This is a genomic window from Pseudoxanthomonas sp. 3HH-4, assembly GCF_006716465.1.
GTDB lineage: Bacteria > Pseudomonadota > Gammaproteobacteria > Xanthomonadales > Xanthomonadaceae > Pseudoxanthomonas_A.
The window spans coordinates 173015-215371 of record NZ_VFPB01000007.1; the positions used below are offsets into that span (position 1 = coordinate 173015).

The following is a 42357-nucleotide window of genomic DNA, read 5'->3' on the forward strand; positions in this document are numbered from 1 at the left end:
CGCTGATGGAATACGACTTCCTCTACGACCGCGCGCGCCATCTGCTCGTGATCGGCTACAACCTGGACGAGCACCGTCTCGACAGCGGTTTCTACGACCTGCTGGCGTCGGAGGCGCGCCTGTGCAGTTTCGTCGCGATCGCGCAGGGCCAGCTACCTCAGGAAAGCTGGTTCGCGCTGGGCCGCCTGCTGACCGAGGTCAACGGCGACGCCACACTGCTGTCGTGGAGCGGCTCGATGTTCGAGTACCTGATGCCGCAGCTGGTCATGCCCAGCTACCCGGACACGCTGCTGGACCAGACGTCGCGACATGCCGTGGACGCGCAGATCGCGCACGGTGCACGGCATGACGTGCCGTGGGGCATCTCCGAGTCGGGCTACAACACCGTCGACGCCCGCATGAACTACCAGTACCGCGCGTTCGGCGTGCCGGGGCTGGGCCTGAAGCGGGGGCTGGGCCAGGACCTGGTCATCGCGCCGTACGCCAGCATGATGGCGTTGATGGTGGCGCCGGAAGCCGCGTGCCAGAACCTGCAGCGGCTCGATGCGCTGGGGTTCGGTGGACACTTCGGCCTGTACGAAGCCATCGACTACACGCCGGCCCGCGTGCCGCCCGGACAGGAATGCGTGGTGGTGCGTTCGTTCATGGCCCATCACCAGGGCATGGGCTTCCTTTCGCTCGTCCACCTGCTGCGCCAGCAGCCGATGCAGCGGCGCTTCGTCGCCGATGCCGAGTTCCAGGCCACCCTGCTGTTGCTGCAGGAACGCATCCCGCATACGGGCGTGTTCCATCCGCACGAGGCTGAAACGCTCGGCACGCGCGCCGCGCCGACCGAGTCGGAAACCCAGTTGCGCATCTTCCGCGACCCGGGTGCCTCGCGCCCCGCCGTGCAGTTGCTCTCCAACGGGCGCTACCACGGCCTGCTGACCAGCGCCGGCGGCGGGTACAGCCGCCATCGCGACATGGCGGTCACGCGCTGGCGCGAGGACGGCACGCGCGACAACTGGGGCAGCTTCTGCTACCTGCGCGACGTTGAGAGCAGCGAGTACTGGTCCACCTCGCTGCAACCCACCTGCGTGCCGGTCGACCAGTACGAAGCGATCTTCTCCGATGCCAAGGCCGAGTTCCGCGGACGCAAGCGCGGCTACGAAAGCCATCTGGAGATCGCCATCTCCGCAGAGGACGACATCGAACTGCGCCGGTTGCGCCTGAGCAACCGGAGCCGGCGCACGCGCACCATCGAGATCACCACGTATGCCGAAGTGGTGCTGGCGCCGGGCATTGCCGACGAACTGCACCCGGCCTTCAGCAACCTGTTCGTGCAGTCGGAAATCGTGCGCGAGAAGCAGGCGTTGCTGTGCACGCGCCGGCCGCGCGCGCACGATGAAGTGCCGCCGTGGATGTTCCACCTGGTGGCGGTGCACGATGCCGACATCGGCACGATCTCGTACGAGACCGACCGCGCACGCTTCCTGGGCCGTGGCAACACGCCGCGCTCGCCGCATGCGCTCACCGACCAGGAGGCGCTTTCGGACAGCGAAGGCTCGGTACTGGATCCCATCGTGGCGATCCGCTGCCGGATCGAACTCCTGCCGGGGCAGACCGCGTTGATCGACATGGTCCAGGGCGTGGGCCTGGACCGCGATGCATGCACCGACCTGATCGACAAGTACCGGGACCGCCGCCTGGCCGACCGCGTCTTCGACCTGGCCTGGACCCACAGCCAGGTGGTCAGGCGTCAGATCAACGCCTCCCAGGCCGACGCGCAGCTCTACGAGCGACTGGCCGGCCTCATCGTGTACGCGCATCCGCTGTTGCGCGCCGATCCCGACGTGCTGCTGCAGAACCAGCGCGGCCAGTCCGGCCTGTGGGGCCATGCGATCTCCGGCGACCTGCCCATCGTGCTGCTGCAGATTTCCGATGCCGACAACATCGGCCTGGTCCGCCAGATGGTGCAGGCGCACGCCTATTGGCGCCTGAAGGGCCTGCGCGCGGACCTGGTGATCTGGAACGAGAGCCAGGCCGGCTATCGCCAGCAGTTGCAGGACCAGATCCTGGGCATGATCTCGGCCGATCCGGAGGCGAACGTACTGGATCGACCGGGTGGCATCTTCGTGCGCCCCGTCCACCAGATGTCGCAGGAGGACCGCATCCTGCTGCAATCGGTGGCGCGGGTGATCGTCAGCGACCAGTCGGGCTCGCTGGCAGCCCAGATCGGCCGTCGCGAACCGGTCGAACGCCTGATGCCGGCACTGTTGGCCGAGGGCCCGCGGGAAGAGCGCGCAGCGCTCTCGGAACTGGAAGCCTCTACCGGACTGCCCCCGCGCGCCGATGTCGACGAAGGCGACGATGCGTGGCCATTCGAAGCGGTGGCCACCGCATTCCTCCAAGACAACGGCACCGGCGCGTTCGCTGCCGATGGACGCGAGTACGTGATCGTCACGCGCGAAGGCAGCCCGACACCGGCACCGTGGTCCAACGTACTCGCCAACGACCGGTTTGGCACGGTCGTCAGCGAAAGCATGGCCGGCTACACGTGGTTCGAGAATGCCCACGAATTCCGCCTCACGCCGTGGCACAACGACCCGGTCGCCGACTGTGGTGGCGAGGCGTTCTACCTGCGCGACGAGGACACCGGGCATGTGTGGTCGCCGCTGCCGCTGCCATGCCGGGGACGCGGTGCATACCGCACGCGCCATGGCTTCGGCTACAGCGTGTACGAGCATGTCGAGGACGGCATCGCCAGCGAATTGTGGGTGTACGTGGCGGTCGAGGATGCGGTCAAGTACTCGGTGCTGAAGGTGCGCAACCTGTCGGGCCGCGCACGCCGGCTTTCCGCGACCGGTTACGTGGAATGGGTGCTGGGCGACCTGCGCGTGAAGTCGCAGATGCACGTCATCACCGAGCAGGATGCCGGCAGCGGCGTACTGACGGCACGCAACCCGTACAACACGGAGTTCGGTGGCCGGGTCGCCTTTTTCGACACCGATGCCAGTGGCTGCAGCTTCACCGGCGACCGCACGGAGTTCCTCGGACGCAACGGCGGCATGGGCGCTCCGGCGGCGATGCAGCGCGAACGCCTGTCCGGCCGCCTGGGCGTGGGGCTCGATCCTTGCGCCGCCATCCAGGTGCCTTTCACCCTGCTCGATGGCGAAGCGTCGGAGACGGTGTTCCGGCTGGGCATGGGCAAGGACCACGAGGAAACCCTGCAGCTGGCGCGGCGCGTGCAGGGCGTGCAGCGCGCGCACGATGCCCTGGATGCCGTGCGTATCCAGTGGCGCGGGCTGCTCACCTCAGTGCAGGTCAGCACGCCCGATCCCAGCGTGGATGCACTGGTGAATGGCTGGCTGATGTACCAGACCCTCGCATGCCGCTATGTGGCCCGCAGCGGCTACTACCAGTCCGGTGGCGCGTTTGGCTTCCGCGACCAGTTGCAGGACACCATGGCGACGTTGCACGCCAGGCCCGCGTTGACCCGCGCGCACCTTTTGCTGTGCGCCGCCCACCAGTTCCCGCAGGGCGATGTGCTGCATTGGTGGCATCCCCCGCAGGGACGCGGCGTGCGGACACGCTGTTCGGACGACTATCTGTGGCTGCCGTTCGCGACCTGCCGCTACCTGGAAGTGACGGGCGATGCCAGCGTGCTGGACGAGGACGTGGGCTTCGTCGACGGACGCCCGGTCAATCCCGATGAGGAGTCCTATTACGACATGCCGGCGACGTCGTACCTGCGGCAGTCGTTCTACCGGCATTGCGTGCTGGCGCTCCGTCGTGGCTGCAGCCTGCTCGGCGAGCGCGGCCTGCCCCTGATCGCGACCGGCGACTGGAACGATGGCATGAACCGCGTCGGCGAAGCGGGACGTGGCGAAAGCGTATGGCTGGGCTTCTTCCTGTACGACACGCTGCAGCGCTTCATCGCCGTTGCGCGCCTGCGCGGCGATGAGGCATTCGCCGACGAATGCGCGGAGCACGCCGAGCGCCTGCGCACGAACCTGGAAGCGCATGCCTGGGACGGCGAGTGGTACCGACGGGCCTGGTTCGACGATGGCACGCCACTGGGCTCGCGCCAGAGCGATGAATGCAGGATCGATTCGATCTCGCAGAGCTGGTCGGTCCTGTCGGGTGCGGCGGATGCGGCCCGCGCCACGCAGGCCATGGCGTCGCTGGACCGCCACCTGGTGAAACGCGAGGCGGGCCTGATCCAACTGCTCGACCCTCCCTTCGACAAGACGCCCAAGGATCCCGGCTACATCCGCGGCTACGTGCCGGGCGTGCGCGAGAACGGCGGCCAGTACACCCACGCTGCGGTGTGGGCCGCGATGGCGTTCGCGCGCCAGGGCGACACGGAGCGCGCATGGGAACTGGCGCGCATGATCAATCCCATCAACCACGCGCAGGATCCCGCCTCGACCGCCGTCTACAAGGTGGAGCCGTACGTGCTGGCCGCCGATGTGTATGGCGTGGCGCCGCATGTGGGCCGCGGCGGCTGGACCTGGTACACCGGTTCCGCCGGCTGGATGTACCGCCTGCTGACCGAGTCGCTGCTGGGACTGCAGCGCATCGGTGGCGAGCTCGCACTCGCGCCCTGCCTGCCGCGCGACTGGCCGGCGTACGAACTTCGCTACCGCTTCGGGAGCAGCCTGTACATCATCTCCGTGCAGCAGGTCGATACCGGCACGGCGACGTTGCGGGTGGACGGCGAGGAGCAGTCCGGTATCCGGTTCGCGCTGGTGGACGACGGCAGCATGCATCGCGTGGAGGCGCGCTGGCCGCGCGCACCGGCATGAAATCGCGCGCGCAACTCGACGCGGACCTGGATCGCCTGGCGGCAATGCTGCCGCCCTGGCTGCAGCACCTCCGCCACGAGGCGCAGTTCTGGCCGCAGTTCGAAGCGTTGGCGCTGGACATCCTGGGCGACGCCGCCGACCAGGATCGCGATCATGTGCAGCAGCGTCTGGATGCGATGCTTGCCGCACACGGCAAAGCGACGCCCGGCCGGGACGCACGCGGAACATCGCCGCGGGAAGGGATGCGGGAGGCGCAACGGCGCGAACGCTGACGACGCCCGTGCCTGTCGCCAATGCGTGGCATCGTGCGGCAGCGGCTGCGACACTGTGCGCCCCACGGTCGCGGAACCCCTGCCATGCGATGCCTGAGCAACCTCCTGCTCAACACCGACAGCTACAAGGCCAGCCATTGGCTGCAGTACCCGCCAGGTACCGACGCCACGTTCTTCTACGTGGAATCGCGCGGTGGCATCCATGACCGCACGGTGTTCTTCGGCCTGCAGGCCATCCTGAAGGAGTACCTGTCGCACCCCGTGACCCACGCCGACGTGGACCAGGCGCGCGATGTCTTCGCCGCGCACGGCGAGCCGTTCAACGAGGCCGGCTGGCGCGACATCGTGGACCGCCATGGCGGCCACCTGCCCCTCCGCATCCGCGCGGTGCCCGAAGGCACGGTGGTGCCCACGCACCAGGCGCTGATGACGATCGAATCCACGGATCCGCAGGCATTCTGGGTTCCGTCGTACGTCGAAACGATGCTGCTGCGGATCTGGTACCCCATCACCGTGGCGACCATCAGCTGGCACGCCAAGCAGACGACCCGGCAGTTCCTCGAACGCACCAGCGACGATCCGGCCGGCCAGCTGCCTTTCAAGCTGCACGACTTCGGCAGCCGCGGCGTCTCGAGCGTCGAGTCCGCCGCCCTCGGCGGCGCGGCGCACCTGGTCAACTTCCTCGGTACCGATACCGTGTCGGGCCTGCTGCTGGCGCAAGCGCATTACCACGAGCCGATGGCGGGCTTTTCGATCCCGGCGGCCGAACACAGCACGATCACCAGCTGGGGCCGCGAGCACGAGGTGGATGCCTACCGCAACATGCTGCGCCAGTTCGCGAAGCCGGGCGCGATCGTGGCGGTGGTGTCGGACAGCTACGACATCTTCCATGCCATCAAGGAGCACTGGGGTACCACGTTGCGGCAGGAGGTGATCGCATCGGGCGCGACGGTGGTGATCCGCCCCGATTCCGGCGACCCGGTCGCGGTGGTGCACCAGTGCCTGGAACTGCTGGACGACGCGTTCGGCCACACGGTCAATGGCAAGGGCTACCGGGTGCTCAACCATGTGCGCGTGATCCAGGGCGACGGCATCAACCCCACCAGCCTGCGCGCGATCCTGGAACGCATCACCAGTGCCGGCTACGCCACCGACAACCTGGCCTTCGGCATGGGGGGCGCATTGCTGCAGCGTCTCGACCGCGACACGCAGAAGTTCGCGCTGAAGTGCTCCGCCGCGCGCGTCGACGGTGCATGGATCGATGTCTACAAGGAGCCCGTCACCGACAAGGGCAAGCAGAGCAAGCGTGGCCGGATGACGCTGCTGCAGCACCGCGAGTACGGCGGCTTCCGTACCGTGCCCGTGCCACCGGCCGCCGCATCGCTCGACGACGTGGAAAAACCTGCCGGTTACGAGGACGCCATGGTCACCGTGTGGGAAGACGGCCGCCTGCTGCGCGACTGGACCTTCGCCGAGATCCGCGCCCGCGCCGAAACCGCGCGGCTCTAGGCCCTCACCCCTGCGGCACGCCCGTCATGTCGGGCAGGTGGTGCGCGACGCCCTTGTGGCAGTCGATGCAGGTCTTCTTGCCGGTGCCGAGCCACAGCTTGTGCACCTGCGCCGCGCGCGAGCCCTGGCGGGTCAGGTCCATCGAATCGTAGTCGTGGCAGTTGCGGCACTCCAGCGAATCGTTCGCCTTCAGCCTGTTCCACTCGTGCGTGGCCAGGATCAGGCGCTCATCCAGGAATTTCTCGCGCGTGTTGATGGTGCCGAAGAGCTTGCCCCAGACCTCCTTCGATGCCTGCATCTTGCGCGCGATCTTGTCGGTCCAGTTGTGCGGCACGTGGCAATCGGGGCAGGTGGCGCGAACGCCCGAGCGGTTGGTGTAGTGGATGGTGGTCTTCAGCTCCTCGAAGACGTTGTCCTGCATTTCGTGGCAGCTGGTGCAGAATGCTTCGGTGTTGGTCGCTTCCAGCGCGGTGTTGAACCCGCCCCAGAACATCACGCCCGCCAGGAACCCCGCTACCGTCAGGAAGCCCAGGCTGTAATGGCGGCTGGGCAGCCGCAACGTGCGCCACAGGCCCATTACCCGCTGTTTCATCCGTGACCACATGGGCTACTCCTTCGCGGCCGGCGGCGACGACAGCACGCTGTCGATGTCGCGGAACTGGTTCGCCACCAGCACCGGCGCATCGGTCTGCACGACATGGCACTGGTTGCAGAAGTAGCGTCGCGGCGAGATGGTCGCCAGGAACTGGTCGTCGCGGTCCATGTAGTGCGTCACGCTGACTGGCGGCGCCTGGAAGGTGGCCGCATTGGCGCGGGCGTGGCACAGCATGCAGCGGTTGCTGTTCCTGTCGACCTGGTAGCCGTCGATGGCATGCGGGATGGTCGGCGGCTGCATCGGGTAGGCACGCGCGCGCCTCAGGTCGGCGTTCTCCACGTGCGCCATCGGCGGGGGATGGCCCTCCTTGTCCACCGGCACGCCGCGCCGGAGGGCATCGATCTGGCCGGCGCCGGGCACGAAGACCGCGCGCGCGTCCACGGGCGTGGACACCGCCGCCACCGGCGCTTCGTGCCGGTCCGGGCGACCTGTCATCCATCCCGCCACGAAGACCAGCGCCATCAGGGCGACGGTCAGCCCAACCGCGATCCAGAGATGCTTGTTCTGCACGGGCGTACTCCTAGACGGCCACGACTCTGACGGCGCACTTCTTGTAGTCCGTCTGCTTGGAAATCGGATCGGTCGCGTCCAGCGTGACCTTGTTGATCAGCTGCCCGGCATCGAACCACGGCACGAACACCAGCCCGCGCGGCATCCGGTTGCGGCCGCGCGTCTCCACGCGCGAGCGCATCTCGCCCCGCCGCGACGCGACGATGATCTCGTCGCCGCGCTTGAGTCCGCGGTCCTTCGCGTCGTCCGGATTCATGAACACCACCGCGGCGGGGAACGCCTTGTACAGTTCGGGCACGCGCATCGTCATCGAACCCGAATGCCAGTGCTCCAGCACGCGACCCGTGACCAGCCACAGGTCGAACTCGTCATCCGGCGATTCGGCGGCCGGCTCGTACGGCAGCGCCCAGATCACCGCCCTGCCATCCTTGTTGCCATAGAACTCGAAGCCCTTGCCCGGCTTGACGTACGGGTCGGCGCCCTCGCGATAGCGCCAGCGCGTCTCCTGGCCTTTCACCACCGGCCAGCGCAGGCCGCGCGCCTTGTGGTAGTCGTCGAACGGCGCCAGGTCGTGGCCGTGGCCGCGACCGAACGCGGCGTACTCCTCGAACAGCCCCTTGTGCACGTAGAACCCGAACAGCGCGGATTCGTCGTTGGCGTAGCCGGCTTCGATGTCGGATGTCGGGAACCTGTCCACGTTGCCGTTGCGGTACAGCACGTCGAACAGCGTCTTGCCCTTGTACTGCGGGTTCGCGGCCAGCAGTTCGGCCGGCCAGCACTCGTCTGTGGTGAAGCGCCTGGAGAACTCCATCAGCTGCCACAGGTCCGAGCGGGCCTCGCCGGGCGCCTTCACGAGTTGATGCCAGAACTGGGTGCGCCGCTCGGCGTTGCCGTAGGCGCCCTCCTTCTCCACCCACATCGCCGCAGGCAGGATCAGGTCCGCCGCCTGTGCGGTGACGGTGGGGTATGCGTCCGACACGACGATGAAGTTGTCCGGATTGCGGTAGCCCGGCCAGGTCTCCTCGCGCAGGTTCGCGGCGGCCTGCATGTTGTTGTTCACCATCACCCAGTACGCGTTGAGCTTGCCGTCCTTCAGCGCGCGGTTCTGTTCGACCGCGTGGTAGCCGACCTTCGGATTGACGGCGCCGTGCGGAAGCTTCCAGATCTCTTCCGCGTGTTTGCGGTGCTCGGGATTTGTCACCACCATGTCGGCCGGCAGGCGGTGGCTGAAGGTGCCGACCTCGCGTGCGGTGCCACATGCCGAGGGCTGGCCGGTCAGCGAGAACGGGCTGTTGCCCGGGGTGGCGATCTTCCCGGTCAGCAGGTGGATGTTGTAGACCATGTTGTTGGCCCACACGCCGCGCGTGTGCTGGTTGAAGCCCATGGTCCAGAACGACATCACCTTCGTCTTCGGGTCCGCGTACAGCTCGGCCAGCTGTTCCAGCCAGCCACGCTCCGCGCCGGTCATCTCGACGGCCTTCTCCAGCGTGTACGGCGCGACGAAGGCGGCGAACTCCTCGAAGCTGATCGGCTGCCCGCCGTTCGGGTCCTTGGCATTCTTCGCCTTGACCTCCAGCGGGTGTTCCGGACGCAGGCCGTAGCCGATGTCGTCGTTGCCGCGCTTGAACGTGGTGTGCCTGTCGACGAACGCCTGGTTGACCTTGCCGGTGCGGATGATGTGGTTGGCGATGTAGTTGAGGATGACCAGGTCGGTCTGCGGCTTGAAGATGATCGGGATGTCGGCCAGCTCGAAGCTGCGGTGCTCGAAGGTGGACATCACCACCACCTTCACGTGCGGGTGCGAAAGCCGCCGGTCGGTCACCCGGGTCCACAGGATCGGATGCATTTCGGCCATGTTGGAGCCCCACAGCACGAACGCATCGGCGGCCTCGATGTCGTCGTAGCAGCCCATCGGTTCGTCCATGCCGAAGGTACGCATGAACCCCGCCACGGCCGACGCCATGCAGTGGCGCGCATTCGGATCGATGTGGTTGCTGCGGAACCCGGCCTTCATCAGCTTGTTGGCGGCATAACCCTCGAAGATCGTCCACTGGCCCGAGCCGAACATGCCGATCGCGTCGCTGCCCTTCTCCTTGAGCACGCGCTTGAACTGCGCGGCCATCACGTCGAAGGCCTCGTCCCAGCTCACGGCGGTGAAGTCGCCATCCTTGGCGTACACGCCGTTCTTCTTGCGCAGCAGCGGCTGGGTCAGGCGGTCGGCGCCGTACAGGATCTTGGACAGGAAGTAGCCCTTCACGCAGTTGATGCCGCGATTGACTTCCGCATGCACGTCGCCATGGGTGGCGACCACGCGTCCTTCCTTCACGGCGACATTCACCCCGCAGCCCGTGCCGCAGTACCGGCACGGCGCCTTGTCCCACTTCAGCGTCGTCCGGTCGCCTTCGGTGACCACGTTGCTGCCGCTCCCGGCAAGCGGCAGCCCGGCAGCCGCGGCGGCCGTGGCCAGCGCGCTGTGGCGGATGAACTCGCGGCGTGTGCTCATGGCGTGGCTCCGGTCGCGGACAGGATGGACAGGCTGGGAAGGGGCTCATCGAGCGCACGCGCAGGCTCGGCGTGGTGGTAGACCAGGAGCACGTTCAACACGCCCGGCACCGACTGCAGCTGGTCCACGCGCTCCATCACCGCATGGCGGTCGGCGGATTCGCAGATCACCACGCTGCGTGTATCGCCGCCCAGTGCGAGTTCGAGATCGTCGTGCGTGTCGATCATCGCGGCGAGCGCCTTCGATGCGCTGTCGCGGTGCTGGACCACGAAGCTGGCGATGTGGACTTCGGCTTCAGGACCTGGCGGGCTCATGCGATGGCCTCCGTGGCCGGTACGTGCTGCAGGGTGATGGCATCCACGGGACACGTGCCGACGCAGGCGCCACAGCCCGTGCACCGTTCCGCGTCGACGATGGCCGCGCCCCGCGCTGCGGGCGGCACGTGGATGGCGGACGCGGGACACACGTCGCGGCAACTGGCGCAGACCACGCCGCGCGCAGAGAGACAGCGATCCGCAGCCTGCGCCATGAGGGTCCACGGGGGATCGAGGGAAGGAGCGAACGCGTCGCTGTCGCAGGCGGCCACGCATTCGCCGCAGAACGTGCATTCACCCGCCGTCGCGTCGAAACGCGGCAAGCCGTCCGCGCCACGCACCAGCACCTGCTGCGGGCACTGCCGCACGCAGGCATCGCACCGCGTGCAGGCACGCGTGAATTCAGCCTCGGGCCTGGCCCAGGGCGGACGGAAGACGACGGATGCCGGTACGGGCGCCGCGCGGCCGAACAGCAGGGCACGACGCGATATCGAGCGGACATCGTCCATCGCTCAGGGCCCCGTCGGCGGACCGGCGAACAGCATCTGCCACATCCACACGAGGAAGCCGTATCCGGCCACGATCAGTACGGCCATCAACGGGAAGATGACTACCGTCAGCAACAGGAACGCGGTGCGCTCCTGCTGTTTGCTCGCAACGGCTGATCCTTCGCTCTGCTCCATGTTGCCTACCTTGCGGGTGGGTACTGGTGCGACGATGCTGCGGCCGCAGGCTATCACATTCGTGTAGCAGCCCCGTCCCGGCCATCGGAGAGCGATGCTCAGGACATCCGATGTTGCAGCGCAACCCAGTCTTCCGGCGTATTGCAGTTGCGCAGCACCTGCTTCCATGGCGATGACGGCAGATGGACGGTATGCAATCGCTGCTGCAACGCGCGCAGCGAGCATGCACGCCCCGTGAGATCGCCGATCTCCTCCAGCGTGGCGCGCACGCCGGCATCCAGGCGCAATGCCATCGGCAAGGCATGCGCTTCCACGCAGGCGCAGTCGGCGCCTGTTCGCATCAGTGCCTGCAGCAGTCCGGACGACAGCAGGGGCATGTCCACCGGCACCACGATCCAGGCGCCATCCCGCAGGCGTGGGGCGAGTTGTGCCAGCGCGCCCATCGGACCGGTATCGGGCTGCGTGTCAGGCACGCTGTCGAAGCCGGGACGATCGCCGCTGACGATGACCTCACGTGCGCCCGCCGCCTGCAGCAACGCATGCATGTGCGTGAGCAACGTGCCATCACCCCATGGCAGCAGTGCCTTGTCCGTGCCCATCCGCGACGATCGCCCACCCGCGAGCAGGACGGCACGCCACATGGGCAACGGCCGATTCATGCCGGGGTCCACGGCGGGGGCCGCAGATGGCTGTAGCCATGCACCCGCACGAGCGTGCCTGCTTCGACGTACTCCGTTTCCGCAGGCAGGGTGATCCATGCGGACGATTGCGAGAAAGGCAGCAGGCGGAACGAGGCCTGCTCCGCGCCGACATGCACGCGCATGCACCCTTCCCCGTCGCTGCGCAGCGTGGCATGGAAAGCGGCATGCAGCCCGACACGCTTGCTGCATGCGGTGGCAAGCGGCAACCGGCATTCCTGTTCCACGGACATGCCCAGCCATGCGCGCAACAGCGGCTCGACCAGGAAGCGGAAGCCCACCACCGTCGACAGCGGATTGCCCGGCAGGCCGACGAACAAGGGCCCCTCGCGCAACCGCGCACAGAACACCGGCTTGCCGGGGCGCAACGCCACACCGTGGAAACGCCGCTCCGCGCCGCGTGCGTCCAGTGCGGATGGAATGAAGTCGTAATGGCCCTTGGATACCGCGCCCGTACTCAACACCAGGTCGACACCGTCCGCCAGCGCCGTATCGAGCGCAGCCTGGAAATCCGCCACCTCGTCGCCGACGCGCACGACACGCACGGCTTCCGCGCCCGCGGTCGCCAGGGCGGCGGCGAGATACGGCGAGGTCGCGTCATGGATGCCGCCCGGCGGCAACGGCTGGCCCTGCGCCACCAGTTCGCGGCCCGTCGCCAGCACCGCAACACGCGGGCGGCGCGCCACGTCGACCCGATCGATACCCAGCCCGGCGAGCAGCAACATCTGTGCATCGCCGACAAACGTGCCCTGCTTCAGCACCACGCATCCCGTCGGCACGTCTTCGCCCCGGCGCCGGATGTTCGCGCCCGGCTCGGCCTGCGCCAGCAAACGGATGCGCGGTGCCCCTGCGTCCCGCACGGCGAGTGCCTCGACGCGCTCCACCGGCACTACGATGTCCGCGCGCGCCGGAAGCGGCGCACCGGTCATGATCTCCCACGCGGATGCCGCATCGTCCCGCGGCATGTCGCCCGCGCCGATCCGGGCCGCGATCTCCCACTCGCTCCCGGCGACCCGTGGCTGCCCGCCCGATGCAAGCGCGACGCCGTCCATCGCCGCGTTGTCGAACGGCGGCAATGCGATGCCGCTCACCACGTCACGGCCCAGCACGCGACCTGTCGCTGCGGCGAGCGCGACCTGCTGTACGGCGAGCAGGCGCGCGCCCTCCAGCATCCGCGCCAATGCCTCGTGGTATCCGATCACTGCGCCTCCCTGTGCCCAAGGCCTGACGGCCGGCTCCAGCCTAGTGCCGCGCTGGAGTATTGCCAACCTGGGCGCGCGAGCCCGCGGCCCTCACGACCCTGAAGCCTGCGACGGAAAGCCGCGGCCGATTGACCCATATCAAGGACAGTCCCGTGGTGCTTGCCTAGGCTGCACCCATGGCCAGCCTGTCCTCCCTGTTCGATCCCGAGCTGCTGCGGCGTTACGACACGCCTGGGCCGCGCTATACCTCGTATCCCACCGCGCCGCAGTTCTCGCCGGGCTTCCAGGAAGCCGACCTGCGCGAGATGGCGGCGATCACCAACGGCGACCCGATCCCGCGCCCGCTGTCGCTCTACCTGCACATCCCGTTCTGCACCAGTCCGTGCTTCTACTGCGGCTGCAACCGCATCATCACCCGCGATACCGCGCGCGGCGCCGCCTATCTCACCCGGCTGTACCGTGAAGTGGCGATGATGTCGGCGCTGTTCGACCGCGACCGCGACGTGGAGCAGGTGCACTTCGGCGGCGGCACCCCCAACTTCCTGTCGCCCGCGCAGATCGCCGAAGTGATGGACGTGCTGCGCAGGCAGTTCTCGTTCGCGCCCGCCTCCAGGCTGGACTGCTCGATCGAGCTCGACCCGCGCTTCATCACGCCGGACGAAGTCGGCGAACTGGCGACTGCCGGCTTCAACCGCGCCAGCCTGGGCGTGCAGGATTTCGACCCCGAGGTGCAGCGCGCGGTCAACCGCATCCAGAGCGTCGAACAGACGCTGGCGATCATCGAGGCCTGCCGCACGCATGGCCTGCAGTCGGTGAACGTGGACCTGATCTACGGCCTGCCGAAGCAGAGCCTGGAGGGCTTCTCGCGCACGCTCGACACCACCCTGGAGGCGCGACCCGACCGCCTGGCGATCTACAGCTACGCGCACCTGCCGTCGATGTTCCGCCCCCAGCAACGCATCAACGCCGACGACCTGCCCTCGCCAGAAGTGAAGCTGGGCCTGCTGCAATGCGCGATCGACAAGCTGGGCGAAGCCGGCTACGTCTACATCGGGATGGATCACTTCGCCCTGCCCGGCGACAGCCTGGCGCTGGCGCAGCAACGCGGCGACCTGCACCGCAACTTCATGGGCTACACCACGCACGCCGAGAGCGACCTGCTGGGGCTTGGCGTCAGCGCGATCAGCCACATCGGCCCGAGCTTCAGCCAGAACCCGCGCGACCTGGGCAGTTGGGAGCAAGCCATCGACCAGGGCCATCTGCCGGTGTGGCGCGGCATGCGGCTGGAAGAAGACGACGTGATCCGCGCGGACGTGATCCAGCGGCTGATGTGCGACGGCGCACTGGACTACCGCGACCTCGGGCGGCGCCACGTGATCGACTTCACGACCTATTTCGCCGATGCCCTGGCGCGCCTGCGCCCGCTCGAAGACGACGGCCTGGTGGAGCTGACGGCCGACGGACTGCGCGCGACCTCGCACGGGCGGTTGCTGTTGCGTATCATCGCGATGTGCTTCGATCGCTACCTTCCCACCGCCGCAGCCTCGACGCCTCGCTTTTCGCGCACGGTCTGACCTCGACGGGAGTATCCGCATGACCTCGCCGCTGGTCTTCCCGCGCACCGACGCGAGCGTGGTTGCCGACGATGGCGATGCCCTGCACTTCTGCTCCACGTGTGCGTTCTCGCAGGCCTGCCTGTCCGAGGGCATGGACAAGCGCGCGCTCATGGACCTGCACGTGCTGGTCGAACACGTGGGCCCGCTGCGCGCGGGCGAGCACGTGTTCCGCGAAGGCGATCCGTTCGGCGCCATCGCCGCGGTGCGCGCGGGCACGGTGAAGACCTACCAGATCGACCGCAATGGGCACGAACAGGTGCTCGGCTTCCACCTGCCCGGCGAGGTGATCGGCCTCAACGCCATCCACGGCGACCGATACCCGTGCAACGCCATCGCGCTGGACACGGTGATGCTGTGCCGGTTCTCGTTCCCCAAGATCGCGCTGCTGGCCGCACGCCTGCCCAACCTGCAGGCGCACCTGTTCAAGCTGATGAGTCGCGACATCGGCGTAGCCTCGCTGTTCGCGCGCGACAACACGGCCGACGAACGCATGGCCGCGTTCCTGATCGGCCTATCGCGCCGGCTGGCCGCACGCGGCTTCTCGCCGCGCCGCTTCCAGCTGACCATGGCACGCACCGACATCGCCAACTACCTGCGCCAGGCCCCGGAAACCGTCAGCCGCGTGCTGCGCCGTTTCGAGAAGGACGGCCTTCTGCACATCAAGCAGCGCGATGTCGAGATCCTCGACCTGCCCCGCCTGGAAGCCCTCGCGCTGAGCGTGCTGCGGGATTGAGGCGATGCCCCCTGTAGGAGCGACGTAAGTCGCGACCGCACGACCCGGCTACCGTTCCGCGTTGCGAAGGCCGGAAAGTCTCCGGTCGCGACTTACGTCGCTCCTACAGAGAAAACACGGCGTCCGATTCGCTGATCGCTTGACCCCTTCGAGGGACGCGATCCCTTGTAGGAGCGATGTGAGTCGCGACCGCACTGCCCAACGGCCGATCCGCGCTACGAAGGCCGGAAAGTCTCCGGTCGCGACTTACGTCGCTCCTACAGAGAAAACACGGCGTCCGATTCGCTGACCGCTTGACCCCTTCGAGGGACGCGATTCCTTGTAGGAGCGATGTAAGTCGCGACCGCACGGCCCAACGGCCGATCCGCGCTACGAAGGCCGGAAAGTCTCCGGTCGCGACTTACGTCGCTCCTACAGAAGCACCCAGCGCCCTATTCCACCCCCGCTTGACCTGCGTCATGGAGCCCCCGGGCCGGCGCGCCGATGATGCGGCCGTTCCTTCAGGAGAGCCGCATCATGAATTCGACACGCAAGTTGTGGGTGGGGCTGGCGGCCCTGCTCATTGCGTCGTTCGCCGTCCTGCTCTGGGTCGGCAGCGAAGTGCATCGCCAGGCGCCCCCGTTGCCCGAGCAGGTCGTGGCGGAGGACGGCCGGGTTATCTTCACCCGCAAGGACATCGAGACCGGCCGCCAGGTGTGGCAGTCGATCGGTGGCCAGCAACTCGGTTCCATCTGGGGCCACGGCGGTTACGTGGCGCCCGACTGGGGCGCGGACTGGTTGCACCGCGAGGCCGAGGCCATCCTGGATGGATGGGCGAAGCGCGACACCGGCGCGGACAGCTACAAGCAGCTGGATGCCGCCACGCAGGCGGCGTACGCCGCGCGCGTGCAGGCGCTGATGCGGCCGAACACCCATGACGCCGCAACGGGCACGATCACGCTGTCGAACGACCGCGCCGACGCCATCGCCACGGTCGGCCTGCACTACCAGAGCCTGTTCTCCGCCGATCCGGCCACCGGCGACCTGCGCGAGGCTTATGCCATGCGCAACGACACCGTGCCCGATGCCGAACACCGTCGCCAGCTGACCGCGTTCTACTGGTGGGCCGCCTGGTCGTCGGTGACCGAGCGTCCCGGCGAGAAGATCAGCTACACGGCGAACTGGCCGGCGGATGAGCTGGTCGGCAACACGCCGCCGCCGAGCGCCTTCATGTGGACGGTCTTCAGCGTGCTGTTCCTGATCGCCGGCATCGGCCTGCTGGGTTGGCACTACGCGGTCAACCACGGCGACGAGATGGCGCCGGTGCTGCCCAAGAGCGATCCGCTCGCGAAGATCAGGATCACGCCCTCGATGCGCGCGACCGCGAAGTACTTCTGGGTGGTCATCGCGCTGTTCATCGTACAGATCCTGCTGGGTGCGATCACCGCGCATTACCAGGTGGAAGGCCAGGAAGCCTACGGCTTCGCGCTGGCCGACATCCTGCCGTACTCGCTCACGCGCACCTGGCATACGCAACTCGCGGTGCTGTGGATCGCCACCGCGTGGCTGGGCATGGGCCTGTACATCGGCCCGGCGATCTCCGGGCATGAACCGAAGTTCCAGCGCCTGGGTGTCAACTTCCTGTGGGCGTGCCTGATCATCATCGTGGTCGGTGCGTTCACCGGACAATGGTTCGCGGTGATGCAGAAGCTGGGCCTGGAGCACAACTTCTGGTTCGGCCACCAGGGCTGGGAATACGTCGACCTGGGTCGCTTCTGGCAGTGGTTCCTCTTCATCGGCCTGACCCTGTGGCTGGTGCTGGTGGGCCGCGCGCTGTGGCCGGCCATCCGCAACGGAGGCGAGTCGCGCAGCATCGTCAGCCTGCTGTTCCTGTCCACCGTGGCGATCGGCCTGTTCTACGCAGCGGGCCTGATGTGGGGCGAGCACACGCACCTGTCGATGGTGGAGTACTGGCGCTGGTGGGTGGTACACCTGTGGGTGGAAGGCTTCTTCGAGGTGTTCGCGGTGGCGGTGATCGCCTTCCTGTTCACCCGCCTGGGCCTGCTGCAGACGAAGACCGCCACGGTGGCGGTGCTGTTCGCCACCATCGTGTTCATGGCTGGTGGCGTACTGGGCACGCTGCACCACCTGTACTTCACCGGCACGCCGACGGCGGTGATCGCCCTGGGCGCGAGCTTCTCGGCCCTGGAAGTGGTGCCGCTGGCCTACGTGGGCTTCGAGGCGTACCACAGCTGGAAGATGGGCAGGGCGACGCCGTGGATGCAGCGTTACCGCTGGCCGATCCAGTTCTTCATCGCGGTGTCGTTCTGGAACCTGGTGGGTGCAGGCCTGTTCGGCTTCCTGATCAATCCGCCGCTGCCGCTGTACTACATGCAGGGCCTGAACCTGACGCCCAACCATGGCCACACGGCGCTGTTCGGCGTGTACGGCATGCTCGGCATCGGCCTGATGCTGTTCTGCCTGCGCGGCCTGAAGCCGGACGTGGTGTGGAACGAGAAGCTGCTGAAGACCGCGTTCTGGTCGCTCAACATCGGCCTGGCCGGCATGTCGCTGCTGACCCTGCTGCCGCTGGGCATCCTGCAGCTAAACGCGGCGCTGGAGCATGGTTACTGGTTCGCGCGTTCGGCGGAGTTCATGCAGCAGCCGATCGTGGACATGCTGGTATGGATGCGCGTCCCGGCCGATACGCTCTTCAGCGTGGGCGCGCTGGCGCTGGCGTGGTTCGTCGCCAGCCTGTGGCTGGCCCCGCGCCGCGAACCCCTGCCCGTCGCGCAACCGAGCGAAGCCTGACCCTGGAACCGGCCTCTCCGGGTGGGGAGGCCGGGCCACCTGCTGCAGGTTGCAGCGAGAGAGCCGCGAAAGCGGCTCTCTTTTTGTCTGTTGACGGCCATACCGCCGCGCCGCCATCCTGCGCCATCACCGCAAGGATTGCCGACCATGAGACCTTGCCCGAGCCACTTGCTCAGGAGTCGCCATGAGGTTGACCAGCCTGCTCGTGATCATGGCCGTCTGCGTGGCCGGGTTGTATACCTACGATCTGTACAAGACAAAGCGTGCGCTCCAGACACAAGCGGCGAGCACCGTGCGGATCGCAGCCACGCCATCGCAGTTTGACCGACCTTGGGGGCAGCAATCGGTCGTTCGACCACCCCCCTCACGCGCATCCTCATACAGCTGCGATGGACGAACGCATTGCTCGCAGATGCGGTCCTGCGCAGAAGCGACATATTTCATCCAGCACTGTCCGAATACCAAAATGGATGGCGATCGGGATGGGATTCCTTGCGAGAACCAGTGGTGCAGCTAATCGCATGCGTCCGCCATCGTTCATCGCTCGTGACCCTTCCTGCGACGCAAACCCGAGCGACCGTCATGCTCACGATTCCCTTCGCAGTCGTCATAATCCTCGCCCAGGCGCCGGCAGTCGCGCAGGTCTGTCCCGCCGACCTCATGCGGATCGATGGAGTGGACGTCGCCGCGCCGGCCAATCGTCTTGTGCAGGCCTACGGCACGCCGATCGCCCGGAATGCCATGGACGGTGAGCACTACGAAGAGGAGTGGGTATTCGACAAGGCTCACGCCTACCTGATCTCGGGCCGTGTAGAGCATCTCGCATCCTCACGGCAGGGCTCGTGCACGGGCCGTGGCATCTGCGTCGCCGGCACCTTGGACGACGCAAAGCAAAGGTTCGACGGCTTCGTTCGCAGCGAAGACGGCAACTCGTTGCATTGCGCCGATACGGAGTCCGCCTGCTCCCTGGTCGTGGAGGGCACGCCGCGGATCCGCAGGCTTGTCCTCCAATGCCTTCCCTAGGCACTGCGGATAGGGAACCCATCTCTTCATGCCCGCCTACATCATCCCGACGCCACGCGAACGACTGATCGCATTCGGCAAGATCCTTCTTCCGCCGCTCGGCGGGGGGGCACTGTTCCTGACGGCGCACCTTTACGATCAACATGCGGCCGAACTGCCTTTCTGCGAGCAGCTCCCCTGGATGTGGGTCGTCGTCATGACAGCCACGGCGGCGCTGGCGAGCTTCGCCTGTCTGTCCAGTCGGAGTGCCTTCAGGATATGGCGGTCCGGACAGTATCCCGCACCCGGCACATCGGTATTCTTCCGCACGCGCGTGCACATGGGCTGGTGGGCGCGTACGAACGCGATCGCCTACGCGATTGTTTCGCTCGTTCTTGCCGCCTTCCTGGTGGCGTTTCTCAGCATGTTTGTCTTTCCCGAGGCGGGGCTGTTCGGCCTCTGGTTGCGTGGCTGCGAGCCCTGATCGAGCGGGCTCGCGTAAGAGCCAGCGTAGCCCGGGTAAGCCCAGCGCACCCGGGGCGATCCATACGGATGCGTTACGTTTCCCCGGGTGCGGCCTTTGGCCTTACCCGGACTACTTGCTCCAACCTAGCCACGTTCCGTTATCCACGAAATCTCCGGAGGTCCCATGGCAGTCGCAAGGACGGCGTTTTTTCTGCTCGCGATCTCAGCGACATGGTGGGTAGCGGGCTGCGCCCGGAACGACACTGCAGTTGTCGTCGATCACCAGACCGAAGGCAACCTTGAGTCGAAAAATCCACTCGGTTGCATCGACTCCGCCGCCGCCAGAAGCACGGATACGCCGGCAGATCTCTACCAGGGGGTTGCCGCCTGCGTCGCTGCCGGCAACCTGGAGAACGCCACCCTGCTGTACGCGCTTGCAGGCACTTACGGGCGCTTCGACACGCTCCGCGTGACCGACAGAAGCGCACACCAGGCGATCACCGCGCTGCAGATGCAGGCGCTTGGCCCCCTCCCCAGAGAGAAGAAGGACGGGTTCCAGCAAGCCACGATGAAGATGAAGGAAGATCCGGCACGTCTTGCCGCCTTGTGCGCCGAAATCCGCCGGATCGGTCCGCCTGACTACGTGCCCCGCTACATGATCCAGCACGGCATGGGCGCCTTCTTGCGGGACAATGGCAGCGGACTCGATGAAGCCTTCGACGGAGCGACGGCTTGGGAGCAGACCCTCACGTCCTACCTGAACTGCCCAGCAGGAAACTCGGGAAACTGATCGTCCGTCGAGGGGTGCAAGCGGCCGCATACGCCGCCGATAAGCAAGGCGGCTTCACGAGCGCGCGTAGTTCAATGCGAACACCCACCACAGCACTGCCCCGCCTTATGCCCGCGCGATTCGTTCTCGCCGGCTTCCGCATGTTCGCCGGCCTCCTTGAGGATGGCGATCACGCGCTCGGTGGGCAGCGTGGTCATCACGACCAGGCGGCCGGTGCCGGATTCCATCGTCACTTCGGCTTCCGGGTCCCAGGCACGAAGCGCCTCGGTCATGGCCTGCTGACGTTGCGTGGAGGATGCGTGGTCGGACATCGGGCTTCCTGTCGTCGTTGATGGGCGCTTGCGCGGGTGACGGGACTGTAGGCGCTTGCCGTTCACCGGGCCTTGACCCGGATCAAGACGACGACAGCCACCGAATCGCGGCCCGCCTGACCCATGTCAAGGCGAGCGCATGCGGGCGCGGGCAAGCTGCCTGCATGAAGATCGACATCGTTCCTCCAGCCCGTCCGCGTGCCGCGCCGCCGATGCCCGGCCTGTCGCCCGCGTGGCTGGCGCATGCGCCGCACCGGCTGATGTTCTTCATCGGCGCCGGCAACGTACTGCTGGCGATGCTGTGGTGGGCGCTATGGCTGGTGGCCACACGCTGGGGCCTGTGGACGATGCCCGAGACCGCGATCTACGCCGGCTGGCTGCACGCGTTCCTGATGCAGTACCTGGTGCTGCCCAGTTTCATCTTCGGTTTCCTGCTGACCGTGTTCCCGCGCTGGATGGGCATGGCCGACCTGAAGCGTTGGCACTACGTGCCGGTGGGGCTGGGCCTGATGGGCGGACAGTTGGCGATCCTGCTCGGCGTCGCAGGCTGGCAGGCGGGGCTGACCGTGGGCCTGTGGATGGCGCTGGCCGGCTGGACCGCCGCGCTGCTGACACTCGGCCGCTTGCTCGCCGACGACAGCGCGAAGACCTGGCATGCGCGCTCGTGCTTCGCCGGGTTGCTGCTGGGCTGGCTGGGACTGGTGATGTTCATCGCCTTCGCCTTGGGTGCATCGCCGACCTGGGCCTTCGCCAGCATCAAGCTCGGCAGTTTCGGCCTGCTGCTGCCGGTGTACGTGACGGTGGCGCACCGCATGTTCCCGTTCTTTGCCGGCAACGTGGTGCCGGGTTACGTGCCGTGGCGTTCGCTGCCGTGGCTGGGCGCAGTGTGGGCGTTGCTGATGCTGCATCTCGCTCTGGAGCTGATGCATGTCTATGCGTGGCTGTGGCTGGCGGACGTGCCGCTGCTCGTGCTCACCGCATGGGCGGTGCATCGGTGGTGGCCGCGCGGCAGGATGCCAAGCCTGCTTGCCGTGCTATTCATCGGCACCGCGTGGTTGCCGGTGACGTTCCTGCTGTACGTGCTGCAGAGCGTGACCTTCCTCGCCACCGATGAGTTCGTGCTCGGGCGCGCACCGATGCATGCGATGTTCATCGGGTTCTTCGGCAGCCTGCTGGTGGCGATGGTGACACGGGTGACGCAAGGCCATTCGGGACGGCCGCTGGTAATGCCGAAAGTGGCGTGGTTCGCCTTCATCGCGATCCAGGGGGTGGCGGTGATGCGCATCGTCGCGGATATCGCGCCGGATGCGATGGCGTGGCAGGCCGCCGCCGCCGTGGGCTGGCTGCTGGCGCTGGCGCCGTGGGTCGGGCGCATCGGCGGCATCTACCTGCGTCCGCGTGCGGACGGGAGGCCGGGATGAGCGCCATGATGACGTTCTATCCCGACATCAAACTGGTCCACATGGGTGCCGCGATGACCAGCGGCACGCTGTTCGCGCTGCGTGCGCTCGCCCTGCTGGCCGGCATGCACTGGCCACGCGCCGCAGCGGTGCGCTACCTGAGCTACAGCATCGACACGGTGCTGCTGACCGGCGCGATGATGCTGCTGACGATCCTCCCGGCCGGCCTGTTCGCCAATGGCTGGCTGGTGGCGAAGATCGCCTTTCTTGTCGCGTATGTCGCGCTGGGCATCGCGGCCTTCCGTCCCGCACGCGGGGCCGCTGCGCGTGCGCTGCTGATGGGCGCGGCCGTGCTGTGCTTCCTGCAGGTCTACGGCATCGCGCGCGCGCATGACCCGTTGGGCTGGCTGCTCTGGCTGGGGAATTGAACGACATGAAAACTTCGCTGGACACTGCCTTGCTACCGGACGCCTTCGCCACCTGTGCGTGCTGCGTTCGCGAATCGCTGGATGCGGCGGGCGTGCTGCTCGACTGCGCATCCGCCCCGGACGAGACGGAGAACGACGCATGGCACATGCCGTGAACCTGCTGCGACTGGATCTGCGCGACCTGGCGGCGCCCGAGCCGATGGAGCGCATCCTCGACTGCCTGCGCACACTGCGGCGCGGCGAACGGCTGGTCGCGCTGACACCGCACCCGCCCGTACCGTTGCTGCCGATCCTCGATGACCAGGGCTTCGCGTACCACATCTACGCGGGCACCACGGGCAGCGCCTGCATCGCGATCTGCCACGCAGAGGACAGGCACGCACTGGAACCGCCGCGCGCAGCATGAGCGGGCTTGCGTTTGCGCAGGCGCCGCCGCCTCCGGTGCCGATGCGCTTCCTCCAGGTCGCGCTCGCCTGGGGCGTCGTCGCCGGCCTGTGGCTGGCGTGGCAGGGCGAAGTGGCGTTGCTCTCGCGCTGGACGCCGGCCACGCTCGTGCTGGTGCACATGCTCGCGCTGGGCCTGCTCGGCAACGCGATGCTGGGCAGCCTGGTGCAGTTCCTGCCGGTGGCGGCGGGCAGTCCACTTCCCTACCCTCGCCTGGTGCCGTGGCTGCACGCGATGTTCAACCTCGGCACCGTCCTGCTGCTGGTCGCCTTGGCATCGCAAGCGCGTGCGTCCGCCTTGCCTGCCGGCATGCTGCTTGGCGGATCGCTTGCGGTGTTCCCGGTGCTGGCGCTGGTCGCCGTCCTGCGTGGCAGCGGGCAGCGCGTCGTCCGCCATGGCATCGGGCTGGCGCTGATCGCGCTGGCGATGACGACGGCGCTGGGATTGCTGCTGCTCGCTGCACGCACCGGCTGGCGTGTGCCCGCGCCACCTGGCCTGGTGGACCTGCACGCGATGTCCGGCACGCTGGGCTGGGTCCTGGGCCTGCTGGCCGCCGTGGGCAGCATCACGCTGCCGATGCTGCAGGGCACGCATGCGGTGCCGTCCGCAGGGTCACGCATGTGGCAGGCCAGCCTGCTGGCAACGCTCGGCATCGTGGCCGCCGCACAGTTGAAGCTGCTGCCTGACGCTGCGTGGCGCGTGGCGGCATGGCCCTTCGCCGTCTTCAGCATCGCCGTGTTCGTATTGCAGGCACGCGCACCGCATCGCCGCAATCCCACGTTGCGCCGCTTCTGGCAAGCGGGCTGCGCAGCCCTGCTTGCCGCGAGCGTCACGGCCTCGTGGTCCGGCACGCCGTTGTTGCTGGTCGGCATGCTGGTCCTCGGCGTCGGCCTGCCACTGCTGGTCGTTGGCATGGCACTGGAGATCACCGGCTTCCTGACCTGGATCGCACTGCGCCAGCGCGTCCCGCGGGGCATCCGCGTACCGGGCGTGGGCAGCCTGTTCGAGGAAGCGGACAAGCGGCGCGCGTTCGCCGTGCACGTCATCGCGGACTCGCTGCTGGTGGTGGCTGCGCTCGCACCGGTCATGGCCCGCACCGCCGGCTTCGCGATCGCGATCGCCTATGCGGTGAGCCTGCACGGGCAATGGCACTGCTGGCGCCAGGCGGCGACGTGGCGGCGCAACGATGGCTGATTCTTCGGCACCGCCCGCCCGCGGGAAGTTCTGAACGGCGGACCCTGTTCGTGGTGAGCCTGTCGAACCACGCTCTTTGCGAGGGATCAACGGGTCGCTACCGATCTGCGTCTGAGTGAAAAGCATAGTTCGACAGGCTCGCCATGAACCACATCGAGGGACCGCGACCGCCCGGCGACGATGCCTGCCGATTCCCTCGCGTCAGTAGCGCAGGTTGAGCTTCACCCAGGTCGTGCGACCGGGTTCGTTGATGCGTACCGGATCGGCCGGATAACCGAAGGCGCTGTTTCCGCCCAGGTTGAGGTGTTCGCTGTAGGCGCGGTCGAACAGGTTGTCGATGCCGGCGGTGAGCTGCGCGTATTCGCTGAAGCGATAGCCGCCGTTGAGCGAGAACACCGCGAAGCCCGCGCTCGGCCCGAGGTCGCGTCCGACCACGTTGCCCTGCGTGGTGCTGACACGGTCCTGTGCCGCCGCCACGCGCCACAGTGCGCCCCATGTCCACGCCCCGTGTTCGCGGCTGGCGGCCAGGCGAGCTTCCAGCGGCGGCATCTGCGGCAGTGCGGTGCCGGCGGCGCTTACCTCGCCCCACGCGTATGACGCCGAACCGGAAAGCTTCCACCCCGGCGCCGGGCGCCAGTCGATGCCGGCTTCGCCGCCGCGGATATTCGCGTCCACGTTGTGGGCCCGGGTGGTGCCGCCCATCATCCCGGCGGCGTAGTCGAACAGGATGAAGTCCTGCACGCTCCCGGCGTACAGCGACGCCCATGCATCCACCTTCGCGCCCTTGTACTGCGCGCCGATGTCGAGCTGCGTGGTGCGCTCCGGCTGAACGCCGGCGAAGGCATTGGCGGACCCCGCCGGGCCGCGCGTGGGCGAGAACAGTTCCCAGTAGTCCGGCATGCGCTGCGTGTGGCCGAGGCCGGCATACGCGCCCCAGCGGCCGCCCATGTCGTACTCGTAGCGGACGAACGCGCTGGGCAGCGATTCCCTGCGTGTCACCCCGGCGGTGGGGTTCGGCACCGGCATCGTGCCGGCGGTGGTGGCACGCAGGTCCTGTGCCTCCGCGCGATCAATGCGCAGGCCGCTCATCAGGTGGTGCTTGTCGGTGATGTGCCAGTGCGATTCGGCAAAGGCGCCCCAGCTCTGGAACTTGGCGTCCACCGACCACGGCATGGCGAGATAGGCGCCGCGCCCCATCGCGCTGCGCTTGCTGTGGCGGCTGGCGCGCAGGTCCAGGCCGGCGGTCACTTCCCAGCGATCCTTCTGCCAGGTCGTCGCCACGCGGCCACCGCGCGTGCGATGCGCCACGTTGCTGGCCATCGGCATCGGCATGCTGCCGGTGGGGTCGGGATCGCGCAGCGTGTAGTTGTCCATCACGTGATCCACGTCGTTCTGGTAGACGTTGGCGACCACGGCGTCCAGCACGCCCCCGATGTGCTTCTTCTCGAAGCGCAGCCCGAGGCTGTCGCGCTCGAACTGCGCGCCGTCCATGCCGCGCCCGGCATAGCGGGCCTGCGCATCGCCGATGCCTGCGCTCAGCTCCAGCACGGTGTCCTGGTCCGGCGTCCAGCCGATCGCGGCGTCGGCATTCCATTTCTTCCAGGACGAAGGCACGCGGTCGCCATGGCCATCTTCGTAATCGTCTGCCTCGGAACGGTTGGCCGAGACGCGTGCGTAGCCGCGCGGTGTGCCGGCGCTGACGTCCAGTACCTGATCGTTGCGACCGTGGCTGCCGGCCAGCACGCTGCCTGAAGCCTGCACGCCGGGCTCTGCGAAGTACGGGATCTCGCGCTCGAAGCGCACTGTGCCGGCGGAGGCGCCACCGCCCCACAACACCGTCTGCGGCCCCTTGATGACGACCAGGCGGTCGTAGGTTTCCGGCGCGATGTACGACAGTGCGTTGTCCATGCGCGACGGGCATGCGCCGCTCATCGCGCCATCGTTGGTCATCAGGTTGATGCGCGAGCCGAACATGCCGCGCAGCACCGGATCGCCATTGGTGCCGCCGCTGCGCAGCGTGGAGAAGCCGGGAATCGTCTTCAGGTAGTCCGCGCCGTCGCTGGCGGGCACCGGCTGGCGCGGCAGCTTGGGATCGGTGATGAAGGTGGTGGCCATCGCTGGCGCGACGCCCACCACGACGATGCCGTCCAGCGTGGTCGTCGGCATCGCATCGGCGTGCGCCGCGGTGTGCGGTTCGCCCGCATGCGCCAACGGCATGTTGGCGAGCGCGCCCAACAGGGCCACGGCAAGCAGGTTAAGGGTCATGGCACATCTCCCTTCGTGTGATGCGCCCATTCTCACGACGCACCCTGGAGTGCAGATGCGACGCGTTGTCGCAGCCCCCGATGCGCTTGACCTTGGTCAAGCCGATGCGCGAATTCCCGCTTCCGGCCGTCGACGATTGATCCAGATCAACGTCGGCGTCGCAGTGCGTTTCCACCATGGATGCACACCCACCACGACCCATCAAAGGAAAGCGCCATGAAACGCCTGCATCCCCATGTACTCCCCTGCGCCCTCGCCAGCGCGCTCGCTGCGATGTTCGCCATTCCCGCGCTCGCCAGCGACAGGATCGCCCCGGCCCGCGAGACCATCCATGCCGTGCTGACGGCGCCCCCGATGGTGCCCGCGCCGCTCACGCGCAAGACACCGGCCCATGTCGTGGTCGACCTCGAGATGATCGAGAAGGACATGCGGATGGCCGATGGCGTCACCTACAACTTCTGGACCTTCGGCGGCACGGTGCCGGGCAGCTTCATCCGCGTGCGCAAGGGCGACACGGTGGAGTTCAAGCTGAAGAACCGCCACGACTCGCACATGTCGCACAACATCGACCTGCACGCCGTCACCGGCCAGGGCGGCGGCGCCGAAGCCACGTTCACGCTCCCCGGCCACGAAACGCAGTTCACCTTCAAGGCGCTGAATCCCGGCCTGTACATCTACCACTGCGCGATGGCCCCGGTCGGCATGCACATCGCCAACGGCATGTACGGCCTGATCCTGGTCGAGCCGGAAGAAGGCCTGCCGCCGGTGGACAAGGAGTTCTACGTGGTGCAGGGCGACTTCTACACCGAAGGCGCGTACGGCGAACCCGGCCTGCAGCCCTTCAGCCTGGAGAAGGCGATCGACGAGCACCCGACCTACGTGGTGTTCAACGGCTCGGTCGACGCGCTGCAGGGCGACAACGCGCTGACGGCGAAGGCGGGTGAAACCATCCGCATGTTCGTGGGCAACGGCGGCCCGAACCTGGTGTCCAGCTTCCACGTGATCGGCGAGATCTTCGACAAGGTCTACACGGAAGGCGGCAGCAAGTACCAGGAGAACGTGCAGACCACGCTGATCCCCGCCGGCGGTTCGGCCATGGTCGAGTTCAAGGCGGACGTGCCGGGCAACTTCGTGCTGGTCGATCACAGCATCTTCCGCACGTTCCACAAGGGCTCGCTCGGCATCCTGAAGGTGGAGGGCGAGAAGAACCCTTCCATCTACACCGGCCAGCAGCACGACATCGAGTATCCGGAAGCCAAGCCGGCCGACAAGAAGTGAGGACCGGATGAAACGGACGCTGCCACAGACGGCTTCGATCCTCGTGCTGGCCCTGGCGTCGGCGCTTGCCGTCGCCGGGGACGCGGCGAACGGATTCCTGCCTGTCGAGGGCGGCGACTTCCGTTCGTCCGTGCGCTTCGAGGAGGACACCCGCGTGGTGCGGGTGGCCTCGTTCGCGCTGATGGCACGGCCTGTCAGCAATCGCGATTTCGCCGGATTCCTCGCGCGCCAGCCGCAGTGGCGACGCGACCGCATTCCCGCCGTGTTCGCCAGCCCGGGCTACCTGGGCCACTGGGCCACGGCCGATGCTCCCGGGGCGGCGGTCGATGCCGATGCACCGGTCGTGCACGTGAACTGGTACGCCGCCGATGCGTACTGCCGCGAACAGCAGGCGCGCCTGCCCCGCTTCGTGGAGTGGGAATACGCGGCGGCGGCCGATGCGACCCGGCGTGACGCCCGCAGCGATCCGCGATGGCGGATGCGTCAGGTCAACGACGGCACGCCGCACGCGATGGATGCCGCCGCCGATGCGCCAGCCAATGCCTACGGCATCCAGGGCCTGCACGGTGCGTACTGGGAATGGAGCGAGGACTACGCCTCGCTGCTGGGCGACGGCGACCGCCGCGGCCAGCAGGATGGCGACAGCCTGCGCTATTGCGGCGCCACCGCGCTGGCCTTCAACGATCCCGGCGACTACGGCGTGGTCAAGCGCTTCGTCCTGCTGTCGGCACTGCAACCCGGGGCCACCCTGGGCAACCTCGGTTTCCGCTGCGCAAGGAGCACTCCATGAAACGCATGTCCTTCTTCCTGTCCGCTACGCTGGCCCTCGCCGGCACCCTGCACGCGCAATCGCTGCCGGGCGAATCGGTCTACCACCTGCAGTCGACAACGCAGGATGCCGGCGGACGACCCGTCGCATGGTCGTCGCTGCACGGCCAGCCGCGCGTGGTGTCGATGTTCTACACGAACTGCCACCTGATGTGCCCGCTGATCATCGAGAACGCCAAGAGCGTGCAGAAGCAGCTCACGCCGCGCGAACGGGCGAAGCTGGGCATGGTGATGATCAGCCTGGACCCGGTCCGCGACACCCCGGCCGCCTTGCAGGAGGTCGCCAGGCGCCATCGCGTGCCGGCGGGCTGGCAGTTCCTGGCGCCCGCCGACAACGACGTGCGCGCGATCGCCAGCGTGCTGGACGTGCGCTACCGCTTCCGCGACGACGGCAGCATCAACCACACCAGCGTGCTGGTGCTGCTGGATGCCGACGGACGCGTGCGTGCGCGCAGCGAGGTGACCGGTGCCGCCGCGGATCCGCAGTTCCTGACCCAGGTCAAGGCGCTGCTCGCCGGGCCGTGATGTCATGTCCCCACACCCACCCAAACCCGAAGAACGACGGAGCCACACGATGAAACTCTCCCACTCCCTGCTCGCCCTTGCCCTGTTCGGCGCCGCCGGCATGGCCCAGGCCGCCGGCAACTGCACCGTCAGCCTGAAGGGCGACGACGCCATGAAATTCGACCTGAAGGAGGCCACGGTCTCCGCCAGCTGCGCCACCATCACCCTCGAGCTGACGCATACCGGCAAGCTGCCGGCCGCGGCGATGGGTCACAACGCGGTGGTGTCGAAGACCGCCGACCTGGCCGGCGTGGCGCGCGACGGCATGAAGGCCGGCGCCGCGGGCGCCTACGTAGCCGCCGGCGATGCGCGCGTGATCGCGCATACCGCACTGATCGGCGGCGGGCAAAAGACGAAGATCACCTTCCCCGGCAAGAAGCTGACCGCCGGCAGCGACTACAGCTTCTTCTGCAGCTTCCCCGGCCACTCCACGCTGATGAAGGGCAAGCTGGTCGTCACCAAGTAATCCGCCCCGACCCACGATGCGCCGCCTGCGGGCGGCGCATCCCTTTGTGGAGCAGGCCATGGAATATGTCATCCGCCTGGGCGATGCCCCCATCGACCTGGCCGTCATCGAACGCCACCTGCAGGATCTGGATCCCGCAGCGGTGCTGGACCTGGATGCCCAATCAGGATGCCTGCGCCGTTCCACCAGCGCGCTCGCGGTGGAACTGCTGATGGCCCTCGCGCAGGCGGGCCATCGCGTCACGCCCGACACCATCGAACGCCTGCCTTCCGTGTGCTGCGGTGGCTGCAGCGGGTGAGACGGGATCTACCTGCCGTCAGCCTCACCGCGAAGACCAGCCCCCGCGCCGATCCGTCCGCTCACTTGCTGGCCGGGAGTTCCACGCGCGCGACCAGGCCACCCAGACGCGCCGAACCACCCAGATGGATACGCCCACCGTGGGCTGTGACAGCCTCTGCGGCGATGGCGAGCCCCAGCCCGCTGCCGTCGCTCCCCCCGCCCAGGCGGCGGTAGAAGCGGTCGAAAACCCGTTCCCGTTCATCCTCTGGGATGCCTGGGCCGCTGTCTTCCACGGTCAGCACCGCCTGCATGCCCGTGGTGGAAGTCCGCACCTCGATCACGCCCCCCGCCGGTGTATAGCGCAGTGCATTCTCGATCAGATTGCGGACCAACAGGCCCAGCGCGAACTCGTCTCCCCACAACTGCGCGCCTTCCAGCGTCAGCACGATTTCCTGGTTCTTTCGCTCCGCCAACGGCCGGAGTTCCTCCATCTCCGTCCTCACCAGCGCATCAAGATGGAGCCTCGAATGCTCGCGCGCACCTCCCAGGCTCTCGGCCCGGCTGAGCGAAAGAAGCTGGGATGCCAGCCGTTCCACGCGTTCGATACTGATGCCGAGCAGCTCCTGTGACTGCGCCCGATCATGTTCGTCGAGGGCATGGCGCGCATTGTCCGCATGCACCTTCAATGCGCTGATCGGCGTCCGCAGTTCGTGGGCGGCGTCCGCAACGAAGTTCCGCTCGCGTGCGAGCGCGACGTCCAGCCGCTGCAGCAATCCATTGATGGCGCTCACCAGGCCCTGCGCCTCGCGCGGCACATCGGCGGGATCCAGCGGCACCAGCCGCTCCGGATGGCGTTGGCCGATCTCCATCGACAGGCCGCGCAGCGAGCGTGTGGCCAAGGCAACGCTCCACCAGATCACCAGCGCCATCAGCGGAAGCGCGAGCAGCAAGGGTAGCAATGTCCCTCCCGCGATATCGGTAGCCAGTTCCTGGCGGATATCGGAAAGCTCGGCAGACTGGAACCAACGGCCATTCGACGAACGCAGTGTGAATGTGCGCCAGCGTGCACCTTCAATCACGACATCGGAGAACCCGGGTTCCGTCACCGCCAGCGGTGTCGTCGGGGCGCTGTCCGAACGCAGCAGCAAGCGCTGCTTCGTGTCCCACACCTGGAACGCGAGCTTGTTCTCGTACGCATGGCCGTCATCGAAGGCGAGCGCGTCGCCGACACCTTGGGCCTCGCCATGCCAGCCGCGCAGGACGATCGGCTCACCCGGGTAGGCATTGAGCTCGCTCAAGGGCTCATCGACCAGACTCACGAGCACACGGGTGGACTGCACGAGCCTGGCGTCGAACATTTCGCCAGCTTCCTGCAGACCCGCGCGGTAGCTGAGCCAGCCGGCCGCGGACATCACGACGCCGAGCGTGCCGAGCAGCAGCAACAGCAGCGTCGCACGCATCGATCTCATGCGGTGTCTCCGGCCACGTCGCCGAGGGCATACCCGATGCCGCGTACCGTGCGGATGGCGCTCGGTTCCAGCTTGCGGCGGAGCTGGTGGACATGCACGTCCACCGCATTGCTGGCGACGTCCTCGTTCCAGCCATAGAGGTGCCGCTGGATCGTGTCGCGCGCCATCGGGCGGCCACGTTGCTCCATCAGGACGCGCAGCAATGCGAACTCACGCCGGGTGAGATCAAGGCTTCGTCCTTTCCATGTCGCGGTGAGCGTGGCCGGATCCAGGCGTAGGGGACCCGCTTCCAGCGAAGGGGTCGCCCTTCCGGAACTGCGCCTGATCAGCGCACGCACCCTGGCGAGCAGCTCGGCGGTATCGAATGGCTTTCCCAGGTAGTCGTCCGCACCGACGTCCAGCCCCAGCGTGCGATCGGACGGCCGTTCGCGTGCGCTCAGCACGAGGATGGGCACCGGGTTCCCGGCGGCGCGTACCTGCCGGATCACCTCGATGCCGTCCATCCGCGGCAAACCCAGATCCAGCACTACGAGGTCGAACTCGCCATCGCGCATTGCCGTGAGTCCGCTCGCACCGTCCTGCACCCAATCGATCGCGAAGGCACCGCGCCGCATGGCGATGCAGATGCCTTCGCCCAGCAACGGATCGTCTTCCACCAGCAGGATGCGCATGCGGCCAGTCTGGTGCTCCCCCCCTCAGTTGGCAAGGTGCCCGGCGATGTCCTTGAGCTTGCTCTCCGCCTCGCGGCGGCGACCGGCGTCAGCCACTTCCCGGCCCGGCCGCGCCGGTGCCGCCAGCGCTTTCTGGAAGGCCGCGCGCGCGCCTGTCCAGTCCTTCTGGTCGAGCAGGAAATCCGCATAGAAATAGTTGGCGTCGATGCCATCGGGATCGATGGCCAACCCCTTGCGGAGCATGGCGCGCGCCTTGTCGTCGTCGCCGAAGCCAAGCGGCCAGCCCGGCACCTGGTAGTACAGCGCGCCCAGGCTGGTGTAGGCCGCACCGTCGAGCGCGTCAGGCGCGATCTTGATGGCCGCCTCGAAATCGGCACGCGCACGCTTGACCAGCCCGAGCGCCCCCATCCCGCCCTTCTCGCCTGCCAGGCTCGACAACACGATGCCTTCCCAGATCAGGGCGGACGCATCACGCGGGTGCGCCTCGCGGATCTTCCCGGCCTGGCGTGCAAGCTCTTCGAAGGCCGGTTCGCGCTGCGCCTTCGGCACCTGGTAGTTGATCTGCGCCCAACGGTCGCGCACCTGGCCGGTCGTGGTGGCGCCGGGTTCGCCTGCCAAGGCAATCCCGACCAGCAGCGTTGTCGACATGAGAATCAGGAAGAGCATGGACTTACCGTAAGCGTGGTTCATGGTGGATGTTCTCCTCGGTGGATGATCGTGGTCGTCGCGCATGCCGGCGGACGATGGGCAGGCTGTTGCGCAGATTGCGATCGACCAGTCCGGGCACCAGCCCATTGATGCGCGCGAACAGTTTTTCCGGCCAACCGATCTGCATCCGCGACCGGCCCTGCACGATGGCCGCGACCAGCTGGCGTGCGACTTCGGCGGGCACGTCGCTGCTGACCTTGAGTTCGGCATTCAGCGCATCGACGGCAGGCGTGTTGAACGGCGTGCGGGTGGCGCGTGGCGACAGGTACTGGAAGCGCAGGCCGGTATCGGCGTATTCCCTTGCCAGCGCTTCGGTCAGTCCGCGCAGGCCGAACTTGCTGGCGCTGTAGGCCGCGAAGCCGGGGAACGCCAGGCTGCCGAAGGTGGAGCCGACAACGACCACGGCGGCCGATGCATGCGTCCTCAGGAGTGGCAGCAAGGCATGCGCGAGCAGCATCGGCGCCACAAGGTTGGTCTGCACCAACCGGTCCATGTCGACAGGATCCTGCTCTTCGAACAGACCGAATGCCGCCTGCGCGTGAGCCAGCACCAGCACCGAGGGCAGCGGGCTCGCGGCCTGCGCCGCGCGCAGCAGATGGGCGCGCCCGTCCTCCGTCGCCACATCGGCGACGACCCACGACGTACTGCCCGCAGGCATGTCTTGCGCGACCCGGCGCAGCTTGGCCTCGTCTCGCCCCACTGCAAGCACGCGCGCACCGGCGGCGACCAGCGCCGCGCACAACGGCTGGCCGATGCCGCCGCTGGCGCCGGTCAGGATCACGGTTCTCCCAGCGAGTTCCATCAGGCCGCCTCGGCCAGGCGCACGCCATCGGCACGCAGGGTGCGGAAGATGTCGCCGTAGAGCACGTAGAAGCGTCGTGCTGCATGGATGACCGCCGCCTGGTCTCCGAGGTCGTCCAGTCGATCCATCAGGCGCTTGAAGAAGCCGACATGCTCGATGTCCAGGTCGCCATGGGACAGCAGGTAGCCGAATGCATTGGGCGGCAGGTCGAGCGAGGCCTGCAGCGTGTTGGCGGCGCGCGTGGCGAGCGCGACGCTGGTACCCTCCAGCACCAGTACCATGCCGAAGAAGCCGACCGGGTTGCCGCGCTGGATGGTGTCGTAGGCGTAACTGACCATCAGCTCCGTCGCCAACGACGGTGACGACATCGCGGCCGCGGCGCGGTCCTCGCCACATGCCGCGATATCGTCCAGCACCCACTCGTGGTGCCCCATCTCTTCGTCGATGTACTCCCCGACCGCCGTGCGCAACCATTCCAGCCGCGCGGGCAGGCGCGCACCGCAGGCCATCAGCAGGGGCACCGTGTGGCGGACATGGTGATAGGCCTGGGTGAGGAAGGCCACGTAATCCTCGCGCGCTATCCTGCCCGCCAGCGCGGACTGGATGAGGGGAATGGAAAGCAGACTGTCGCGCTCGCGCATGGTCTGTGCGACCAGCTCGTCATGGAAACTCATGCGGTGACTCCGGAGGGGGAAACGTTCGGGATGAGGCGATAGCAGGCGTCGACGTCGGCCTGGTAACGGTCGAGAATGGCCGCGCGGCGCGGACGGCCGTTCGCGGTCATCAGGCCCGCGTCCGCGCTGAAGGGTGCGGCGCGCACGAAGCGCGCGACGCGCGCATAGTCGGGTAGTCCAGCGTTGACCTCACCCAGCGCACGCATGATCTGTGCGTCGTCCACGTCGGGACGGCGTGGCACCAGCACCGCGACGTTGTCCGCCTGGCCCTCGCCCCAGACCACCACCTGCGCGATGGCCGGATGCGCCAGCAGTTCGCTCTCCACCCACTCCGGCGACACATTCCGCCCGAAGGCGGTGATGAAGACATTCTTGCGGCGCCCGGTGATGTAGACGAAACCTTCGTCGTCGCGATAGCCCAGGTCGCCCGTGCGCAACGGCCCCTCTTCCAGCGGGTCGCCCCCGAGGTACCCCAGTGCGCGTGCGCCTTCGACGCAGATCTCGCCATCCACGATCGAGACATCGGCATGCGGCAAGGCCTGGCCGACGCTGCCGTCGCGCGTGGCGCCAGGGCGATTAAGGCATACCACGGAACCGCACTCTGTCAGGCCATAACCTTCGAACACGGGAAGGCCGAGCACGCGTGCACGCGCGAGCAGACCGGGCCCCACGCGCCCACCACCCACCGCGATGTAGCGCAACGAGGCGGGCAAGGGAGCGCCCTGCTCCGCCGCCATCACCAGTGCCAACAGCAACTGGGGTACCAGGATCACGCTTTCGGGCTGGTAGCGGTGCAGGCAACGCAGCAGCGTGGGCACGTCGAGGCCGGTCGCGCCGGTATAGCCGATCTCGGACAGCGACGGCAGTGCGATCTCCGCATCCGCCAGGAGGGCGGCGTACAGCCCGGCCACGTTCTCCAGCAGCGTTGCGAGCGGCATCAGACACAGATGGCGGCGGGGCGCGATCGCGGCGGCGGCATCGACCAGCGACCCCGCCACGCCGAACAGCGTGTGCGCATCCAGGCACACGCCTCGTGGGCGACCCGTCGTGCCGGACGTATAGGTGATGCAGCCGGTGCGGTGCGGCAGCACCGGTGCCGCCGCTTCGTCCACCTGCGCGCGCCAGCATGCCAGGCGCTCGCCATCGAGGAACCCGGTCAGCGCCTCGACGCCGGGCGGCATGGCGTCATCGCGGGAAGTGACGACGCATTGCGCACCGCTGTTGGCCAGCGCGTGCAGCACCTGCGCGTCGGAGAAGAACATCGGCAGCGGCACATGCACGCCACCGGTTTCGCGGATCGCCATGTCCAGCACGAACCAGCTCGGCCCGTTGTCCAGGCGACTGGCGACGCGCCGGATGTCCATCTTCGTCATCCACTCGACGAGATGCCCGATCCGCGCCGCAAGGGCCCGGTCATCCAGGGTGCCTTGCGCCGTGATCAGGCGGGGACGTCCGTTGCCTTCGGACTCACGCAGAACGACATCCATCGGCGTCCTCATGGCGACCCTGCCAGGCAAAGATCCGGGGTGCCGCTGCATGTCCGGGGCATGTGCCTGCCCCGCAGGTAGGCCACGCCCTCTGCGAGGTTGCCGCATATCAGGCGTGGTCGCGATGCGTAGTAGGAACCCCAGTCTCCACCGGCATCGCCCAGCCGTTCGGCACGCGCTTCGGCCAGTTCGATCATCGGCAGATGCAGGCGCTCGAACGCATTGCGCAACTGTCGGGTGGCGACCAGCAGGACCCATGTCATGCCCGCCGACTGCAGGGTCAGCGCAAGCTGCAGGATGAGTTCGCGCGCGATGCCGGGTGTGGTGGCGGCGAAGTTGCCGGCTTCGACTATCAGGCGGCGGTCGATCTGCGCGATCTGCTCGTGTGCCATCACCTGTTCGACCGGCGCATCGAGGTAGTGCTCGACGAACAGCGGCCCCTCCCCTCCGGCACGCACGCCGACGGCAGCGGCAAGCCGGCCATCGCTGTCGCGGTAGGCGAGCAGATGGGGGAAGAAGCTGCGCAGCGCTGCGCCGTAGCGTTCGCGATAGACGTCGCTGATGAACGACTCGACTTCGTCCCGGTCGGGATCGTGGCGATCAATCAGCTGGACGCTGGCGAAGCGTCCCGGCAGCGGGGCAAGTACGATGTGGGAGCGGATCCAGTGCATGGCGTGCATGCTGGAATCGCTCGATTAAGGGTCGATTAGCTCGAAGTTAAGCGCTCATTAGATTCCCGGCACGAATTCGTGAGAATCCGCACCGCTTCACCGCGGGGCTAAACCCGCTCTGAACGTCGCGCAATGGACATCACCAGAACAGCGTATACAGCGCCACGAGAATGGCGAGCACGGCGACGGCGCCGATATTGAATGCGCCGCTGGTGCGGTAGTCCACATCGCCGGTCTGGATGATGTCCTTCTCCGGGGCGTGCGGCGTGGCCAGCGAGACGACCACCGCCAGCGCCAGCGCCAGCAGGAATACCAGGCCGACGCGATCGATGAAGGGCAGCGCCGGCCACGCCAGCTTCAGCACGATGGACAACACGAACGAACCGATCGCCGCCGCCAGCGCGCCGGCCTCGTTGGCGCGCTTCCAGAACAGGCCCAGCACGAAGATCACCACGATGCCCGGGGTGAAGAAGCCGGTGTATTCCTGGATGTACTGGAACGCCTGGTCGAAGCTGCCCAGCAGCGGCTTGGCCGCCAGAATGCCGAGCACTACCGTGACCACCGCGGCGATGCGGCCGACGCGTACCAGCTTTGTTTCATCGTGCTGGCGCTTGCCCTTGGCGTAGAAGTCGAGGGTGAAGATGGTCGCCACCGAATTGATCTTCGACGCCAGCGACGCGACGATCGCGGCCACCAGCGCGGCGAACACCAGGCCCAGGATGCCGGTAGGCAGCAGGCGCATCATCGTCGGATACGCCTGGTCGGGCTTGTCGAGGCCCGGCGCCAGCATCACCGCCGCGATGCCCGGCAGCACCACGATCACCGGCATCAGCAGCTTGAGGAACGCGGCGAACAGCACGCCCTTCTGCGCCTCGCCGATGTCCTTCGCGGCGAGCGCGCGCTGGATGATGTACTGGTTGAAGCCCCAGTAGCTGATGTTCATGATCCACATGCCGCCGATCAGCACGCTGAGGCCCGGCAGGTCCTTGTAGAAGGGGTTGTCCTTGTCGAGGATCATCTCGAAGTGGCCCGGCTGCGCTTCCCACAACCGGTGGAAGCCCGCGACGATGCCTGCGCCGTCGCCCAGTTCGTTGAGTGTCAGACCCGCGACCAGCAGGCCGCCCAGCACCAGCAGCGACACCTGCACGATGTCGGTCAGCGCGACGGCCTTCAGACCCCCGTAAAGCTGGTACAGCAACGCGAACACGCCGATCAGCACCACTGCCAGCATCTGGTCCATGCCGGTGACCTGCGACACCGCGATGGCGCCCAGCCACAGGATCGAAGTGACGTTGACGAACACGTAAAGCCCCAGCCAGAACACGGCCATGAGGGTGCGGATGCGCGCGCCGTAACGCTGTTCCAGGAACTGCGGCATCGTGTAGATGCCGTTGCGCAGGAATACCGGCAGGAACCATTTGCCGACGATCAGCAGCGTGGCCGCGGCCATCCACTCGTACGAGGCGATGGCCAGGCCGATGGCATAGCCGGAACCGGACATGCCGATGATCTGTTCGGCCGAGATGTTGGCCGCGATCAACGAAGCGCCAATGGCCCACCACGGCAACGACTTGCTGGCGAGGAAGTAGTCCTTCGCATCCTTGGTGTGTCCCGCTTTCTCGCGCGACACCCATTGCGCCAGCACGAAGATGCCGGCCAGGTAGGCCAGCACGATGGCGATATCCAGTCCCGACAGTGTCATCCCGTTCCCCTATCCCCATCGAAAAGCGATGCCACGGCACGCCCCGGGGACGCGTGCGCGCCCGGGGGATGCCTTCTTCCTCAGCGCGGGCAGTCGACCGCCTGCTCCGCCTGGTCCAGCGACCCGAGTGCGACGCGCGAGACCGAGATCGTCATCGTGCCGGCAGTGCCAATCGCCCACGGCCGATCCAGCTTGCTGACATCGGCGCCGGCCTTGGCGAGGCACTTCAGCGGCACGCCGACCCGCGTCCACTGGCCCACCGGCAGTTTCGCCAGCGTCGGTGCCAGCGCCACGCGTGCCGTGCAACCGGTACCGCAACCCACCGAAAGCCAAGCGTCGCCGCTCGGCGCGGTGTCGACACGCAAGGTGGTCAACAGCATCACGTCGCCATTGCTTTCGCGCTGCAGGTCCAGCGCAGTGTGCGATTGCAGCGCCGCGACTGCTTCGCCCTTGCCCGACCAGGCGAGGCGACGTGCGTCTTCCTGCGCCAGATGGTCCACGCCGGCAACTTTCAAGAGGTCAGCGTTCAATGCCTCCGGGACCTTGGTGACGGTCACGCCCTGGCCGTCGGCGGTTTCGAGCCGCAAGGCCATGCCGGAACCGGCATCGCCGCGCGCGAAGAACACGCCCGTCGCGCCCTCGTCGCTGCTCACGCCGGAGTCTTCCGGCAACGCGGCCAGATCGCCCTTGTCGGCGTAGGTCAGGCCGAAGCCGAACGCGAACAGCGGGTCGTAGCCTTCCTGCCCCACGTTGTTGGCGTACTGCGTGGCGGTGCGCGGCCAGCTGAAGCTGAGCTTGCCCTTGAAGTCGTGCTGCACGCTGCCATCGGCCTTGCGCAGCAGCACATCGGCGATGCCTGCTCCTTCCGAGCCTGGCAGCCATGCGGCGACGAACGCATCCGCGGCATTGATCTCGCGGTTCATCCACAGCGGGCGTCCACTCAGGAACACCGCCACCACCGGGATGCCCTCGGCCTTCAGGCGCTTGATCAATTCGAGGTCGGCGTCGTCACCCGGCTTGTAAAGCAGCGTCTGCAGGTCGCCCTGGAACTCCGCGTACGGGTTCTCGCCGAACACCACCACCGCCACGTCGGGCTTCTGCGTGTACTTGCCGTCAACCGACAGCAGCGCCTCGCCACCGGCGGCCTTCGCCTGCTGCGCGATGCCTTCGTAGATCGAATCGGCGTTCGGGAAATCCTTGCGCGTGGTGCCGGTGCCCTGCCAGTTGAGCGTCCAGCCACCGGCCTGCTTGCCGACATCGTTGGCGCCGTCGCCGGCAACCAGGATGCGCTGCTTCGGCTGCAGAGGCAGCACGCCACCTGCATTTTTCAGCAGCACCAGCGATTCGCGCACGGCCTGGCGCGCGACGGCACGATGCTCGGGCGAACCCAGCAACGCGAACTGTCCACCCACCGTGCGCGCGGACGGCTTGCCCGCTTCGAACAGTCCCAGGCGGATCTTCACCCGCAGGATCCGCCGCACGGCGTCGTCCAGCCGTTCCTGGCTGATCGTGCCGGCCTTCACCGCCGCCAGCGTGGTCTCGTAGAACCCCTTCCAGCTGTCGGAGGCCATCGCCATGTCGAGGCCGGCATTGATCGTCGCCGGACAATCGGTATTCGTGCAGCCCTTCACTTGGCCGTGGCCGTTCCAGTCACCGACCACGAAGCCGCCGAACTGCATGCGACCTTTCAGCGCATCGGTCAGGTACGGCTTGTGGCCGTGCATCTTCTCGCCGTTGACGCTGTTGAAGGAAGCCATCGCCGTCTGTGCGCCGGCCGCGATCGCCGGCGGATAGCCGGCGGCGTGGATGCGTACCAGCTCGGCTTCGCTGATCTTCGTGTCGCCCTGGTCCTTGCCGTTGGTGGTGCCGCCATCGCCGAGGAAATGCTTCACCGAGGCGATCACGTGGCGGCCGTCGAGGAAGCCGGGCGTGCCGACCTTGCCCTGCAGACCTTCCACCATCGCGCCGGCATAGCTGGCCACCACGTCGGGTGATTCCGAATAGCCTTCGTACGTGCGGCCCCAGCGGTCGTCCTGCGGCACCGCCACGGTCGGCGCGAACGTCCACTCCATGCCGGTGGCACGCGTTTCCAGCGCGGTGATCTCACCGATCCGGCGCAGCAGTTCCGGATTGCGCGCCGCGCCCAGGCCGATGTTGTGCGGGAACAGTGTGGCGCCGACGATGTTGCTCTGTCCGTGCACGGCATCGATGCCGAAGATGACGGGGATCGCCTTGCCGCCCTGCGAGGTGTCCATCGACGCCTCGTAGAAGGCATCGGCCAGCGCCAGCCATTCGGCCGGCGAGGCGTCATAGCGGCCGCCCGGATCGGAATTGCCGCCGGCAAGGATCGAACCGAGCCGGTACTTGCGCACGTCGTCCGGCGTGATGCTGGCGATGTCGCCCTGCACCAACTGGCCGACCTTCTCTTCTACCGTCATCGTGGCCAGCAGGTCGCTGATGCGCTTTTCCAGCGCAGCGTCCTCGGCCAGCGGCCAGGCGACCTGCGGCCACGGGTTCGCCTGTGCCTGCGGTGCGGGCGCCTCGACCTTGCCATCGCCCTTGCAGGCGGCCAGCGCCAATGCCAGCGCGGCCAGCAGCACACCGCTGCGGGCGCGCATGAAGTTGCGGTTCGTCATCGTGTTCATCCTTCCATCTGCTCCAGTTCGCGCCCCTTGGTCTCGTGCACGTACTTCAGCACGAAGACCACCGAGATTGCAGCGGCAATCGTATACAGGCCGTAGGCCCCCGCCAGTCCGATGCCGGTGAGCAGCATCGGGAAGGTCCAGGTGATCAGGAAGTTGGAACCCCACTGGGCCAGTCCGGCCACGGCCAAGCCCGAACCGCGGATCTGGTTCGGGAACATTTCGCCCAGCATCACCCACATCACCGGGCCCCAGGAGATGTTGAAGAACACCACGTACAGGTTGGCGGCCACCAACGCCAGAACGCCCATGCCGTCGGACAACTGCAGCGTGCCGGCCGCATCCAGGCTGCCGGTAGCGAAGGCGAAGGCCACCAGCCCCAGCGTGACGGCCATGCCCGCCGAGCCGATCCACAACAGCGGCTTGCGGCCGATCCTGTCCACCAGCAGCATCGACACGATGCAGGCACCGATGCTCAGCGCACCGGAGATGACGTTGATGAGCAACGCGTCGTTTTCCGAGAAGCCCACCGCCTGCCACAGCACCGCGCCGTAGTAGAACACCACGTTGATGCCGACCAGTTGCTGGAACGTGGCCAGGCCGATGCCGACCCACACGATGGGGCGAATCTTCCCCGTCGCCTTGCTGATGAGATCCGACAGGCGCGGACGATGGTGGTCCGCAGCCAGCGAGGCTTCGATCTCGCCCAGCTTGCGGACACCGGCCGCTTCGCCATAGAGCCGCTTCAGCACAACCAGTGCCTGCTCCTTCCTGCCCTTTGCCACCAGATAGCGCGGACTTTCGGGAATGAACAGCAACGCCACCAGGAACAAGCCCGCCGGCAGGATCTCCACCCAGAACATCCAGCGCCAGGCTTCATACCCAAGCCAGTACGGAGTCACCGATCCGCCGGCCACCTTCGCCAGCAGATAGTTGCTGAGGAAGGCGGCGAAGAGGCCGCCGATGATCGCGATCTGCTGCACCGTGGCCAGCCGCCCACGATACTGCGCGGCCGACACCTCGCTGATGTAGGCCGGCGACATCACGCTGGCCGCGCCCACGGCGAAACCGCCCAGCACGCGATAGATCACGAACTCCAACGACCCGGTGGCGATGCCCGATCCCCATGCCGAGATCAGGAAGAACACCGCCGACACGATCAGCACATTGCGCCGACCGTAGTGGTCCGCCAGCCAACCGGCGAAGAAGGCACCGACCGCGCAGCCCAGCAGCATCGAGGCAACGTTGAATCCCGTGCCGACCGAATCAGAGTCGAACGCCTGTCGCAGTCCATCCACCGTGCCGTTGATCACGCCACTGTCGAAACCGAACAGGAACCCGCCGATCGTCGCCACCATGCTGATCAACACGATCAGCCTGGTGTTCTCTCCCCCCGTCATTGCCTGACTCATTGCCGTCCCCTTCCTCGATCCTGATGTCGTTGGTCCGCCGCGCTCAGCGCAGCAGGTACTGGTTGAGCAGGTTCTCGTAACGCTCCTGCTTGCCGCTGATCTGCTTCGGTTCACCCTGCTTGGCCGCCAGCGC

General features: G+C 67.2%; 40 protein-coding genes (1 of these 40 running past the window's edge). 20 read left to right on the forward strand and 20 right to left on the reverse strand.

The window, feature by feature from the left end:
* From FB548_RS18335 to FB548_RS18345, 3 genes are all read left to right on the forward strand, one after another.
* Positions 1 to 4787 carry the 3' portion of a glycoside hydrolase family 94 protein gene (locus FB548_RS18335; protein WP_142126249.1) on the forward strand. Its footprint begins 3916 nt before the window's first position, so 4787 of the gene's 8703 nt are visible here — the last part of the coding sequence; the start codon falls outside the window, past its left edge; the stop codon is at positions 4785 to 4787.
* Complete coding sequence (locus tag FB548_RS18340) at positions 4784 to 5059, forward strand: hypothetical protein (protein ID WP_255470627.1); 276 nt, start codon at positions 4784 to 4786, stop codon at positions 5057 to 5059. The genes FB548_RS18335 and FB548_RS18340 overlap by 4 nt, the downstream gene beginning before the upstream one ends.
* A gap of 84 nt (positions 5060 to 5143) precedes the next feature.
* The gene (locus tag FB548_RS18345) at positions 5144 to 6568 is read left to right on the forward strand and encodes a nicotinate phosphoribosyltransferase (protein ID WP_142126250.1); all 1425 of its coding nucleotides are present in this window, start codon (positions 5144 to 5146) and stop codon (positions 6566 to 6568) included.
* Between the two features lie 4 nt (positions 6569 to 6572).
* On the opposite strand, the gene FB548_RS18350 is transcribed toward FB548_RS18345, so the two are convergent.
* The 8 genes from FB548_RS18350 to FB548_RS18385 all read right to left on the reverse strand — a co-directional run bounded on the left by FB548_RS18350 (position 6573) and on the right by FB548_RS18385 (position 13133).
* Positions 6573 to 7172, reverse strand: a complete 600-nt coding sequence (locus FB548_RS18350) for a NapC/NirT family cytochrome c (RefSeq protein WP_142126251.1) — start codon at positions 7170 to 7172, stop codon at positions 6573 to 6575.
* A gap of 3 nt (positions 7173 to 7175) precedes the next feature.
* A complete protein-coding gene (locus FB548_RS18355; RefSeq protein ID WP_142126252.1) occupies positions 7176 to 7733 on the reverse strand; it encodes a nitrate reductase cytochrome c-type subunit in 558 nt (185 codons plus the stop codon).
* Positions 7734 to 7743: 10 nt separating this feature from the next.
* Positions 7744 to 10236 carry a periplasmic nitrate reductase subunit alpha gene (napA, locus tag FB548_RS18360; protein ID WP_142126253.1) on the reverse strand — a complete coding sequence of 831 codons (2493 nt, stop codon included), beginning with the start codon at positions 10234 to 10236 and terminating at the stop codon, positions 7744 to 7746.
* Positions 10233 to 10550, reverse strand: a complete 318-nt coding sequence (locus tag FB548_RS18365) for a chaperone NapD (protein WP_142126254.1) — start codon at positions 10548 to 10550, stop codon at positions 10233 to 10235. The genes napA and FB548_RS18365 overlap by 4 nt, the downstream gene beginning before the upstream one ends.
* Complete coding sequence (napF, locus tag FB548_RS18370; RefSeq protein WP_142126255.1) at positions 10547 to 11059, reverse strand: ferredoxin-type protein NapF; 513 nt, start codon at positions 11057 to 11059, stop codon at positions 10547 to 10549. The genes FB548_RS18365 and napF overlap by 4 nt, the downstream gene beginning before the upstream one ends.
* A gap of 3 nt (positions 11060 to 11062) precedes the next feature.
* On the reverse strand, positions 11063 to 11233 hold the full coding sequence (locus FB548_RS18375; protein WP_142126256.1) for a periplasmic nitrate reductase, NapE protein: 171 nt from the start codon (positions 11231 to 11233) through the stop codon (positions 11063 to 11065).
* Between the two features lie 98 nt (positions 11234 to 11331).
* Positions 11332 to 11892 (reverse strand): molybdenum cofactor guanylyltransferase, encoded by a 561-nt coding sequence (locus FB548_RS18380; RefSeq protein ID WP_142126257.1) that lies wholly within the window; start codon positions 11890 to 11892, stop codon positions 11332 to 11334.
* The gene (locus FB548_RS18385) at positions 11889 to 13133 is read right to left on the reverse strand and encodes a molybdopterin molybdotransferase MoeA (protein WP_142126258.1); all 1245 of its coding nucleotides are present in this window, start codon (positions 13131 to 13133) and stop codon (positions 11889 to 11891) included. Before FB548_RS18385 ends, FB548_RS18380 begins: the two co-directional genes overlap by 4 nt.
* 176 nt (positions 13134 to 13309) lie before the next feature.
* On the opposite strand from FB548_RS18385, the gene hemN reads away from it, so the two are divergent.
* The 7 genes from hemN to FB548_RS18420 all read left to right on the forward strand — a co-directional run bounded on the left by hemN (position 13310) and on the right by FB548_RS18420 (position 20529).
* Positions 13310 to 14707 carry an oxygen-independent coproporphyrinogen III oxidase gene (hemN, locus tag FB548_RS18390; RefSeq protein WP_142126259.1) on the forward strand — a complete coding sequence of 466 codons (1398 nt, stop codon included), beginning with the start codon at positions 13310 to 13312 and terminating at the stop codon, positions 14705 to 14707.
* Positions 14708 to 14726: 19 nt separating this feature from the next.
* Positions 14727 to 15482, forward strand: coding sequence for a helix-turn-helix domain-containing protein (locus tag FB548_RS18395; protein WP_142126260.1), 756 nt, complete (start codon positions 14727 to 14729; stop codon positions 15480 to 15482).
* A gap of 516 nt (positions 15483 to 15998) precedes the next feature.
* Positions 15999 to 18272, forward strand: a complete 2274-nt coding sequence (locus FB548_RS18400; RefSeq protein ID WP_142126261.1) for a nitric-oxide reductase large subunit — start codon at positions 15999 to 16001, stop codon at positions 18270 to 18272.
* A 412-nt stretch (positions 18273 to 18684) separates the two neighbouring features.
* Entirely contained in the window at positions 18685 to 18789 is a 105-nt protein-coding gene (locus FB548_RS19090) for an excalibur calcium-binding domain-containing protein (protein WP_255470631.1), read from the forward strand.
* Positions 18790 to 18854: 65 nt separating this feature from the next.
* Entirely contained in the window at positions 18855 to 19295 is a 441-nt protein-coding gene (locus FB548_RS18410; protein ID WP_142126262.1) for a hypothetical protein, read from the forward strand.
* A 28-nt stretch (positions 19296 to 19323) separates the two neighbouring features.
* The gene (locus FB548_RS18415; protein ID WP_142126263.1) at positions 19324 to 19758 is read left to right on the forward strand and encodes a hypothetical protein; all 435 of its coding nucleotides are present in this window, start codon (positions 19324 to 19326) and stop codon (positions 19756 to 19758) included.
* A gap of 165 nt (positions 19759 to 19923) precedes the next feature.
* Entirely contained in the window at positions 19924 to 20529 is a 606-nt protein-coding gene (locus FB548_RS18420) for a hypothetical protein (protein WP_142126264.1), read from the forward strand.
* Positions 20530 to 20600: 71 nt separating this feature from the next.
* On the opposite strand, the gene FB548_RS18425 is transcribed toward FB548_RS18420, so the two are convergent.
* The gene (locus tag FB548_RS18425) at positions 20601 to 20840 is read right to left on the reverse strand and encodes a hypothetical protein (RefSeq protein WP_142126265.1); all 240 of its coding nucleotides are present in this window, start codon (positions 20838 to 20840) and stop codon (positions 20601 to 20603) included.
* A 164-nt stretch (positions 20841 to 21004) separates the two neighbouring features.
* Here FB548_RS18425 and FB548_RS18430 point away from each other — a divergent pair, with 164 nt between their 5' ends.
* From FB548_RS18430 to FB548_RS18445, 5 genes are read left to right on the forward strand one after another with little or no spacing between them, the layout of a single operon-like run.
* Positions 21005 to 22261 carry an NnrS family protein gene (locus tag FB548_RS18430; protein WP_255470628.1) on the forward strand — a complete coding sequence of 419 codons (1257 nt, stop codon included), beginning with the start codon at positions 21005 to 21007 and terminating at the stop codon, positions 22259 to 22261.
* Positions 22258 to 22668, forward strand: coding sequence for a SirB2 family protein (locus FB548_RS18435; RefSeq protein ID WP_345775918.1), 411 nt, complete (start codon positions 22258 to 22260; stop codon positions 22666 to 22668). Before FB548_RS18430 ends, FB548_RS18435 begins: the two co-directional genes overlap by 4 nt.
* Positions 22669 to 22673: 5 nt before the next feature.
* A complete protein-coding gene (locus tag FB548_RS18855) occupies positions 22674 to 22823 on the forward strand; it encodes a hypothetical protein (RefSeq protein WP_185742174.1) in 150 nt (49 codons plus the stop codon).
* On the forward strand, positions 22808 to 23074 hold the full coding sequence (locus FB548_RS18860; RefSeq protein WP_185742175.1) for a DUF2249 domain-containing protein: 267 nt from the start codon (positions 22808 to 22810) through the stop codon (positions 23072 to 23074). The genes FB548_RS18855 and FB548_RS18860 overlap by 16 nt, the downstream gene beginning before the upstream one ends.
* Positions 23071 to 24306 carry a hypothetical protein gene (locus FB548_RS18445; RefSeq protein ID WP_142126267.1) on the forward strand — a complete coding sequence of 412 codons (1236 nt, stop codon included), beginning with the start codon at positions 23071 to 23073 and terminating at the stop codon, positions 24304 to 24306. Before FB548_RS18860 ends, FB548_RS18445 begins: the two co-directional genes overlap by 4 nt.
* 201 nt (positions 24307 to 24507) lie before the next feature.
* Here the strand turns inward: FB548_RS18445 and FB548_RS18450 are convergent, their stop codons facing one another.
* Entirely contained in the window at positions 24508 to 26472 is a 1965-nt protein-coding gene (locus FB548_RS18450) for a TonB-dependent copper receptor (protein ID WP_255470632.1), read from the reverse strand.
* Positions 26473 to 26787: 315 nt separating this feature from the next.
* Between FB548_RS18450 and nirK the strand changes: the two genes are divergently transcribed.
* The 5 genes from nirK to FB548_RS18475 are packed head-to-tail and all read left to right on the forward strand — an operon-like array spanning position 26788 to position 30005.
* Positions 26788 to 27849 carry a copper-containing nitrite reductase gene (gene nirK / locus FB548_RS18455; protein ID WP_142126269.1) on the forward strand — a complete coding sequence of 354 codons (1062 nt, stop codon included), beginning with the start codon at positions 26788 to 26790 and terminating at the stop codon, positions 27847 to 27849.
* Between the two features lie 7 nt (positions 27850 to 27856).
* Entirely contained in the window at positions 27857 to 28639 is a 783-nt protein-coding gene (locus tag FB548_RS18460; protein WP_142126270.1) for an SUMF1/EgtB/PvdO family nonheme iron enzyme, read from the forward strand.
* Positions 28636 to 29202, forward strand: a complete 567-nt coding sequence (locus FB548_RS18465; RefSeq protein ID WP_142126271.1) for an SCO family protein — start codon at positions 28636 to 28638, stop codon at positions 29200 to 29202. The genes FB548_RS18460 and FB548_RS18465 overlap by 4 nt, the downstream gene beginning before the upstream one ends.
* A 49-nt stretch (positions 29203 to 29251) precedes the next feature.
* A complete protein-coding gene (azu, locus tag FB548_RS18470) occupies positions 29252 to 29707 on the forward strand; it encodes an azurin (protein ID WP_142126272.1) in 456 nt (151 codons plus the stop codon).
* Between the two features lie 58 nt (positions 29708 to 29765).
* The gene (locus FB548_RS18475; RefSeq protein WP_142126273.1) at positions 29766 to 30005 is read left to right on the forward strand and encodes a hypothetical protein; all 240 of its coding nucleotides are present in this window, start codon (positions 29766 to 29768) and stop codon (positions 30003 to 30005) included.
* 61 nt (positions 30006 to 30066) lie between these two features.
* Here FB548_RS18475 and FB548_RS18480 read toward each other — a convergent pair whose 3' ends face one another.
* The 10 genes from FB548_RS18480 to FB548_RS18525 form a co-directional block, all read right to left on the reverse strand.
* Positions 30067 to 31434, reverse strand: a complete 1368-nt coding sequence (locus tag FB548_RS18480) for an ATP-binding protein (RefSeq protein ID WP_185742179.1) — start codon at positions 31432 to 31434, stop codon at positions 30067 to 30069.
* 17 nt (positions 31435 to 31451) lie between these two features.
* On the reverse strand, positions 31452 to 32126 hold the full coding sequence (locus FB548_RS18485) for a response regulator transcription factor (RefSeq protein ID WP_142126275.1): 675 nt from the start codon (positions 32124 to 32126) through the stop codon (positions 31452 to 31454).
* 24 nt (positions 32127 to 32150) lie between these two features.
* Positions 32151 to 32816, reverse strand: a complete 666-nt coding sequence (locus tag FB548_RS18490; RefSeq protein WP_345775919.1) for a tetratricopeptide repeat protein — start codon at positions 32814 to 32816, stop codon at positions 32151 to 32153.
* A complete protein-coding gene (locus tag FB548_RS18495; RefSeq protein ID WP_142126276.1) occupies positions 32797 to 33636 on the reverse strand; it encodes an SDR family oxidoreductase in 840 nt (279 codons plus the stop codon). The genes FB548_RS18490 and FB548_RS18495 overlap by 20 nt, the downstream gene beginning before the upstream one ends.
* On the reverse strand, positions 33636 to 34310 hold the full coding sequence (locus FB548_RS18500; protein WP_142126277.1) for an iron-containing redox enzyme family protein: 675 nt from the start codon (positions 34308 to 34310) through the stop codon (positions 33636 to 33638). Before FB548_RS18500 ends, FB548_RS18495 begins: the two co-directional genes overlap by 1 nt.
* Positions 34307 to 35797 carry an AMP-binding protein gene (locus FB548_RS18505; protein WP_142126278.1) on the reverse strand — a complete coding sequence of 497 codons (1491 nt, stop codon included), beginning with the start codon at positions 35795 to 35797 and terminating at the stop codon, positions 34307 to 34309. Before FB548_RS18505 ends, FB548_RS18500 begins: the two co-directional genes overlap by 4 nt.
* Positions 35798 to 35805: 8 nt before the next feature.
* Positions 35806 to 36468, reverse strand: coding sequence for a thermostable hemolysin (locus FB548_RS18510; RefSeq protein ID WP_185742176.1), 663 nt, complete (start codon positions 36466 to 36468; stop codon positions 35806 to 35808).
* 139 nt (positions 36469 to 36607) lie between these two features.
* Positions 36608 to 38170, reverse strand: coding sequence for a sodium/sugar symporter (locus tag FB548_RS18515; protein WP_142126280.1), 1563 nt, complete (start codon positions 38168 to 38170; stop codon positions 36608 to 36610).
* An 80-nt stretch (positions 38171 to 38250) separates the two neighbouring features.
* On the reverse strand, positions 38251 to 40806 hold the full coding sequence (locus FB548_RS18520; RefSeq protein WP_142126281.1) for an exo 1,3/1,4-beta-D-glucan glucohydrolase: 2556 nt from the start codon (positions 40804 to 40806) through the stop codon (positions 38251 to 38253).
* A gap of 5 nt (positions 40807 to 40811) precedes the next feature.
* Positions 40812 to 42224 carry a sugar porter family MFS transporter gene (locus FB548_RS18525; RefSeq protein ID WP_142126282.1) on the reverse strand — a complete coding sequence of 471 codons (1413 nt, stop codon included), beginning with the start codon at positions 42222 to 42224 and terminating at the stop codon, positions 40812 to 40814.
* Between the last annotated feature and the right edge of the window lie 133 nt (positions 42225 to 42357).

Bases quoted from the DNA above. Each gene is read 5' to 3' on its own strand.
- FB548_RS18340 (WP_255470627.1), top strand. From the start codon at position 4,784: ATGAAATCGCGCGCGCAACTCGACGCGGACCTGGATCGCCTGGCGGCA.
- FB548_RS18345 (WP_142126250.1), top strand. From the start codon at position 5,144: ATGCGATGCCTGAGCAACCTCCTGCTCAACACCGACAGCTACAAGGCC.
- FB548_RS18350 (WP_142126251.1), bottom strand. From the start codon at position 7,172: ATGTGGTCACGGATGAAACAGCGGGTAATGGGCCTGTGGCGCACGTTG.
- napA (WP_142126253.1), bottom strand. From the start codon at position 10,236: ATGAGCACACGCCGCGAGTTCATCCGCCACAGCGCGCTGGCCACGGCC.
- FB548_RS18365 (WP_142126254.1), bottom strand. From the start codon at position 10,550: ATGAGCCCGCCAGGTCCTGAAGCCGAAGTCCACATCGCCAGCTTCGTG.
- napF (WP_142126255.1), bottom strand. From the start codon at position 11,059: ATGGACGATGTCCGCTCGATATCGCGTCGTGCCCTGCTGTTCGGCCGC.
- FB548_RS18375 (WP_142126256.1), bottom strand. From the start codon at position 11,233: ATGGAGCAGAGCGAAGGATCAGCCGTTGCGAGCAAACAGCAGGAGCGC.
- FB548_RS18380 (WP_142126257.1), bottom strand. From the start codon at position 11,892: ATGAATCGGCCGTTGCCCATGTGGCGTGCCGTCCTGCTCGCGGGTGGG.
- hemN (WP_142126259.1), top strand. From the start codon at position 13,310: ATGGCCAGCCTGTCCTCCCTGTTCGATCCCGAGCTGCTGCGGCGTTAC.
- FB548_RS18395 (WP_142126260.1), top strand. From the start codon at position 14,727: ATGACCTCGCCGCTGGTCTTCCCGCGCACCGACGCGAGCGTGGTTGCC.
- FB548_RS18400 (WP_142126261.1), top strand. From the start codon at position 15,999: ATGAATTCGACACGCAAGTTGTGGGTGGGGCTGGCGGCCCTGCTCATT.
- FB548_RS19090 (WP_255470631.1), top strand. From the start codon at position 18,685: ATGCGGTCCTGCGCAGAAGCGACATATTTCATCCAGCACTGTCCGAAT.
- FB548_RS18410 (WP_142126262.1), top strand. From the start codon at position 18,855: ATGCTCACGATTCCCTTCGCAGTCGTCATAATCCTCGCCCAGGCGCCG.
- FB548_RS18415 (WP_142126263.1), top strand. From the start codon at position 19,324: ATGCCCGCCTACATCATCCCGACGCCACGCGAACGACTGATCGCATTC.
- FB548_RS18420 (WP_142126264.1), top strand. From the start codon at position 19,924: ATGGCAGTCGCAAGGACGGCGTTTTTTCTGCTCGCGATCTCAGCGACA.
- FB548_RS18425 (WP_142126265.1), bottom strand. From the start codon at position 20,840: ATGTCCGACCACGCATCCTCCACGCAACGTCAGCAGGCCATGACCGAG.
- FB548_RS18430 (WP_255470628.1), top strand. From the start codon at position 21,005: ATGAAGATCGACATCGTTCCTCCAGCCCGTCCGCGTGCCGCGCCGCCG.
- FB548_RS18435 (WP_345775918.1), top strand. From the start codon at position 22,258: ATGAGCGCCATGATGACGTTCTATCCCGACATCAAACTGGTCCACATG.
- FB548_RS18855 (WP_185742174.1), top strand. From the start codon at position 22,674: ATGAAAACTTCGCTGGACACTGCCTTGCTACCGGACGCCTTCGCCACC.
- FB548_RS18860 (WP_185742175.1), top strand. From the start codon at position 22,808: ATGGCACATGCCGTGAACCTGCTGCGACTGGATCTGCGCGACCTGGCG.
- FB548_RS18445 (WP_142126267.1), top strand. From the start codon at position 23,071: ATGAGCGGGCTTGCGTTTGCGCAGGCGCCGCCGCCTCCGGTGCCGATG.
- FB548_RS18450 (WP_255470632.1), bottom strand. From the start codon at position 26,472: ATGCCGACGACCACGCTGGACGGCATCGTCGTGGTGGGCGTCGCGCCA.
- nirK (WP_142126269.1), top strand. From the start codon at position 26,788: ATGAAACGCCTGCATCCCCATGTACTCCCCTGCGCCCTCGCCAGCGCG.
- FB548_RS18460 (WP_142126270.1), top strand. From the start codon at position 27,857: ATGAAACGGACGCTGCCACAGACGGCTTCGATCCTCGTGCTGGCCCTG.
- FB548_RS18465 (WP_142126271.1), top strand. From the start codon at position 28,636: ATGAAACGCATGTCCTTCTTCCTGTCCGCTACGCTGGCCCTCGCCGGC.
- azu (WP_142126272.1), top strand. From the start codon at position 29,252: ATGAAACTCTCCCACTCCCTGCTCGCCCTTGCCCTGTTCGGCGCCGCC.
- FB548_RS18475 (WP_142126273.1), top strand. From the start codon at position 29,766: ATGGAATATGTCATCCGCCTGGGCGATGCCCCCATCGACCTGGCCGTC.
- FB548_RS18485 (WP_142126275.1), bottom strand. From the start codon at position 32,126: ATGCGCATCCTGCTGGTGGAAGACGATCCGTTGCTGGGCGAAGGCATC.
- FB548_RS18490 (WP_345775919.1), bottom strand. From the start codon at position 32,816: ATGAACCACGCTTACGGTAAGTCCATGCTCTTCCTGATTCTCATGTCG.
- FB548_RS18495 (WP_142126276.1), bottom strand. From the start codon at position 33,636: ATGGAACTCGCTGGGAGAACCGTGATCCTGACCGGCGCCAGCGGCGGC.
- FB548_RS18500 (WP_142126277.1), bottom strand. From the start codon at position 34,310: ATGAGTTTCCATGACGAGCTGGTCGCACAGACCATGCGCGAGCGCGAC.
- FB548_RS18505 (WP_142126278.1), bottom strand. From the start codon at position 35,797: ATGGATGTCGTTCTGCGTGAGTCCGAAGGCAACGGACGTCCCCGCCTG.
- FB548_RS18510 (WP_185742176.1), bottom strand. From the start codon at position 36,468: ATGCACTGGATCCGCTCCCACATCGTACTTGCCCCGCTGCCGGGACGC.
- FB548_RS18515 (WP_142126280.1), bottom strand. From the start codon at position 38,170: ATGACACTGTCGGGACTGGATATCGCCATCGTGCTGGCCTACCTGGCC.
- FB548_RS18520 (WP_142126281.1), bottom strand. From the start codon at position 40,806: ATGACGAACCGCAACTTCATGCGCGCCCGCAGCGGTGTGCTGCTGGCC.
- FB548_RS18525 (WP_142126282.1), bottom strand. From the start codon at position 42,224: ATGAGTCAGGCAATGACGGGGGGAGAGAACACCAGGCTGATCGTGTTG.